Annotated in this window: 26 protein-coding genes and 3 pseudogenes (1 of these 29 only partly in view); 18 read left to right on the top strand and 11 right to left on the bottom strand. The window is 50.9% G+C overall.

All coding sequences use genetic code 11. The features are described 5' to 3' along the window. Positions 1-79: 79 nt before the first annotated feature. Entirely contained in the window at positions 80-184 is a 105-nt protein-coding gene (locus T500_RS16875) for a smalltalk protein (protein ID WP_155267444.1), read from the top strand. 52 nt (positions 185-236) lie between these two features. Here the strand turns inward: T500_RS16875 and T500_RS0105320 are convergent, their stop codons facing one another. Further along, complete coding sequence (locus tag T500_RS0105320) at positions 237-1,163, bottom strand: LysR family transcriptional regulator (protein WP_028907254.1); 927 nt, start codon at positions 1,161-1,163, stop codon at positions 237-239. Positions 1,164-1,301: 138 nt separating this feature from the next. Between T500_RS0105320 and T500_RS0105315 the strand changes: the two genes are divergently transcribed. The 11 genes and pseudogenes from T500_RS0105315 to T500_RS17280 all read left to right on the top strand — a co-directional run. Next, the gene (locus tag T500_RS0105315) at positions 1,302-1,997 is read left to right on the top strand and encodes a 4Fe-4S binding protein (protein WP_051611891.1); all 696 of its coding nucleotides are present in this window, start codon (positions 1,302-1,304) and stop codon (positions 1,995-1,997) included. Positions 1,998-2,189: 192 nt separating this feature from the next. Further along, positions 2,190-2,987: a metallophosphoesterase family protein gene (locus T500_RS0105310; protein WP_230580857.1), complete on the top strand. Its 798-nt coding sequence runs from the start codon at positions 2,190-2,192 to the stop codon at positions 2,985-2,987. Then, positions 2,962-3,660 carry a hypothetical protein gene (locus T500_RS0105305; RefSeq protein WP_028907251.1) on the top strand — a complete coding sequence of 233 codons (699 nt, stop codon included), beginning with the start codon at positions 2,962-2,964 and terminating at the stop codon, positions 3,658-3,660. The genes T500_RS0105310 and T500_RS0105305 overlap by 26 nt, the downstream gene beginning before the upstream one ends. Positions 3,661-3,773: 113 nt before the next feature. Continuing rightward, positions 3,774-5,429: a hydroxylamine reductase gene (gene hcp, locus T500_RS0105300; protein WP_028907250.1), complete on the top strand. Its 1,656-nt coding sequence runs from the start codon at positions 3,774-3,776 to the stop codon at positions 5,427-5,429. Between the two features lie 103 nt (positions 5,430-5,532). Further along, positions 5,533-6,150, top strand: a complete 618-nt coding sequence (locus T500_RS15245) for a Crp/Fnr family transcriptional regulator (protein WP_196243472.1) — start codon at positions 5,533-5,535, stop codon at positions 6,148-6,150. Between the two features lie 87 nt (positions 6,151-6,237). Then, positions 6,238-6,783 (top strand): hemerythrin domain-containing protein, encoded by a 546-nt coding sequence (locus tag T500_RS15240; RefSeq protein ID WP_051611888.1) that lies wholly within the window; start codon positions 6,238-6,240, stop codon positions 6,781-6,783. Between the two features lie 7 nt (positions 6,784-6,790). Next, positions 6,791-7,306, top strand: a complete 516-nt coding sequence (locus T500_RS0105285; protein ID WP_028907249.1) for a pyridoxamine 5'-phosphate oxidase family protein — start codon at positions 6,791-6,793, stop codon at positions 7,304-7,306. Between the two features lie 99 nt (positions 7,307-7,405). Continuing rightward, the gene (locus T500_RS0105280) at positions 7,406-8,023 is read left to right on the top strand and encodes a NapC/NirT family cytochrome c (RefSeq protein WP_028907248.1); all 618 of its coding nucleotides are present in this window, start codon (positions 7,406-7,408) and stop codon (positions 8,021-8,023) included. 57 nt (positions 8,024-8,080) lie between these two features. Further along, complete coding sequence (gene nrfA / locus T500_RS0105275; RefSeq protein WP_028907247.1) at positions 8,081-9,640, top strand: ammonia-forming cytochrome c nitrite reductase; 1,560 nt, start codon at positions 8,081-8,083, stop codon at positions 9,638-9,640. 2 nt (positions 9,641-9,642) lie between these two features. After that, positions 9,643-10,389 (top strand): annotated as a pseudogene (locus tag T500_RS17435) (cytochrome c biogenesis protein ResB); the annotation flags it as partial. Between the two features lie 141 nt (positions 10,390-10,530). Continuing rightward, positions 10,531-11,037 (top strand): annotated as a pseudogene (locus T500_RS17280) (cytochrome c biogenesis protein); the annotation flags it as partial. A 27-nt stretch (positions 11,038-11,064) separates the two neighbouring features. Here the strand turns inward: T500_RS17280 and T500_RS0105260 are convergent. Then, a complete protein-coding gene (locus T500_RS0105260) occupies positions 11,065-13,389 on the bottom strand; it encodes a beta-galactosidase (protein ID WP_155267443.1) in 2,325 nt (774 codons plus the stop codon). A 132-nt stretch (positions 13,390-13,521) separates the two neighbouring features. Between T500_RS0105260 and T500_RS0105255 the strand changes: the two genes are divergently transcribed. Beyond that, a complete protein-coding gene (locus T500_RS0105255; RefSeq protein ID WP_028907245.1) occupies positions 13,522-14,391 on the top strand; it encodes an AraC family transcriptional regulator in 870 nt (289 codons plus the stop codon). Here T500_RS0105255 and T500_RS0105250 read toward each other — a convergent pair. The 6 genes from T500_RS0105250 to T500_RS0105225 form a co-directional block, all read right to left on the bottom strand. Further along, positions 14,382-17,045 (bottom strand): glycoside hydrolase family 2 TIM barrel-domain containing protein, encoded by a 2,664-nt coding sequence (locus tag T500_RS0105250; protein ID WP_155267442.1) that lies wholly within the window; start codon positions 17,043-17,045, stop codon positions 14,382-14,384. The two genes, T500_RS0105255 and T500_RS0105250, sit on opposite strands and share 10 nt — an antisense overlap. 6 nt (positions 17,046-17,051) lie before the next feature. Next, positions 17,052-20,351 carry a DUF5107 domain-containing protein gene (locus tag T500_RS0105245; RefSeq protein WP_028907243.1) on the bottom strand — a complete coding sequence of 1,100 codons (3,300 nt, stop codon included), beginning with the start codon at positions 20,349-20,351 and terminating at the stop codon, positions 17,052-17,054. A gap of 38 nt (positions 20,352-20,389) precedes the next feature. Then, positions 20,390-21,685, bottom strand: coding sequence for an MFS transporter (locus T500_RS0105240; protein WP_028907242.1), 1,296 nt, complete (start codon positions 21,683-21,685; stop codon positions 20,390-20,392). Positions 21,686-21,849: 164 nt separating this feature from the next. Then, positions 21,850-23,850 (bottom strand): RagB/SusD family nutrient uptake outer membrane protein, encoded by a 2,001-nt coding sequence (locus T500_RS0105235; protein WP_028907241.1) that lies wholly within the window; start codon positions 23,848-23,850, stop codon positions 21,850-21,852. A 34-nt stretch (positions 23,851-23,884) separates the two neighbouring features. Beyond that, complete coding sequence (locus tag T500_RS0105230) at positions 23,885-27,163, bottom strand: SusC/RagA family TonB-linked outer membrane protein (protein WP_230580856.1); 3,279 nt, start codon at positions 27,161-27,163, stop codon at positions 23,885-23,887. Positions 27,164-27,326: 163 nt separating this feature from the next. Then, positions 27,327-29,285: a rhamnogalacturonan lyase gene (locus T500_RS0105225; RefSeq protein WP_028907239.1), complete on the bottom strand. Its 1,959-nt coding sequence runs from the start codon at positions 29,283-29,285 to the stop codon at positions 27,327-27,329. 146 nt (positions 29,286-29,431) lie between these two features. Between T500_RS0105225 and T500_RS17485 the strand changes: the two are divergent. Continuing rightward, positions 29,432-29,596, top strand: a pseudogene (locus T500_RS17485) (two-component regulator propeller domain-containing protein); the annotation flags it as partial. A gap of 606 nt (positions 29,597-30,202) precedes the next feature. After that, complete coding sequence (locus T500_RS0105220) at positions 30,203-33,643, top strand: response regulator (protein WP_410543877.1); 3,441 nt, start codon at positions 30,203-30,205, stop codon at positions 33,641-33,643. 216 nt (positions 33,644-33,859) lie between these two features. Here T500_RS0105220 and T500_RS0105215 read toward each other — a convergent pair whose 3' ends face one another. The 3 genes from T500_RS0105215 to T500_RS0105205 all read right to left on the bottom strand — a co-directional run bounded on the left by T500_RS0105215 (position 33,860) and on the right by T500_RS0105205 (position 40,466). Further along, on the bottom strand, positions 33,860-35,995 hold the full coding sequence (locus T500_RS0105215) for a RagB/SusD family nutrient uptake outer membrane protein (protein WP_028907237.1): 2,136 nt from the start codon (positions 35,993-35,995) through the stop codon (positions 33,860-33,862). A 25-nt stretch (positions 35,996-36,020) separates the two neighbouring features. After that, positions 36,021-39,158 (bottom strand): SusC/RagA family TonB-linked outer membrane protein, encoded by a 3,138-nt coding sequence (locus T500_RS0105210; RefSeq protein ID WP_028907236.1) that lies wholly within the window; start codon positions 39,156-39,158, stop codon positions 36,021-36,023. A gap of 129 nt (positions 39,159-39,287) precedes the next feature. Further along, complete coding sequence (locus T500_RS0105205) at positions 39,288-40,466, bottom strand: rhamnogalacturonan acetylesterase (protein WP_028907235.1); 1,179 nt, start codon at positions 40,464-40,466, stop codon at positions 39,288-39,290. A 176-nt stretch (positions 40,467-40,642) separates the two neighbouring features. Here T500_RS0105205 and T500_RS0105200 point away from each other — a divergent pair, with 176 nt between their 5' ends. The 3 genes in view from T500_RS0105200 to T500_RS0105190 are tightly spaced (at most 7 nt apart) and all read left to right on the top strand, a layout consistent with a single transcriptional unit that may run on beyond the window. After that, on the top strand, positions 40,643-43,012 hold the full coding sequence (locus T500_RS0105200; protein WP_230580855.1) for a glycoside hydrolase family 2 TIM barrel-domain containing protein: 2,370 nt from the start codon (positions 40,643-40,645) through the stop codon (positions 43,010-43,012). Positions 43,013-43,019: 7 nt separating this feature from the next. Further along, on the top strand, positions 43,020-44,183 hold the full coding sequence (locus tag T500_RS0105195; protein WP_028907233.1) for a glycoside hydrolase family 105 protein: 1,164 nt from the start codon (positions 43,020-43,022) through the stop codon (positions 44,181-44,183). After that, positions 44,183-46,205 carry the 5' portion of a glycosyl hydrolase gene (locus tag T500_RS0105190; RefSeq protein ID WP_028907232.1) on the top strand. It continues 392 nt past the right edge of the window, so only the first 2,023 of its 2,415 coding nucleotides appear in the window; its start codon is at positions 44,183-44,185; the stop codon falls past the right edge of the window. The genes T500_RS0105195 and T500_RS0105190 overlap by 1 nt, the downstream gene beginning before the upstream one ends.

Raw genomic sequence — 46,205 nt, 5'->3', positions numbered from 1 at the left:
GGCAGCGACATGAACTAGCGGGTTGGGGCTTCGGCCCCACCCTTCACATGAAACATTAACAATTTAATCCATTAAAGCTATGACAAAGAAAGAGACGATTAAGTTTATCATTCAGATGATTGCGAGCATCGCAACAGCGATTGTAACGGCACTGGGCGCTACCAGCTGTATGGGTGCCCTGTAGAAATTTAAACCCTCAGGTTTCAAAACGAAGCCTGAGGATTGCTAGGGTGTTATCACAGCTTGATACCAAACTTAACTATCCGTTCATCCATCATTCCCTCGGGCATGAATCGGAGAAGCGTTTTTGTGATGGTATTGAGCATGGCCTGGCGGATGTAGTCCTCGCGAATGTAGAGCGACACACGGCGCTGCGACAGGTAATCGCCCTCGATACGGCGCACATTCTCGCGCTGCGCATCGCTCAGGAACGGCAGGTGCATCTCGGGGATGATGGTAAAACCACCATTCTCGTCAACGATACGTATCAAGGTATCGATACTACCGGCCTCGTACACCCTGCGGCCCTTGGTGCGTGCCTTGCAGAAGCTGAAGGCACTTTCGCGCAGGCACTGGGCATCGCGCATAATCCACATCCTCTCGTGCTCCAGATTCTCGGGGTGGAACACGGGCAGCTTGCGCCAGCAGTCGGCCGAGAGATACACCATAAAACGCTCGGTATAAAGCGGTATCTCGAGTATGCCCTGGTGGGCGTGGCCGCCAGTGGCGATAGCACCATCGATATGCCCCTGCAGCAGTTCGGCCAGCATGGCATCGCCCTTAAGCTCGTTAATAGTAAGCCGCACCTGCGGATAATCCTCGGTATAATAACGGATAAACTTGGGCAGGATATAGGGCGAGATGCTGGACGCAACACACAGGCGCAGATCGCCTGCCACATCGCCCTTGTCCTCGCTCACCAGCTCGTTGATGCGCTCGGCCTCGGCGATGGCACGCTCGGCCTGACGGATTACCTTCTCGCCAGCAATGGTGGGCGTAACGCTCTTGTTGCTACGCTCAAAAATGCGCACGTCGAGTTCGTCTTCCAACTTTACCAACATGGCACTCAGGGTGGGTTGCGAGATGCCTAAGGCGTCGGCTGCCTTGGCAAAACTACGGTAGCGATCGATGGCTACAATGTACTTTAACTGCTGTAATGTCATACGTTCCAGATATTTATAATAGATTACATCGATGCAAAGATAGATAAAATAATTCGTATATCTATCAAAATATGCGTAATTTTGCACCGTGAAATGATAAAAATGGTAAAAAGGTAACTATTTATTAAGGTAAAAAGTATGGCAAAACAATTTCATCGACACTTTAAAACGCCAGGAAAGCCACTGTACTGGATTATCATCGCTTATATCCTGCTGGGATGGTTTTTCCCTGTAATCGGACTGGCAGCAATCATCTGTATGGTTGGCCCCGTGCTGTTCAGCATCTGGAAAGGACGATGGTGGTGCGGCAATGTTTGTCCGCGAGGCAATCTGTACAGCCGCCTGCTGTCGAAATACTCGCCTCACCGCGAGATACCTAAGTTTGTGCGCACCTTCGGGTTCCGCCTGTTTATGGTGTTCTTTATCTTCACCATGTTTGGCATACAGCTGAGCTTTGTGCCCTGGAGCGAGGGCGGACTGGCCATGTGGGCTGGTATCGGCAAGGTGTTCTGGACCATTATCGTGGTAACCACCATCGTGGGTGTGGCGCTGGCATTCATCTATGCCCCACGCACCTGGTGTACATTCTGCCCCATGGGAACCATCTCGAACTGGGTGTCGCCCAAGCATGCACCGCTGCCCAAGGCATTTACTAATGTACACGTATCGAGCGCCTGCCAGATGAAGTGCAAGAGCTGTGCCCGCGTATGCCCCATGCAGCTGACGCCCTACGACTCGCGCGGTCAGGAATCGGGCTATCTGGATGCCGACTGCATCAAATGCGGCAAGTGCACCCTGGCCTGCCCCACGAAGATAATGAGCATGAAACATTAATACCAACACAATTATTTATATATAGCATAGAAATAATGCGAATGAAAGTCTCAGACATGATTGTATGTCTGAGATTTTTTGCCAACACAAATGTTAAATCATTCATTTTTGAACAGAATTCAGGATTTTTGGAACATCGACATATCGATTTTTCTACCTAAATTTGCAGCCGAAAAAATTAATATCAGGATAATGAAAAAATATGTTTTAATACTAACTACGTGCATGCTATCAGCGTGCGATGGGTTGTTCGACATCCATCCGTACGACGTGAAGTTTAGCGGCGAAACAGGCATCAATAAAAAGCAGATGGCTGTTATTGAGAGCCATTTTAAAAACAGCGACACCTTGCGCGTGGCATTTATCAGCGATACGCACCTGTGGCTATCTGATGCGCGCGACCAGGTGGCAGATGTAAACAAGCGCAACGTGGATTTTGTGGTACACTGTGGCGACCTGACGGATACGGCCACGGCCAAGGAGTATGAGTGGAGCAGAGACATCCTGCAGGGATTGAAAGCACCGTTTGTGGCCCTGATAGGCAATCACGACTATCTGGGCACAGGCGACCAATCGTACGGCGTGATGTATGGCGATAAGGACTTTTCGTTTATCGCCGGTCGTGTAAAATTTGTATGCCTGAACACCAACGCTACCGAGTACGACTATCTGGCAGCGGTACCCAACTTCGACTTTATGGAGGAGGAGATGGTGAAGGATTCGGCCCAGTTCGACCGCACCATCCTGGTGATGCACGCACCGCCTTACAGCGATCAGTTTAATAACAACGTGTGCAAGGCTTTTCGCCGCTACCTGGATTATTTCCCAGGTTTGATGTTTTGTGTTTACGGGCATAACCACGACGATGTGGTAGAGGATATCTATAACGATGGATTGCTATTCTACTCAATCGACTGCGCCCAGCACCGCAAATACCGCATATTCACTATAACACCCGACGGCTATGAAATGGAACATATTACTTATTAGTATCGCTCTGCAGCTATGCGCGCTGCCTGCATTGGCAAACGATAACGAGAGCCCCAGCACAGAAACGGCTCCCGCACCCGAACTGAGTGCTTACGAGAAGCACGTGCAACGCATGACCAGCAAATGGGCATCGCTGATACCCACACACATGGTGATACAGAATGCGGGCAATATGGGCATCGTGTCGGCAGGTATTGGCTGGAGCTACGGCAAGCGCCACCAGTGGGAATGCGACCTGATGTTTGGCTATATACCCATGCACGACTCGAACCGCGGCAAGCTTACATCGACGATAAAAGCCAACTACATGCCGTGGAATATCTGTCTGAACCCCAATGGCGATTGGAACAAAAAAGGCCGTTGGAACTTTGAGCCACTATCAGCCAGTTTGTATATCAACACGGTGTACGGTCATGAATTCTGGAGGAGCCAGCCTGGGCGTTATCCTGATAAATACTACGATTTCATGTCGACCAAATTCCGACTGAACGCAGCCATCGGTCAGCGCCTGACGTATGTGATTCCCCAAAGCAAGCGCCAACATCATAACCGCGTAACGCTGTTTTACGAGGTTGGCACCTGCGACCTATACGTACGCTCGATGTTCCAAACCAGTATCCCGCTAAAGGATATCCTTGGCCTGTCCATCGGCGCTAAATTCTATATGCTTTAAACTCAAATCGCGTTAAAATACCCAAAATGTAACATACGTTACCACGCGATAGTTAGAATAGGTATACTTTTGCGGCATTGATATTAATTAATAACGCAAAAGTATACATGATTATGAGCGAAAACAAAATGTTTTGTTACCAATGCCAGGAAACGGCAAAAGGTACAGGTTGCATCCTAATGGGTGTGTGTGGTAAGAAACCAGAAACTGCACGCTGGCAGGACTTGCTGCTGAGCGTGGTACGCGGCGTAGGGACAATCCAGCACGAGCTTACAAAGGCTGGCAAGAGTTGCGATGAACAAGTTACCAACTTTATTGTTGATGCCTTATTCAGCACCATCACCAATGCCAATTTCGACGACGAGGCTATCCTGAAGAAGGTAGCCAACGGTGTGGCTATCAAGAAGGTACTTATGGATATAGCCCACGATAAGGGACTTACACTCCCTGATTATGCCGAGACAAAATGGGCAGGCGACAAGGCCGACTACGCTGCCGAGGCTAACCGCCAATCAATCCTGCGCAACGCTAATGTCGACCTGCGATCGCTGAAGGAGCTTACCACACTGGGATTGAAAGGTATGGCTGCCTACTATGAGCACGCAGCACGACTGGGAAAGAAAGACCAAGAGATTGTTGACTTTATGTGCGAGGCACTTAGCATCATTACTAATCCCAATGCCGAGATGGGCGAGTTGTTAGATAATGTAATGAAGACAGGTAAATATGGTGTAAACGTAATGGCGCTGCTTGATGCCGCCAACACCGAAGCCTTTGGCAATCCCGAGGTTACCAGCGTGAACATCGGAGTAGGTAAGAATCCTGGTATTCTGATTTCGGGTCATGACTTGTCGGATATCAAACAGTTGCTGGAACAGACTGAGGGTACAGGTATCGACGTTTATACACACAGCGAGATGCTGCCAGCTCACTACTATCCCGAGCTGAAGAAGTACAAGCACCTGGTGGGTAACTATGGTAATGCCTGGTGGAAACAGAAGGAGGAGTTTGCCGCCTTTAATGGTCCGATAGTATTCACCACCAACTGTATTGTGCCTCCTGCTCCAACAGCTAACTACAAGGACCGTGTGTTTACCACTAACTCAACCGGTTACCCAGGTTGGAAGCACATCGCAGAAGGAGCCGATGGCAAGAAAGACTTCTCGGAGGTTATCGCCCTGGCCAAAAAGTGCGAGGCACCACAGGAGATTGAGACGGGTAGCATCGTAGGCGGATTTGCCCATGCTCAGGTATTCGCCTTGGCCGATAAGGTGGTTGATGCCATTAAATCGGGAGCCATCCGCAAGTTTGTAGTTATGGCCGGTTGCGACGGGCGTATGAAGTCGCGCAGCTACTATGAGGAGTTTGCCAAGGCTCTGCCAAAGGACACCGTTATCCTTACCAGCGGCTGCGCCAAGTATAAGTACAACAAGCTTAATCTGGGCGATATCGGCGGTATTCCACGTGTATTGGATGCCGGCCAGTGCAACGACTCTTACTCGTGGGCTGTAGTCGCGCTGAAACTGAAGGAAATCTTCGAACTCAACGATATCAACGATCTGCCCATCTTCTTCAATATTTCATGGTACGAGCAGAAGGCTGTTATCGTGCTGCTGGCGCTCCTCTCGCTCGGCGTAAAGAATATCCACATCGGTCCTACCCTGCCCGCTTTCGTTTCTGAAGGTGTACTCAAGGTTCTTGTAGAAACATTTGGTCTCGGAACCATCACAACAGTCGAAGAAGATATCGAGCGATTTGTTAAACAATAACATCCGGTTCGGTAATTACAGATTCTCAATAAAACATAAAATCCCAAGGCAGAACCTACATGCTTTGGGATTTTTTTCGTATTTTTGTCGCAAAATGACAGATATGGTAGATAAACTGATGCAGGCACCCATGTTTGAGAGGTGCGACAGGATGGTGCTTGACGACTTTTTGAGTACAGCCCACCACCGCATTCGCCGGAGAGATGCCGGAGAGATGATAGCCTACAGAGGCGACAAGTGTGACGAGGTGTTGCTATTAGTCGAAGGAGCAGCCTACAGCACTATGAGCGGCGACGACAAGGAGGTGGTGGTAGAGCAGTTTGAGGGGCCACTGATGCTGGCACCAGCCTTTGTGTTTGCCACCAAAAACGTGATGCCAGTAAACGTTACAGCCCAAACGCCCTGCACCATACTGTATATCAATAGGCACGATTTCATGGATCTGCTACATCGCGACAGCACACTGATGATGAACTTTATACAGATTATCTCCAACCGCTGCCAACGACTGAGCGAGCGCCTGAACGATTTTGCTGTGCAATCGCTGAAGGAAAGGGTAATGGACTATCTGCAGCAGCATCAGCGCATCGACAACGTTGGCTGGCTGAGCCGTGTGCTTGGTGTGGCCCGTCCGTCGCTATCTCGCATACTGTCGGAACTGAAGGCCGAAGGAGTGATAGAGCGCACGATTGATGGCATAGAACTAAAAAAAGGGCGTTAAAAATCCCAAAATGTAACATACGTTACCACACGATAATCATACAAGGTATACTTTTGCGCCATCGAAAGTATTAATTGAAAACGTAAGATGAAAGATTTTAAGCAAACAATGACCGAGGCCCAAGGGTGGCCGATGGACAAGCTGGTAGATTACATTATGGACAACTACCACGAGGGATGTGTGATGCGTGTGAACAGTATGCGCCATGAGGCTGAGATGCTGAAGAATCAGGAGGGTGCTGTGGATATGCAGCTCGTAGCAACGCTGCTGGGCGATAGTTTAGAAGACCTCTCGAACCACTTTCAGAAGGAAGAGAGCATTCTGTTTCCCTACATCTGCGAGTTGCAGATAACACTTGATGGCGGATACGAGGTACAGGCCTTTCATTGCGGTTCGGTTCAGTACCCCATCCGCGTGATGATGACAGAGCACGGCGGCGAGTTGGACCGCTACGATCGCATCATGGGCATCATGAAACAGCAGCAGGAGCCATTCGCATCGTCGGAGGCGGGCAAGCAGCTCACCAACAAGCTCACAGCCTTTACAGCTTGGCTTGGCGAACATATTAAACTGGAAGACGAAATACTATTCCCCCGTGCCATCGCGGCAGAGGGAATGCCAACAATAGAATAAAAGAAAAATGAGAAAAGTAAGCAGACAGATGGATGCCGCCTTTGCACTGGAGGTGCTGGACAAGGCTCCATACGTAACAGTAAGCATGACGCGCACCAACGGGACTCCTTACGGATTGCCCCTATCGCTGGCGCGTACCGACGAGAAAACGTTTTATTTCCACTGTGCCTTGGAGGGCGACAAGCTGGATTGCATAGCACATCATCCGACGGTATTCCTGTCGGCAGTTACCAAATGCGCGCCAACTGTAGGACCGAAGGACGGCAGTTTTACCCTGCAATTCAAATCGGCCACTGCCGTAGGTAAGGCTGAGCTGGTGACCGATCGCGAAGAGAAAATAGCCGGATTGCGCGCCATCTGCGAGCGATTCCTCCCCCACCACATGGACGCGTTTGATGATGCCATCGCCCGCAGCCTTGACCATACAGCCGTAGTTCGCATCACCCTGACCGAGCCCCCAGTTGGCAAGCGCAAACAGTACGACAAACAGGGCGAAGAGATGAAATACGGCCGTATGGAATAGCAAAATTTGCGAATTAACATCATTTTAGCCCAAAAAGTGGCTAAAAATTTGGAAGTTTAGAGTTTTATTCGTATATTGCACCCCAAATACCAATAACGAATGAAACTGAAAGATTTCTTTGCGTTTAAGGACTGGCTATCTTATCGACAGAAGGTGGGTTTGCTGGTTATAGCGGGCGTCGTATGCGGCCTCGGCGGATTGTTTATGTATCTGCTTAGGGCGCATACCTATTTTATAGGCGATAACCCGTCGGCCTGCGTTAACTGCCACATTATGACCCCTTACTACGCCACATGGAGCCACTCCTCGCACGGACGTATCGACGACCAGAAGAACGGTGCTACGTGCAACGATTGTCATGTGCCTCATCAGAACTTAGCTTTTTATTATGGTTTCAAGGCGGTAGACGGCTTGAAGCACACGGCTTATTTCGTGGGTCACATGGAGCATCAGGCTATCAAGGCCGAGACCCTGACTGGGCAGGTGGTAATGGATAACTGCATTCGTTGCCACACCCAACTAAACACCGAGTTTGTTAAGACAGGACGCTTGGGCTATATGCAGCAGCTGGCCACAGGCGGCAAGGTGTGTTGGGACTGCCATCGCAACGTGCCCCATGGCGGCATGAACTCGCTGATGGCCACCCCAAATGCCGAAGGCGTAACGCCGCTGCCACCCTCTCCAGTACCTGAGTGGCTACAGAAGATGATGGACTAAGGCAATTGATAATTGATAATTGATAATTGAAAATTGATAATTGAAAAAAAGAATATTATGGCTAAGCATTTGAAACAATGGCAAGGTTGGATTCTTTTCGGAGGATCGATGGCAGTGGTCTTTATCCTGGGACTGCTTGTTTCGTCGCTGATGGAGCGCAGAGCAGAGGTGGCCAGTGTGTTTAACAATAAACGTACAGTGTTCGAGGATGAGATCGTCGCACAGAACGAAAAGTTCAAAGCCGACTACCCACGTGAGTACGAGACTTGGGCGATGACAGAGGACACCACCTTTAAGTCGAAGTATAACTCGTCGCAGGAGGTGGATGTGCTCGAGCAGCGTCCTGAGATGGTAGTGCTGTGGGCTGGCTATGCCTTCTCGCGCCATTACAACACCCCTCGCGGACACAAACATGCCCTTGAGGATATGCGCAAAATTCTGCGTACAGGTAATCCAGGCATTGTGGTGAAGACTGCCGATGGACGTGACTCAATCGCTGGAGATATGCAGCCTGCTACCTGCTGGACTTGTAAGGGTCCCGATGTGCCACGCATGATGCGCGAACTGGGTAATGGTAAGGATCAGTTCTCTCCCGCCAACTTCTATGCCAAGAAGTGGAGCGAACTGGGTGCCGAAGAGGTGAACACCATTGGCTGCAGCGACTGTCACGATGCACGCACCATGGACTTGCGCCCTGCACGTCCTGCCCTTTACGAGGCCTTTGCCCGTCGCGGTCTGAATGTAAAGAACGCTACCCATCAGGAGATGCGTTCGCTGGTGTGCGCCCAGTGCCACGTGGAGTACTACTTCATCAAGCCTAACGACGAGAAGAATCCTGGCAAGGCCAACTATTTGGTATTCCCACACGACAAGGGTTTGACTTGCGAGGCTGCCGAGGAATACTACGACTCTATTGGTTTCTACGACTATATCCATCCACTGTCGGGTACCAAGATTCTGAAGGCTCAGCATCCTGGTTGGGAGATGTCGCAGCACGGCATCCACGCCCAGCGCGGCGTATCGTGTGCCGACTGCCACATGCCTTACAAGCAGGAAGGTGGCGTGAAGTTCAGCGATCACCAGATTCAGTCGCCATTGGCTAAGATTGATCGCACCTGCCAGACTTGTCACCGTCAGGATGCCGAGGTTCTGCGCCAGAATGTGTACGACCGTCAGGAGAAGTGTAACGAGGTGCGCAACCGTGCCGAGCAGGAACTGGCCCGTGCCCATTTCGAGGCTAAGTTCATCATCGACAAGGGAGCTACAGAGGCTGAGATGGCTCCTATCCAGGCTTTGTTGCGCAAGAGCCAGTGGCGTTGGGACTATGCCATCGCCTCTCATGGTGCTACTTTCCATGCGCCTCAGGAAGTTACCCGTCTGCTCTCCCACTCTGTCGACTATGCCCAGCAGGCCCGTTTGCTCATCGCCCGCGTAGCTGCCAAGCACGGATATCTGGGCGATATCCCTGTGCCCGACTATAGCACCAAGGCTAAGGCTCAGGCAGCCATCGGACTGGATATGCAGAAGTTGAACGCCAATAAGCAACGCTTCCTTGAGGAGATTGAACCTAAATGGATTCAGGAAGCTAAAAAGAACGGTAAACTGATTGAGATTTAAACATGTGGAATAAACCATGGACTATGAAAGAAGGCTTCCTCATTGGAGGAGGCCTTATCGTTGCAGGTCTGATGCTTGAACTGAGCGTGGGCCCTGTAGTTTGGGATGCATTTGCGTGGCCTTTAAACGGCCTTGTGTTGTCAGGCTTCTTTGTGATGTTAACAGCCATGGTGTACCTGCGCAACAAGGTGTATGCCTTTAAATGGATGACGACGTATCAAGCCGCCATCCCAACTATGGTATATGCCGTAGCACTCACCATCATTATGGGTGTTACGCGCCAACAAGTAAACGGCACGTGGATTTACAACATGCTGTCGTTCTGGCCCTTTGTACTCATCTATCTGTATATCACCGTTATCCTCGGACTTACTATCCACCGCCGATTACGCAAAATATTCAGAGGTGAGGGTTCGTTGAAACGCGACGTGCCCTTTATACTAAATCATCTTGGTTTGTTCCTTGCTCTCACCACCGCCACCCTTGGCTGTGCTGATATGCAACGCGTAAAGATGATTTGTGGCGTTGGCGAACCTGAATGGCGAGTGCTTACACAAGAGCAAACTATCAAGGAGATGCCGATAGCCATCGAACTGAAGAAGTTTACCATGGAGACGTACGACAACGGCAGCCCCAAACGCTATGCCTCTGAAATACAGATACTCACCCAATCGGGCAAAAACATCGAAACCATCGTAGAGGTAAATAAGCCCTACGAGATAGACGGTTGGAAAATATATCAATACGGCTACGACACACAGATGGGCGCCCAGAGTCAGATAACGATACTGGAACTGGTGAGCGACCCGTGGCTGCCTTGGGTTTATGCAGGTTTTTATATGATGTTGGCAGGAGCTGCGCTGATGACGCTAGAAGTATTATATCGCAGATTGAAAACAGCTACGCGCAAGGCGCTTGGGTGGTACTTCTTCTTCGGCGTCTGCGCCTCGTTCTTTGCCTATTTCTTCTTCGATAGTTACAACACCAAGACACTGGTACCAGCCCTGCAGAGTCCGTGGTTTGCGCCCCACGTGTTTGTGTATATCTTTGCCTATTGTCTGCTTGGCATAGCTGTAGTCATCGCCTGGTGGAAACAAGTTGACGATCTTGTGTATGTAAGCTTTGCCTTCCTTACCATTGGCATGCTGTTTGGTGCTCTTTGGGCCAAGGAGGCTTGGGGCCACTACTGGTCGTGGGACCCCAAGGAAACCTGGGCCGCCATCACTTGGATAGCCTATCTCATCTACATCCACTACCGAAGGCTGCCTCAACAGCGCAACCGTCTGGCATTCTGGATGCTCATTGGTTCGTTCGTCCTCCTACAAATGTGCTGGTGGGGCATCAACTATCTGCCCTCAGCCCAAAGCTCAAGCGTACACGTTTATAGCACAGACTAATCCACGAAGTGCTTGGCCTGAAATGCTTCATAATTTAATGTTGAACTTGTATTCGGGAATAACTTCTACGTTTTTAATTTCTACAACAGGACCATTGGCAAAATCGGGAACAGCCTTTTTGGGCAGATCGCCTAAGAAAGGGGCGTTCTTTCGCAGCGGACGGAAATAGAACGTCAGCGGGTCGGTCTTTAAATCGTTGGCATAGCGCTTCAAACCAATCGTCCAGGGCTCGCCATGATAGAACTCATCCTGCACCAACTGGCCCTTCATAAAGGCCATAGCTACATCGCCCACGTAATTTATACGGAGGAAATATTCCTGCACCTGTGAGGCGGCCTGCTGTGTAACGCTTACCGACATGCGACGGGGGCCGGCTTTCTTTACCTCGAACTGGGGCGTAACAGGTGCTACGCTGGCTGTCTGAGTCTTAAAGCCCTGCTTGCTAGGATACACCACATAGTTTACCTGATGGTTGCCAAGGCTTAACAGCGTGGCGCCATCAGCGGCAGGCAGCACGGTGGCATCGGTTATCAGCAAACGGCCGTTAACCTTGAGCGCATTCAGCGCCTGCTGACGGGTAAGCGTGGTAACCTTGATACCTTTATAAGTAAAGGTACTCTTAAAGCCAGCTACTGGGCGGAAGGTACGTCCACCAGCAAACACAAACTCAGGCTTAACACCCTCGGGGGCAAAGAAGAAATAGTGAGGTGTGCCCTTAATTCCCGACGTGCCGTCGCCTACCCGTGGCCTTTCCGAAATCTTCGTCAGCAGCTGGGCTGTGGCATACTTTAGCAACTTGCCGTCCATATCAAGGTTGAATGGCAGAATCATGCTTTCGTCCTTGGGGAGTGTAACTGGGATAGATATTGTTTCGTTTTTTAAGTTCAATTTTACGATGCCCGACTGGTCGTGGCGCAGGGTGTCGTGATCCTGAAAGTTGACCATAAACAGGAATCCACTGCCATCCTTGATGCGGGCGGCATAGCGCAGATGCTCGCGGTTGTCGGGCGTCATCTGCTGCCAATCGGCAGGCAGAACGGGTTCCATAGGGGCTAGCAGATGGCCGAAATCGGCCAGAAAGGTGTGCAGCAGTCGCAGATTGCGATACATCTTACCTTCCAATCCGAACTCGCCGATAGGTGCCTGGAAATCATAGCTTACCTTAGGCATACCCATAGGCTCGTCCTGGAACGAGCCCACGCCACCAATCTGCTTGGGCGTGCTGCCACCATGATACATGTAATAGCCAATGCCGTTGCTACCGCTGCCTAAGGTGCGCACCATAAGGCCCTCGGCGGCCTGAGCCGTTACTATCGGACGCGCGCCATAAATCATCTGTATACCAGCGCCCATCTCGGCACAAAACGAGGGGTAATCTTCAGGGTTATAACGCGTAGGCGCATAATCGGCCTCCTTTGTTAAATCCTTAAACATCAGGAATCTAGACATATGAGGTTTAGCCCAGAACGGGTATGTATAGGCCGCTGTAACAGGGATGGCCTCGCCCTCGATAACAGCCGCATTACCCCACCCTGTGGCGGTGTAGAAAGGCACATCGATACCAGCCTCAACGGCCATCTTTTTAAGCAGTTGCATATGCAGGTTACCCATCTCGGCACCTGTGGCCTTACGCGCCTGATTGCCCACACCTATCATGGCCTCGCCGGCATTGTAGCTGGCTGCTGTATTATCTTTGGGCTCGCCAGCATAGGTAATGGCCCATGGGGCAGCCGAATGCTGCATCTCGTTCTCCACCTGACAGCCGATAATCGGTCCGCCATCCTTGTAATACAGGCCCTGCAACTGCTTGCCAATCTCGGTATAGAGTCGCTTAACAATTTTCAGGTATTCGGGATCGTTACTGCGCACCTCCAAGGGCTTGGCAAACAGCCAGTCGGGGAATCCGCCACTTCGAATCTCGCCATGGCAGAACGGACCGATACGCACAATCACAGCCATATCGTGCTTTTTACAAAGCTCGATAAATCGGCGCAGATTACGCTGACCATCCCAACGGAACTGCCCCTCAACCTCCTCGTGCAGGCTCCAGAACACATAGGTAGGAATAACGGTCACGCCACCCGCCTTCATCTTCAGGATCTCCTCTTCCCACTGCTCGGCCGGGTAGCGGCTGTAGTGGAACTCGCCCATCACGGGGATAACAGGACGGCCTGCCATCTCCATATAAAAACTGTTTACATCTATACGCTCGCCCTGCGGGTTTACACCACCCATACGCAGGTGGTTGCTACGTATCGCCTTTGGCTGCGCAGGCTCGGTAAGCTGGTACACCTGCTGTGCCCTTACCGTAGCACAGAGTCCCAACACAGCTATCACAAAAATCTGTTTCATTATTATTTGTTATTATTTGGATGCAAAGTTACAACATTAAAAATATATACACATGGACAATAACATCCTGCAATATGGACTTTTTTACGATTAAATTTGTATAATTCGCGGCTTTTGCGTATTTTTGCGGCGATGATTAAGAAGAAAGACGGTTTCCAGGGCGAACAGATGGTGGTGCTGCCACCTGTGCTGATAGAGATGGAAGAGCGCGACGAGCTCTGCCAGAGTTTGTATATCACCGATATCGGCTATTATCCCAAGGCCGAACACCATCATCGCACACGCGAGAAAGCTATCCCTCAGTATGTGCTGATATACTGCGTGGAGGGCGATGGCTGGTACCAGGTGGATGGCCAGCAGCACCAGGTAACCAAGAACCAGTACTTTATTCTGCCTGCCCATAAACCGCATGCTTACGGCACCCAATACAGCTGGACCATCTACTGGGTACACTTTGCAGGCACGGCAGCCCATGTGTATGCCCAAGGTGCCGCCACACCACAGAGCATTAACGTAGCCATCAACTCGCGCATAGGCGAGCGCCTGAACATCTTCGAAGAGATACTTACCACGCTGCATGCCGGCAAGGAGCTCGAGGATATGCGCTATGCCAGCAGTCTGCTGCACCACTTCCTGGCATCTATGCGTTATTTAGGTCAGTTCCGCCGCGCCAAGGCCGAGGCACCTACCGACATTGTTGATCAGGCCATACACTACATGCGCGAGAATATCGAGAACCGCATGATGATGGACGACGTGCTGCGCTACGTGGGCTACTCGCAAAGCCACTTCAACACCCTCTTTAAAAAGAAAACGGGTGTTAGTCCTATCACCTATTTCAACCGTCTGAAAATAGAACATGCCTGTAGGCTGTTACGCACTACAGACATGAAGATCAATATGATTTGCTATAAAGTAGGCATCGAAGATCCGCTCTATTTTTCGCGATTGTTCTCCAAACTCATGGGCATGAGTCCTACCGATTACCGCAATCAGTTGTAGATCGAGTTGGCATCCGTCTTGCTATCGATAGCCTTCTCCAGAATCAAACTACGCACATCAGCCTCTGAGAGCTGCATGGCAGGCTTAAAGGCATCGCTCAGCATGTACTGCACCAAGCTGTACTGCATCTGGCGCAGCTCTGGCAGATGGGCATCAGTCAGCAGGTCGATGCTCGAGAATATCAAGCTGCCCTTGCCCACCTTAGCCTCGAATACCTGAGCCAAACGGCGGTTGTTCACAAAGTTATCTACACTCTCAACGATAGGCTGAACGGGTGCGATGCTGTCGAGCACCATCACGCGACTGCGCTTAACCAGATTCCACCACTGCCAGTTGCTGTGCATCTCGGTGGGGAAGTTAGCCAAAGCCGGGTGCTGCGGGTTGCACAGCAAGCCCATGGTGCCAGCCTGTTTGGGGAAGTGAACCGGGCTCCAGAATACAGGTAGGAACTTACCTTCCAATCCCTTGATGGTCGCAGTCTTTGGCGATAGCAGCACCTTCTTGCCTTTCTTCAAGGCCTTCATGGCCTCATCCACATCGGCTGTAACCACCAACTTTTCACTATTCACTTTTAGTTTTTCACTTATATCGGGATATACCCAGATGTTCCAGCGATTTTTCCAAGGCGTATCTTTGATAGCTACCACCAACTCCATGCGCTCAGCCTTTTCTATCTTGTCTAAGGCTATGGCAATCTCGCTGCCAGTCCCCTCGGCATAGGTATCGCCAGCCTCGTCGTTCAGCTGCCAGCTGATGGTTTTATCGGCCATACTCTCAAAGCTGTAGTTGGCAATATCTACCTTGGCCGTAAACGTCTCGTCGGCCTTCCACACAGCTTTATCAAACTGAGCCAGAGGCACTACGGGCGCACAAGCCTCGCGGAATCGCTGTGGCTCTACCAAACCCTTGCTGTCCCAGAAAGCATCCAGCAGTCCTACCAAAGCCGTTCCCTGCCCGGGGAAATCATGCAGGTCCAGCAGTTGGAAACCACTCTGCTGTGGCGTTTTCAAGGCACGCTCAATCTCCTCCTTATAAAGGATAGCAGCCAACTTGCCCGAGGCCTTCAAGAAATCGTCGGCACGATGCAGCAAGCCCTTCTGCTGCAGGTCGTTGCGGATTGCCTTAAAGTTCAGCGGATTGAGCACGCCCGTGTACTTATCAATCTCCTTGACGTTCGGATACACGCTGTACTGCCCTATCTCGTGACTTACCAACGGCACGGTGATATCCTTGGCAGCCTGGCGATAGTCGCTCTTAAAATCGGGCACACGCTCATCAAACACACCCTGACCACGCACCCATCCGTTGTCCGTCCACTGGGTGATAAAGATATCATCCTCGGGCTCCTGCTTCACGCCGTGCCCTTTCTCAAAGGTAAAGGTAGATGTAACGTACAGGTGTCGTGGATCCTGCTGCTTCATGTAATGCGTCAGCTGGTTCAGGAACTCGAAGTCGGGCTGCAGCTCGTTACCACAGCTGATGATGCACAGCGATGGGTGATTGCCGTAGTTGCGGATGATGTTGTTGAACTCCTGATACAGGAACTTGGCTGTAGCCGAATCCTGATTGACCGTAAGCGACCAGTTAGGCAGCTCCACCTGACAGTAGAATCCCATCTTATCCGCCACGCGGAAGGCAGCCTCAGGCGGGCACCACGAGTGGAAACGCAAGTGGTTCAGGCCATACTCACGGGCGGTGGTAAACACCTTCATCCAGCCGCGCTCGTCGGTTGGTGGTGTGCCTGTTAGTGGGAATATGCAGCACTCTAATGTGCCACGTAGAAAGGTAGGATGCCCATTAATCAGCAGTCGGTTCCCCTCTGCTTTAAAGCTGCGCATACCAAAGCTAACGGTTTTGGTTTGTCCGCCCGCCATCACACTCAGGGTGTAGAGCTGCGGATTAAACTCGCTCCACAGCTGTGCATCGGCCATCGGCAGTACATACTCGCCTGTAGCCACCTTGGTAGGTTTCACCGCCTGTCCATCCAGCATAAACAGCGGTTCCTTCTTAGCATCCAGCAACGCCAATTTGATGCGCGCCTGCTGTTTGTCCACATCAGGATACACCTGCACATCGCTCACGACAGGCGCCACGCTCAGCTCCATACGTCCCAACACACCGTTCCACATAATCTGCGTGTCGTTGGTGTACGAATGAGCCAGATTATCAACCGATATATCGTGTAGTTTGTTGTTGGCGATCGTCAATGTCAGCGTGTGCTTGCCCGCAGCCAGACCATCCTTCATATCAAAGAGGTGTGGCGTGGTCAAGCTCTCCTGCATCTGTCCCAAGTCCACGCCATCTATCATCACGCGGCTGCGCCACATCACGCGCTCCAGCAGCAGCTGTAGAGGTTTGCCAGCCATCTCCTGAGGGATGGTGATATCGCGCTCGTAAGTAGCCGTGCCGATGTACGAGTGGTTACGTGTCAGTCGCGACAGCTGCGGCTTTTGTAGCGCAGGCTGCAGCGTATTAGGCGTACCAATGCCAGCCCCATCAAGCGTGCCAGGCAGGGCGATAGGCTGCACCATACCGGTGCCAAGCCTAACCTGCCACTGGCCACTCAAGTTCATGGTTTGCTGTGCCGACGCCGCCAGCACACACAAACACGACAGAAAACATACTATACCTTTTATACCAATACCTTTAATCATATCACGTTAGTTGTTTTCGGCGGCCATGAGGGTTCGGAACTGGTGGGCGCCTAGGTGATTATTATCCATTTCTTCTACCTGGCGCAGGTAGCGCTCGGCCTTTGCCTTATCGCCCATGCCGTAATAGCCCAGGGCGAGCATGTACAGGCAATGGATGCGATTCAACTCGTCGAGGTCGCCTTCCCATACCAGCAGGTCGGGCAAAGACACGGCAAAGTAGTCCATCACCACATGGTCGAAGAGGTGCTGCTTGCCGTAGTTGATGAGCTTATGGAACAGCGAGCGGGCCTTATCCTCCTGACCGAGCTTGCGGTAGCACAGGGCGGCATAGAAGATTTTATCGGGCTTGGCATCGTTGTAGTACATGGCAGCTGCGGGCTCGGTGGGGCCTACGGTGCCTTCCTCATATCGCCCCAGGAAGTAGAGAAAATCGTTATCCTGCGAGCCATAGAGCTTGCCCTCGCCCAAATGATGTGGGAACACCAGGCACTCCTCCAGCAGCTGCTTGGCGCGCGCATCGTTGGCATCCTTAAGCAGCAGCTGTTTGGCAATCTCCAAACGACACATCTGATACTGACCGCTCACCTTGCCTTCGCCACCCTCCCAAGGATGGAAGATGCGGTTATCAATCAATTGCTTAGCCTCCTGGTAGCGGCCCAGCATGTTGAGCAGGGTGGCCTGTTCGAGAACGAGGTCGTCGCGGCGCTCTATCAGCTCGGCATGCTGCTCGTAGAAAGCCAGGCGCTGGGCATGCGGACGGTGCAGGCGCTTGTAAAGCTGGTCGAGCTCCATGAAGATGCGCTCATCGTTCTCATCGAGGTGGAAGGCTTTCTCCATGTATTCGAGGGCCTGCTCATGGTTACCCTGCTTGTTAAAGCGTGCGAGCGCCAGGTTGCGCCATACGGTTGGGAAGGTAGGATCGAGACGGGCCGAGAGTTCCCAATTCTCGATAGCCAAATCGTACTGGCGCTTGTCGTAATACAGACAGCCCAGATAGTAAGCCGCCTTGGGATCGCCGAACATCTTAAATGCCTCGAGCATACGTGCATCTTCTAATCGGTTAGGGAAGCAATAATCGGGAGCTGCCGCCATAGCCTTGTTGACATACTCCTTTACATCGGCCAAACTCATAATATTTGCCAGATAGTAATAGGTGAGTGGCGACTCCTCTACCCCACGCTTGATGGCGGTTTGCAGCACCAGCGCAGCCTCGCTTTTCAAACCGGCCTGCGTATAATCGAGGGCTGTTTCGTGGTAATTATAGATGTTGCCGTGCATGAGTTCTACCATGCGATCGAGTGGCGCGTCACAGCCCGTGAGCAGGTGCTCCTCAACCATGCACACATAATTGAATGGATCGATGGTGTACGACTCCTGAATCCAAGCCAAAGCCTCATCTTTTCTACCCAGTTTGCGCAGCACAGCAGCCTTCATGGCGCGTGCCTTATGGTTGTGACTGTTGCTAATGAGGGCGCGATTGAGTTCACAGAGCGCATCCTCCCATTTCTCGGCAGCGATGCTGATGCAGGCGGCCTCGAAATAGCCGGCATCGGCCCAACCCTTGTTCCAGGTAGATTTCCAGAAGCAATTGTAGGCCACACCATACTGCCCCAGCAGCTTATTAACCACGCCCAGATAAAACAGCGCCTCGCCATCGTAGGGGTTGGGATTGCGACGTTTCTGCACCTTTACGGCTGTTTCGAGATAGCCTTTAGCCTTATCGAAACGGGCACGGCGCAGGTACCACAGGCCCATCTGCATGTTGCAGCGATAATCCATAGGATCGCGACGCAGGGCCTCCTCGTAATAATCGAGTGCGCTCCAGGTGGCGTGGCGGTACTGCTCAAGGTGCAAACCTGTGAGGTAAAGCTGATCGATGGTCTTGGTGTCCTGTGGCGAGAGCGCAGCCTCGGCAGCATCAGGAATAGGACGGATTTCGTCGGCCTCGGCATGCCACTCTAACAGCGGGTACATACGGGGATTCTCAGGACGATCGATAGTCAAGAACATATCGCTAAACTGCGCATCCTGGGTATCCACCGTCTCAATGAGCACCTGCTCGGGCGAGAGGGTTACCACCTGATTATAATACTCATGCCCATATTTATCCTCAAGCACTATCCTTACCTCCTTCTTCGAAGTGGCCAGAATCTTAAACGTGATATGTGTATCATCAGTCTGCTCGATGTTCATCACGAAATCCTTAGAGGCCTGTTTTACTATTCCCACCTCGCGATAAGGCATAAAATACTGCACAAACTGTTTTTCCTCGTATGGCATCAGCCAAGCGAAGTCGGGCTGGTTCTCGGTATAAACACCTGCCATCAGCTCGATATAGGGACGGAAGCCTTCGCGGTAGATATGCCACTGAGCCATCTCCTCGGGTGTAGCCTCATCTGTGAGGTTGCGGTCCCAAGCGCGACCAAAGTCGCCATTACCCCAAGTCCATTGTTTCTTGCCTGGCGAGTAGTGGTGACTGGCCACATGCAGCATGCCACCCTGGGTATCGTTCTCGTAACCACCCTCGAAATCGAAGCGTGAGTTTATGCCCATATAGCTGGTGGGTACGAAGATATTCTTATAGTTAGAGATATCAACACCTGCCGAATAGTCCATCTTATAATAGGTGCCTGTGGCGATGGGGAACGACGAAACGGCACGCTTACCATGATCGAACACGGCATTGATATCGGGTGGAAACACACTCTGGTAGGCATCGTTAACCTCAACGGCTGGGTTGGCCCACCACAGGAAGGTCTGAGGCAGATTGGTGCGATTGCTGACGCGACCCTGAATTTCGAGATAAGCACAACCAGGGCGCAGGGTAAAGCCTGCCATACCCTTTTGGTGGAACATACGCTCCATCTCGTTTACCCATACGGTGATAGAGCCATCCTGGTTCTCGACAATGGTGCTATCAACGGGCATGTAGGTGGATGGACGATGGTGCTGGGGCCAGTTAAACTCGATACCACCGCTAATCCAAGGACCAGCCAAGCCTACCAAAGCGGGCTTAATAACATGATTATAATACACAAAGTGGCGCTGCTTAATCTTATCGTAAGCCATCTGCACACGCCCGCCCAGTTCGGGCAGTATCATCACCTTGATATACTCGTTCTCGATATAAACGGCCTTATACTCCTTATCCACCTTCTCGTCGCTCATTGTCTCGATAACAGGATAAGGATATACCACGCCACTAGAACCCTGATAAACACGTTTTTCCAGGAACATCGGGTTCTTTTCGGGCTTTCCTACTTCGTAGGTAGGAATAGTCACGATTTCTCTCCAAGCTTTTACCATCTCTATATTTACAATTTTACTATTTACAATTTATATGGTTATTTTACCAATTCTTTTTCCAAATCCTCCAGACTCTTGCCTTTGGTTTCGGGACAGTTGCGCAGCAGATAGATAAAGGCACACACGCAGATGCCGCTATAAATCCAGAACGTACCGCTACTGCCTAAGGCCGCATTCATGGATGGGAACGAGAAGGTAAGCGTACAACAGCCCACCCAAAGGGCAAAAGTACACGTAGCCATGGCGATGCCACGCACACGGTGTGGGAATATCTCGGCCAGCAGCGTCCACGTAACAGGGCCTAACGTCATGGCATACACAGAGATAGCAGCCACTACCAGGGCTACCATCAGCATGCCCGTAAGGCCCATAAAGTAGCAGGTGCCAAGGGTGAGGTAAATCAGTCCCAGTCCGCCGGCACCAATCAGAATGAGCGTACGGCGGCCCCACTTCTCGATGGTATAGAGTGCCACAAACGTAAACACCACATTGGCGATACCTGTAATCACAATATTGATAAACATACCATCCACATCGAAGCCTGCACCCACAAAAATCTCCTGAGCGTAGTTAAAAATCACGTTGGTGCCACACCACTGCTGGAACACGGCTATAACCAAACCCAACAGCAAAACCTTGCCATATTTGTGCTGGAACAATTCGCCAAAACCAGCCTCGCGCTTCAGCGAGCCATCGGTTTTACCCTGCTTTAATGCCAAATACACGGGGCTCTCGGGTATGAAGAAACTCATCAGCAGGAACAATGCTGCAGGAGCTGTTTCGGCCCAGAACATCCAGCGCCAGCCCCACTCTACATTCCACGCCTGACTCTCGGCTACAGCCGTATCACGCGCCAAAAGCATGTTTACGATTTGCGCACCAAGTATACCAAGCACAATGGTCATCTGGTTCAGACTCACCATGCGTCCGCGGATCTCGGCCGGACTCACCTCGGCAATATACATAGGTGCCAAGGCCGAAGCCACACCGATGCCTATACCACCCACAAAACGGGCAATATTAAATAAGGTGAAATCATTGAACAAGCCCGTGGCGATGGCCGATACCGTAAACAGTACTGCCGATGTCATCAACAGCGGTTTGCGACCGTACTTATCGGCAGCGGCACCTGCCACCATCGCGCCTACCAGACAACCAATCAAGGCCGTAGTCATAGCTACACCTTGCATTAAAGGCGAATGGCTAATGGCAAAATACAACTCATAAAACGGTTTGGCACCGCCTATCACCACCCAGTCGTAGCCAAAAAGCAGTCCGCCCATGGCCGACACGGCGCAGATGAAATACAGAAAACCTTTGCTATATCCTTGCATATCTATCATGTTTTTAATTACTCGCTGCAAAGGTAATGCATTTCCCATTCAAAACACATAGAAAAAATAATGATTATATATGGATTATTTTACGGAATAAAAAAAACAAAAAAAGGGCTCCCGCCAAATGGCGAGAGACCCTTGAATGGATATCTGATATCAGATTACTGCTGTGCAGGGGCATCGGTCTCGGTGGGCCAATATGGGTTCTGGTACATCGGACTCTGATCGATGCTGGCGTGGTCGGCTGCTGTGAGCAGGAACTGACGCAGAGGCAGTGGCTGCAGATAGTAGGCCATACGCCATGTCAATCCCTTAGCATAGCTATTGTTGGTCATGTTAACCACGTGTGGGCAGTGGTACTCGCTGATGCTCTTCTGTGATACGTTAGAGCTGCTTGAACCATCGGCAACCAGGTCGTTGTACCACTTCTCCATAGGTGTATTCCACAGGTGGATACCCTCAGCATATACGGGCTTCTTAATCAGCTGCTCGTATGAGCGCCAACGCTTCAGGTCCATATCGCGCAAGCCCTCGGCCAGGAACTCACAGCTACGCTCACGACGGATGTTGTAAAGTGTAGCATCGGTGAGCAGCTCGCCAGCGGTGTAAGCACCCCAGTCGAGTGTCTCCTTGGTCATATCGGTAGCAGCGATAGTTACCTGAGGATCGATAGCGGCACCAGTAAAGCCGGCAGCCTGACGAACCTTCTTCCAATACTCCAGAATCTTACCAGAGTTGATGTTCTTTGTGAGCATGTACTCAGCCTCGATGTAGTTGAGCAGAGCCTCGGTAGCGCGGAAAATCACACAAGCGTTGTAGCTACCACCATTGGCGGTGAGTGCACGGTCGAAGGTCATACCCTTACGGATAGCATAACCGGTAATGTAACCATCCTCGGCATTAGCGTTGGTGATGTTTGGTGTAGGCTCAGTCTCAGTCCAGTGTGTACCAGCATCGTCGGTAACGTTCTTAAAGCAGTTAACCTGTCCGGGCACCTTAAGCATAACCTGCAAACGTGGGTCGCGATTCTCAACTACCTTGGCAATCTCAGAATCGTCGTAAGTATAAGCCGAAGCGTAAATGGGCTTACCATCGGCCATCACGTAGCGCTCAACCAGCGAACGGGTAACGCCTGTACCGATATTTCCCTTCTCAACAGCTACCTCAACATCGTTCTGGATACCCAGCGACTTGCTGTACTCGCGCCACAACAGAATCTCGCTCTTGCCAGCGCAGTTAGTAGTGCCCCACAACTCGAGGTAAGGATTGCTCTCACCCTCGGCCTGAGGAACAACACCGTTGTTAACAGTCAGACTGTTCTTATACTTATCGGCTACCTGCTCGGCGGCAGCGGCTGCTGTCTCGAAGAAGTACTTAGCCTCGTTCTCGATAGAGCCAGTGGGGAACTGGTAGTTAGGATTCTTGGCAGCACCTGGCCAACCTGCACCATTGGGCACAAATGGAGTGCCGGCAAAGTTGGTAAGCCATGAACCCATGTAAAGGGCTACGCGGCTCTTGAACAGCTTGGCAGCATCGGCAGAGATACGTGTGTGACGCTTCTCGAAATCCTCCTTCATGTAAGTGATGGCTGTATCAAGGTTGTTAACGATGAAACGGGCCACCTCGTTACAAGGCTGACGATGGCTGGCTGCAACCAGTACGCTCTCGTCGTCGGGCAGAGCCTCGGTAAGGATAGGCAGGTCGCCATACTTCTTCAGCATATCGAAGTAAGCGTATGCACGGAAGAAGTAAACCTCGCCGATATACTGACGGATATTGGTCTCGTTACCGCTGATAGCATTCTCGGCCAGCTTAGCCTTGAGCTGAGCCAGCTGATAGTTAATGTTGCGGATGTTACCCCATGACCAGTCGCTCTCGCTCTGAGCTGTGTGCCAGAGGTTAGCCGAGAACTTAGCGCTTGGTGTGCGGGCAGCCTGCACGTCGGTATTGTTATCGTTGGTGTAGGTACCGTAGTCCCAACCGCCGTGACCAGGCATGATGTCCTGATAGAAACGGTTTGCTACAGCCTGAACCTGATCCTCGCTGGTGTAGAAATTCTCTGGTGTCAGCGATGATGGTGGCTCCTGCTCCAGGTAGTCGGTACATGCAGTTACACTCGCAGTAAGAGCCAATGCTATGAATGATGATTTATAGAGTTTCATAATTTTCTATTATTTAATACGTGAATGTTTACCATTAGAATGATACGTTAAGACCGAATGCAAATGTCTTCTGCAAAGGATAGCCGTTGTTCTGATCAACCGAGTTCGACATCAGCTCAGGATCGAACTGGTGAGGCATCTTGGTGATAGTAAACAGGTTCTCGGCCGAAACAAATACACGCAGGTTACTGATACCCCAAGGCTGTGTAATCTGGCGTGGCAGGGTGTAACCCAGCTGCAGGTTCTTCAGGCGAACATAAGCACCATTCATCAGGTAACGTGTCTGGGCCTGCTCGTTCTTATCGCTGAACTGTACGCGTGGCAACCAGGCATCCTGATTAGCCTCCTGGTAACCATTCTGTACCGACCATGTGTTGGCATCGCGATAGTAATCCTGAACGTCGGTGATACCTACGCTCCACCACTCCCATGAGTTTGTGGTACCGAACAGATACTCGAGACCACCGCCCCATGAGCCGCCAATCCACCAGTCGCGCTTCATCACACCCTGGAAGAAAGCGCTGATATCAAAGCCCTTGTAAGCTGCATTCAGGTTCAAACCTACCAGGTAACGAGGTGTAGAGTTACCAATCACCTTCAAGTCGCCGTGGTCGTCGAGTGTCTGTGCACCACGTGAAATTTTACCATCATTATTCAGGTCGCGGTACATGATATCACCAGCAGCCCAGTTGCTTCCCAGCGAGCTCTGATCGGCCTTAGCCAGGTGAGCATTCATCTCCTCGTCGCTCTTAGCGATACCGATGGTCTCGAAGCCCCAGATCTCGTTCATGTAACGACCCTCGATGTAGTTGTTGATAGAACCAGTTGGGTTGTTAGGATAACGGGTAATCTTGGTACGGGCATCAGAGATGTTGAATGTTACACCATACGACAAACCGTTCTTCAGCACGTCGCGCCAGCTAATCTGCAACTCCCAACCAGTAGTACGCAAGTCGGTATTGTTAGTTACAGGCACGCTTGTACCAAGGATGGCAGGCAGCTCAGGAGCGTTACCAACCATATCCTTAGTGTTACGGATATAGTAATCGAAAGTACCAGTCAAACGGTTATTGAAAGCACCGAAGTCGAGACCGAGGTCGTAGCTCTCAACCTTCTCCCATGTAAGCAGAGCCGAAACCAGTCCAGGAGCGCTGGTGGTGTTAGGCTTAGCACCATTCTGCAACCATGTACCGGCTACAGAGTTGTAAGCGATAGTCTGGTAAGTCTGATACCAGTTGTTGATATTCTGGTTACCCAGCGAACCGTACGAAGCACGCAGCTTCAGGGTGTTAACAGTACCAGCCAGGTTCTCCCAGAACTGCTCGCGGGCAATGTTCCAACCCAGCGATACTGATGGGAACAGCTTCCACATCTTATCGCTACGGAAACGTGAGGTACCATCGTAACGCAGGTTAGCCTCGAACAGGTACTTCTCGTCGTAGTTGTAGTTAACACGACCGAAGAAACCGGCTGTCTGCCACTGGTTGCGCGAACCGTTCACATCAGGAACGATAGCCTCGCCTGAGTAGCTCAGACCATTAGTCAGGTCAACCTCAGCCTTAGAAGGATCCAGGATACCGTTACGCTGCAAACCGAATACGGTGCGCTTGAGCTGCTCGGTCTGGAAACCGCCCATTACATGGAAGTTGTGCTTCTCGGCCATACTCCAAGTGTACTCGGTGTAAGCCTGGAAGTTCAGGTAGTTATCCTTAGCCTCATCCTCGTGAACGTTTGAGCCCTGGTTGTAGATGATAGCCTCGCCAGCCACGTTGTGGTTGTAAGTGCGCTGACTATCCCAGTGACGGATAGCGTTATCTACTTTGTAGTTAAAATCGATATGTGTAATCCAGTTCTTAACAGGCTCGATAACGAAACCAAGCTGATGGTTAAGTACATCGCGCTCCTTACGGTCGGTACCACCTGTAGCCAAAGCCAGAGCTGGTGATGGTGAAGAGTACAGATAACCGTTGCGATCGTACAGAGGCAGCATAGGCCATCCCTGACGGGCCATATCGTTATACAGGCTGCTAGTAAGTGCAGCAGGACGATGGTAGTTTGTGCGGGCAAAACGCATGTTGTAGTTCATGCGGATCCACTTGGCCAGCTCGATGTTCATCTTGGCTGTACCGTTGTAACGCTTGAAACCATCGCTACCCATGTTCATGAAACCACCCTGATCAAGGTAGCCGATTGATGCGTAGAAGTTAAGCTTATCCGAACCACCGTTTACGCTGGCGTTGTGCTCCTGCGAGAAAGCAGAGTTCTTATAAACCACATCATACCAGTCGACATCATCGATACCGTAGCCGTAACCGTCGTCCCAGGTTACACCGTTCTGCGAACCGATAGCGTAAACCAGCTTACCATCGGCAGTACGACGTGTGCCAGGACCTACTGGTGTGGCCTCGTGATACTCCTTGATGGCTGCCATACGCTCAGCATCGAAGAATACCGACTGACCCTGATTGGTCTTGGCATCGTTCAACCACGAAGCGTAGTCAACCGAATTCATCATGTGCTTACCACGAATCAGGTTGCTGAAACGGAAGCTGTTGTTATAGTTAACCTTTACCTTGCTATCCTTGCCACCATTCTTAGTGGTAATCAGGATAACACCGAAAGGTGCACGGCTACCATAGATTGATGATGCTGCAGCATCCTTCAGAACAGAAATGCTCTGGATATCCTGTGGGTTGATGGTGTTCAGGTCGCCCTCCATACCATCGATCAGAATCAGAGGCGAACCGCTTGAACCCTCACCGATAGTGGCAGTACCACGAACATTGATGCTGGGCGAAGCGTCGAGCGAACCACTGGTTGATGCAATCTGCAGTCCGGGTACTACACCCTGCAAAGCCTGAGCGGCATTAGCAACGGGGCGCTGAGCCAGCTCGTCGCCATCTACAACAGAAACGGCACCTGTAAGGTTAACCTTCTTCTGGGTACCGAAACCTACAACTACTACCTCCTGAAGTGCTTTAGAGTCCTCCAGCAATGTTACCTTTACATGCTGACCAGAAACCTTGATAACCTGAGTTTTGTAGCCAATGTAGCTAATCTCAAGCTCGTCGCCACGCTGGGCATCGATGGTAAAGTTACCATCGTAATCGCTAATGGCACCCTTCTGGCTGCCCTTAACTTTGATGGTGGCACCAATAATGGCTTCGCCAGTCTGGTCAACCACAACACCATTTACACTTGCTGTTTGTTGAATTCCTGTTACTCCACCATACGCCATAGCATAGTTTACTGGCGCATTAGCAAAGAGCAACGCAGCCAAGGCCGATGTTAAACACACGCGCCTTGATGACATTTGAATCATCTTGTACATTTTTAATTTTTGATGAGTTAGTTAATTATTATTGTTAGTAAAACAATCTTTCCATCTATTTCAAGGCGCAAAATTAAGTAATTTTTCTGATATAAAGCAAAAATACATCAGAAAAATCACCTAATTTGTTACAATTTGTAAATTTCTACTTAAGGAATGGGTTGATGGTTTCATCGGGTCCGAGGTAGAATCCGGGCTCCGATGGCTGGTTGTAGCCCACGTTCTGGGCAGCGGTTGAAAGGCGGTATGGGATATCCTCCATCAGGCAGTTGATACGATAGGCTGTAGGGATGGGCGACACAAAGATGCGCAGCTCGCTGCTGTCGGGAGTGCGGGCTATCACCTCCTCACGCCAATCGCCTAAGATATCGGCCGACAGGCATGGGTTCGACTTGGTCCAGTTGTTGAACACCACCCCTTCGAACTTGGTGACATCTACAATAGTATGGTTCTGCCAATCGTACTTGCTTACACTCTCGTGGTCGAGCAGTTCGCGCAGCAGATCGCCATCCCACCAGATACCAAAGTTAACCGACAGGTGGCGACCACCCAGCTTCAGGTGCTGCTTGTGCTGTGGGTCATCGGGATCTTCGGCGGTGTAAAGCACCTCGCCCTTCATGTTACGGATGCCATGACTATCGGTACTCCACATCTCCAAGCCAGGATTGGTGGGATCGATATCTGCCGCCATACAGCGACCAACATCACTTTTCGAAGGAATTTGGAAGATTACCTCGCCTGTACGGGCATTGCGGAAATCGCTGCCATCGCGGCGGTTCTCGTGGCAGTCCCACACCTGCAGTTCGATACTTTTCGGGTCGAAAACCATCAGGTGTAGCGCATCGCCATGCCCCATACCGGTATTATACAGACCACGACCATCGTGATCTACCGCCATCGAGCCGTAGGTTATCTCATCGCAGCCGTCGCCATCCATATCAGCCACACGCAGGTTATGGTTGCCCTGACCCGCATAGCTATGCAAAGGTTTGCCATCCTTGCCTACACCCTCATTGTTGGTATCGAACACCCAGTGCTGTTTCAGTTCTTTCCCGTCCCAATCCCAGGCAGCCAGCACGGTACGGGTATAATAGCCGCGACAGAAGATGGCTGAGGCATGCTTGCCATCCAGATAGCCCACAGCAGCCAACATACGATCAGAACGGTTGGCATAGTTATCGCCCCAGTCGCTCAAGTTGCCACGTGCCGGCACATAGGGTTTGGTATCCAAGGCCTTACCAGTTAAGCCATCAAAAACAGTAATGTATTCGTTGCCTGTAAGTATACGTCCTGTCATCGGACGCCCCTGCTTATTATACTTTCCCCACTCGCGTTCGGGCTTGGGGTTCTCAGCATCGGCAGGCGCACGGTGGCGGTAGTCGGCATTGGCATCGCCTATCACGCGCCCTACTCCATCTAGGGTACCATCGCTGGTACGCACCATCAGTTCGGCGCGCCCGTCGCCATCCAAATCATAAAATATAAAAGGTGTATAGTGAGCGCCGCTCCGGATGTTTATTCCCAAATCGATACGCCACAGCAGCGTACCGTCCAGTCGGTAGCAGTCCAAGAGCGTTGGACCGGTATAACCATCGTGGGCATTATCGTGGGCATTGGTGGGGTCCCACTTCAGCAGTATCTCGTATTGTCCGTCGCCATCCACATCGCCCACACTGGCATCGTTAGCCGTATAGCCAAACGTACGCCCATCGGGTGTTACGCCATCGGCAGGTTTATGCAGCTTGACGGGCAGATAGCCCTCGGGGGCATCGGCACGCAACTGGTAGCTGCCGTTCTTGCCGCCACCACGCACCTCGTAGGTGGCACCTGCAGCCAGCGGTGCCTCATCAACAAAAAAGGTACCACCCTGGCGCAAGGGCTCTGAATTGAGCTTTTGTCCGTTGCGGTACACATCAAAAGCCTCACCAACGGCATCGCTGGTAAGTGTGCGCCAGCTAACCATCACCTGCTTTCCGCTACGGATGGCTACCACGCCACGATCCAGCTGTTCGCGGTTGATATGCTGCATGTCATAACGCGGCTGGGCCTGCAGCATGGTGGCGCCCAACAGCATGAGTACGGTTGTTAGTGTATTCCTTTTCATCGTTAAATCATGTTTTTGCTGCAAATTTACGCCTTATTTATAATATGCGCTCGACTTTTTATACAAAAATCTGTAGAATTGTTCGTTTTACGTGCTTATTTCTCGGAAATAATAGCTACTTTTGCACCAAATAACAACTAACATCAATGAACTTCAAACAAAACCTCATACTGTGCCTGCTTGGCATCAGCAGCATGCTGTCGGCACATAACAAGATTCTAACCAACAGCCGCCATATCAGTTCGGCCGATGGTCTGCCCAGCAATCAGATATTCGACATGACCCAGGATGCCGACGGCTACATCTGGATGGCCGCAGCCAACGGCTTGTGCCGATACGATGGCTACCACTTCTACAACATCTACAACCTAGGCCCCGAATCCGACCCTATCCATGGCGTGGTGGGTTACGTGTTCCCCGACGACGATAAGCGACACCTGTGGATGCGCACCAGTACCTACGTGTATTGCTGTTACGACTTACGTGCGGGTTGTTTTATCGACTTTACCAACAAAGGCGACCATGCCCGCACCTATCGCAGATTTATACGCGGCAAGCAGGGCGTGGTGTGGATGTTCGACGATGAGAGCGGCGTGCGCCGCGTAAAGGGCAATACCGACGGTCCAGTGAATTGTACCGACTATACCAAGGCTAACGGCGGTTTGCCCATCAATCACGTAAACGATGCTTTCGAAGACACTAAGGCTCGCCTCTGGGCCATGACCTCATCGGGTATCACCATCATCGATGCACAGGGTAAGGCACGAACCATTGCCAAGGGCATATTCTTCCGACGTGGCATACAGATAGGCAAGCAGATGCTGGCACTCACCAACACCGGATTAGTTTACGCCTTTGATGAGAACGGGCGCGAACTACGACGCATACCCATCGCTGCCGATGTAAAAAGCATAAAAATGGTAACCGCCAGTTTCCAGTGGCACGGCTGCTGGATGATTATGACCAATAACCAGACGATTATGGTTAACCCCCAACAGGGCACAGCAGCGGCCACCGAGCAGTACCACGTGCGAAGCGGTGCCGTGATGGAAGGACTGACCAACGACGACAACTACTTTGTGAGCAACAGCACAGGCATACTGTACGTGTTCCCCGCTCAGGGCGACATGCGTGTGCTGAACCTGATGCAGGGCGTGAAATCAACCGTTGAGCGTTTCCGTCGTTATAATATCAAGAAAGGTGCCGACGGACAGTACTACATTGCCAGCTATGGTAACGGCCTGTTTGTGTACGACATCCAAAACGACCGCCTGCAGCACTATTCGGCCACTTCGCCATGGGCCATTGTGGGCAACAGCTATCTGAACAACATCCTCATCGACCGTAGCGGCTGTATCTGGTTGAGCGAGGAATCAACAGGACTCACCTGTATCCTACCTCCCGACAAGACCAATGCCGACTATTTCTACCCACAACCCAATCGCAAAGGCGACTGGAGTAACTTTGTACGCATGGTAACCTACACGGGCGGCAACCGCGTGCTGCTGAGCACCCGCGACAACATGTTGTACGAACTGAGCCCCACCTCGTGGCAAAGCGCCACAGCCACCACGCTGCCTGCTGCCGTTTACGCTTATTACAAGGACAGTCATGGGCACCAGTGGATGGGCACTCGCGGTGGCGGATTATATATCGACGGTAAGCCTATCGAATTCCCATCCAGTCAGATATACGATATTACCGAAGACCCATTAGGTCGCCTGTGGATTGCCACCTGGGGCGACGGACTGTTTGTGGTGCGCCTGGAAGCCGACGGCTTGCTGAACATCACACACCTGATGAAACGCTCGTACAATGAGAGTCTGATTCGTATCATCCGTGCCGACAACCGTCACCACTACTGGCTGGCAACCAACAACGGCGTGTATCATATCGACATGCTGAAGAAATCGCTGACCGACGACGATTTCATCAGTCATAACATCCAACACGGCGACTTCCCCTTCGACGAAATCTCGTGTCTGATGCCCGACTCGGCTGGCAACATCTGGGTAGGTGGTCGTGGTGGTGGCTTGCAGAAGTGCCGCTATCAGGATGGCAAGTTCAGCATCCAGCAGGGCTACACCACCCACGACGGACTGATTACCAACAATATCCTGAGCATTACCTCCGACCGTCAAGGCAACGTGTGGGCAGGTACCGACAACGGTATCACTTGTATCCGCAAGGATGGCAAGGTAAACTCATACCAGTTCGGTCATACGCTCGAGAGCAATATCTACAGCGAGAACAGTACCGCCATGCTGCCCGATGGCCGACTGCTGTTTGGTACGGCCTACGGTATGATGATACTGGAACCTGAGCGACTGAACGCCGACACACCCGAGAAGGCTGGCCGCCCCATCATCACCATGGTAAGCATTGATGGTGTGGCGCGTTACCTTACCACCAGCGACCGCCGATTGGTACTGAGTCACGACCAGAACTCTATCGAATTAGGTTTCTCAAACCTCGACTATGCCGGCATTGCCTCAACCCAATACCGTTACTATATGGAGGGCTTAGAGCACGACTGGCGACAGCTTACCAGCGATAACAGCGCCCGCTACAACGGACTGCCACCAGGAACCTACCAGTTCCACCTGAGTTCGCTGAACAAGAACAACCAGTGGAGCGAGGAGTATGTGTTTACGGTAATTATCCGTCAGCCTTGGTACAACACATGGTGGGCTTGGCTCATCTACCTCTTTATTATTGGCGTGTTGTGCTGGTACTTCTACCGCTCTTGGCGCCGCAACTTCGAACTCGACCAGCAGATACGTGTAGAGAAGGAGCTCACCACCTTCCGTTTGAACTTCTTTACCCATATCGCCCATGAGTTCCGCACACCACTGGCCATCATCAGTGGTGCCGCCGACAAGCTCACACAGAAGGGTAACGATGCACAGGTATCGCGTTCAGCGGTACAGACGGTGCGTCGTGGCACACTTCGACTCTCAAAATTGGTTAACCAACTGATGGAGTTCCGCCGCATTAACACGGGTAACCAGCGTTTGGCTGTGGTTGAGGACGATATCATCAAACTGGCCCGCACCACCTGCGACGAGTTCCGCGAGGTGGCCGCCCGCAAGGATCAGTCGCTCACCTTTACCCCATTCGCCCATCAGCACCGATTGACGTTCGATCCGCATCTCATCGAGACCATTCTCTACAACCTGCTCTCAAACGCCATCAAATACACCCCACAGGGTGGTAGCATCAGTCTGAAGGCCAAGCTTACCGACGATCAGCAGCAACTACAACTGATTGTTGAGGATAGCGGTCCTGGCATCAGTGAGCTGCAGATACCACAGCTTTACCAGCCCTTTATGCACGGCTACGTATCGCAGGGTGGTATGGGTATCGGATTGTACACCGCCTATCAGTCGGCCTTGCTCCACAAAGGACGTTTAGCCTACGAGCGCATTGCTGCCGAAGGTGGCTCACGTTTCATCGTTACCATCCCCGCCACCGCCGATGTTTACAGTGCCGACGACTATGCTGGCAGCACTGCGGTGAATACCCAATACGAGCCCGAACCTACGCCCGACCATATACGTGAACTGGCTCCTGTGGCCTTTAACGAGAACTATACCGTGGCTATCATCGAGGACGATCCCGACATGCTTGATCAGATTCGTGAGAGTGTGGGCCGCTATTTCCGTACCATCAGCTATACCGAAGGACAGAAGGCGCTGAACGAAATCGGCGAGCAGCAACCAAGTCTGATTCTTTGCGATGTGATGCTGCCTGATGTAAACGGCTTTGAGATTGTGCGCCAGCTTCGTGCCAACGAGGCTACACGCAACACACCAATGATTATGCTTACCGCACTGGATGGCGACGACCAGTTGCTGCGTGGATACAAGGCTGGTGCCGACGACTATATGGTAAAGCCCTGCAACTTTGAGCTACTGGTACTGCGCATTACCCAGCTCATCCAGTGGTACAGCCGTCTACAGACCAATGGTCAATCGTCAATAGCCAATGGCCAAGCATCGATGGTCAATGCCCCCATCATCACCGACGAGGCCGACCAGCGTTTCCGCGAGAAGATGGAGACCATCGTGGCCCAGCGCTTAGGCGATGCCGACTTTAATGTGGATACCCTTGCCTCGCTGCTAAAAATGGGGCGTACCAAGTTCTATGGCAAGATGAAGGAGTTTACAGGCATGTCGCCCAACAGCTATCTGCAGAACGAGCGATTGAAGCGTGCCGCCGAACTGCTTATCGAGGGCGATCTGAACGTCACCGAAGTAAGCTACAAAGTAGGATTCCAATCGCCCACTTACTTCTACAAGTGCTTCAAAGAAAAGTACGGTGTTCCCCCCAGCAAATTCGGTAAGGGCGAAAAGTAACTTTTCACCCTTCAAAAAGCTACTTTTCACATAAACAACAATAAGTATTCACATATCAAAAAGTTACTTTTCACTAATCGAAAAGCTACTTTTTGGAAAAAACAAGAAACCGCCCCGATGAGTCGCTACTCATGGGGCGGTTTTCAAAAAACAACTAACCTTAATTAATCTGTTAACATTTATATGTATGAACCAAATTATGTCTAGTTGGAAGAATTAATAACCAGGGTTCTGCCAAGCCTTCTTGTCGGCATCGCTCAGGTTAGTACCATCCTCGTTCTGCAGAGTATCGATGAACTTCTGAGGAATAGGACGATACATGTGACGATCCTGTACGTTAGGAGCAGCCTCGGGGTTGAAAGCCTTGGCACGCTTAACCAGCAATCCGGTACGAGCCAGCTCATCCCAACGGTTCCACTCACCTAACAGCTCACGAGTACGCTCGTTGAATACGAAGTTAAGCATACGGTCGTAATCGCTTGTTGCACCAATCTCCTTCAGGATAGCCTCATCCTCGGCAGGCAGCTGAGTGTAGCTCTTGATCTGCAGATCAGAAGCATCGGTAGTCTCGGCAATACCTGTTGAGAGGTAATAAGTATTGGTGTGAGTCATTGAGAAAGCGTAAGCCTCGGCATTAGTGAGCTGCTTACCGTCCTTATCCTTATTCTTCTTAGGAGTGATGCTGGCAGCTGTAGAGTTATCGGTGATACCACCATCGCTCTTCAGGAATGCCATCGAACCATCGGTGTAGTAGCTACGGTCCTCACCCTTCTTCCACTGACCACGGGCACGCAGCACGTTCACCGTGTTGATGGCCTCCTGGTAGTTACCCATACGAACCTGGCACTCGGCCTTAACCAGATAGGTTTCACCACTACGAGCCATGATTACATCGCGGTGGGCATCGCCCTTCTCACCTGTACGGCTACCATCGGCAGTCTTGTTGATACCGCAGAATACATTAGAGGTTGAGGGGTTACCAGTATAGGTGTTCAGCACGTACTTGCCATCCTGGAAAGTAACGAAAGCATTGGGCACCCACTTACCTGTAAGAGGATTAACAAAGCTGTGTACATCGCCACCACGACCGAATGTTCCGTAAGGATTGCCATCGAAACGAGCATCGCTCTTCTTGTTCAGGATGAAGATGATACCCTCGTCGCCCAGATCGGGAACCTGATCGGCTGTGATACCGTTCTGTGAAATCACGTCGGCATCCTTCTTAGCAGCATGGTTCAAACCGTAAACGGTCTTGAAGGTCTTCCACATACGGGCATCGTTCACATTGTCGTAAACAGAGTAAGCATACTCAGTAGGACGGCAACGCTGGAAGTCCATACCACCGATGTACTGACCACGCTGAACCCAACCACCTGAGAAGTTAGAGAACTGAGGATCGAAGTAGTTATAGGTACGGTTACCGAAACGACCCTGAGTGGTCTTATCCTCATTGTGCTCGGCAGCCATCAGGATTTCTGACAGGCCCTCGTTAGGACAGTCGATACCAGTCCACTTGGCATACAGATCCCAGTAGTCGGGAGCCAGTGGGCAAGCAGCAATCACCTCGTCGCAAAGCGAGATAGCACGATTCAGGTCGGCACTCTTATCATAGCTCGAAGCCCAAGAAGCGCAACGCTCACTCTGGCGATACAGCAGGGCCTTAGCCAGGAAGTGGGCTGCGGTATATTTGGTCCAAGTACCGTTGCCACGCCACTTATCCTTTGGCAGCATCTGATAAGCCTTTTCGAAGTCGTCGATAATCAGGTTCAGAGTCTCCTCCTCGCTGGCACGGGTAAAGCTCTTCTTAACAGTACCATTGGCAGGCTCGGTCTCGAGTACCACGCCACCATACTGGCAGAACAGGCGATAGTAGTTGTAACCACGCAGGAAGTGAGCCTCGCCAAGTGCCTTGTTACGCGAATCTTCCTTAGTAACGTTATCGGCCTTGCTGATAATCAGGTTGGCGGTAGAGATACCGTAGTACATCTGATCCCAGAGAGCTGATACGGCAGGACAGTTCTTGTTAGCAGCACCCAGAGCAGGTGTACAGTCCTGAGGATTCAAACGGTTATCGTATGTATTCCAAGGCTCGGCGGTCAGGTCGGCTCCATTGGTAAACTCATCGCAACCATAAAGGGTAATACCGTAAGCCCACTCGTAACCGAAGTGCCAGCGGATGTTACCATAGAGTCCGGCAGCCATCTTCAAAGCACCAGACTCGTCTTCCAGCAGTGCATCCGAATAAAGGTGTCCAGCATCTTCCTTCAGGAAATCGTTGCCACATGAGGTTGTGCCCAGCAGGGTAAACATCGACAGTGCACCGCAAACTATTTTATTGCTGATATATTTCATAATTGTATTGTATTAATGTTAGTGATTAGAAGTCAACCTGTACACCAGCAGTTACACCACGGTTGAAGTAGGTACGGCCGGTATCGAGATCCATAAAGTCGATTGAAGAGTAGAGCATACCCAGGTTGCGGCCCTGAACATAGAGCTTCAAACCATTCAGGCCAATGCTCTTGAGCACCTTCTTATCGAAGTTGTAACCCAGAGACAGGTTGCGGATCTTGATAAACGATGCATTCTTAAATCCAAGCAGACCTGAATAGGGATCACCACCAGCCTGGCTGTAAACAGGCTTCTGCCACTCGGCGCCAGTGTTGCTTGGTGTCCAGTAGCTGATTTCGCGCTGCTGATACATACCTAGCTGACCCTCGCCACCGGTGCTAACCATGTACTTGAAACGACCCTGCAGATCGAGTGTGAGCTCGAATCCCTTCCAGCTGATAGTGTTGCTCCATCCAGCGGTGAGACGTGGGTTCTTGTTACCCAGGATAACACGGTCGTCGGCATTAATCTTATAGTCGCCATTCTGGTCAACAGGACGTACGCTACCAGCAGTAAACTTCTCGCCGTTCTCGTTGAACTTAGCCATCTCGGCAGCATCACTCTCCTGCCAGAGACCTGCAGCTTCGTAACCGTAGTAAACAGCGATTGACTGACCGATGAACCAAGCATTGTTTACATCATCCTCCTTACCATTGGCCAACTCAACAATCTCGTCCTTCTGCCAAGCCAGATTCAGGTTTGAATTCCAGGTAAAGTCCTTAGTTAATACAGGGATAGTGTTCAGAGTAAGCTCGATACCCTTATTCTTGGTCTTACCCACGTTGGTCTTCATTGAAGGATAACCAGAGAGTGAAGGAATGCTCATATCGAGAATCAGATCGCTGGTGCGAGAGGTATACATATCGATGGTACCACCGATGCGGCCCTTCAGGAAGCTGAAGTCGATACCAAGGTTCCACTGTGTGGTTTTCTCCCAACCCAGGTTCTTGTTAGGCATCTGCACCTGACTGTTAGAATAGTAAGGCTCGTTGGTAACCAGAATCTGTGAGTTACCAGTGCTGAATGGCATCCAGTAAGAGTTGATGAGACCGAGTGTTCCGTAAGGAGATACGGCAGCGTTACCAGTAACACCCACACCCAGACGAAGCTTTAACTGATCAAGCCATGATACGTTCTTCAGGAACTCCTCCTGCTCCATGCGCCATCCAAGGGCCATTGATGGGAAGAAATCCCACTTCTTACCCTCGGCCAGTACCGAAGCACCATCCCAACGGGCTGAAGCTGTGAGCAGATAACGATCCATGAACGAATAGTTAACACGGGCCATGTAAGAAGCCAGCTGATTGCCAGAAGTACCTGAACCGATACCTACCTTATACTTGGTGTCGGTTACATCCACAGCACCCAGGTTGTTCCACAGGAACGAAGGAATGGGCACGTTCTCCTCGCTGATGCTGCTGCTCTCCGACTTGGTCTTCGAAGCACTCTGCAACAGAGTAACACCTACTGTATGCTCGCCGAATGTACGGTTGTACATCAGCATGTTATCCAATGTCCAAGCCAGCTGATGACCATCACCACGGCTCACGGTGTTGTTACCACCGGCACGGCTGATAGAGCTGCTATCCAGGAAGTTACCATTACGATAGTAACGGAACTCAGGACCGAACTGTGTCTTCCACATCAAGCCCTGCAGAGGCTCGTAGATCTGACCCAGGTCGATCTGAGCATAGAAACTACCCAACAGACGGAAGTTCTGACGGTTATCGTTGCTCTTGGTCCACTCATCAATAATAGAATAGGTATTAGTGGTTGAACCACCAGGCTGGGTGATGATATCGCCATTCTCGTCGTAAGGCAAGGTGTAGCGAAGGATAGCCTTGGCAGCACCGTACAGATCGGTAGGACCTGAGCTGGTACCATAAGCCTTAGAGTAACCATACTGCTGGATGCCATACGAAGCATTGAACGAGCCACCGGTCTTGAACCACTTGTTCCCCTTTACATCGGCACTGGCCGAGAAGTTGTAACGCTCAAAGGTCTGACCCTTCTGAGTACCCTCGTTACGCAGGTAACCGAAAGAAACGAAACCGGCAATATTCTTGGTACCACCACGGGCACTGAGAGTGTGCTCCTGAGTAAGACCGGTCTGGGTCACCATGTCGGTCCAATCGGTATCGGTCACCTTCGAACCATCCCATGAGCCACCGGCCCAACCTTTCATCACGTTGGCCAGAGCTGTATCATCACCACCAAAGAAGTTCTTATCCTGCTCCATGGTTGGCTGATCGCCAGGAGTGTACTTATCGGGGCTCATGTTGTAGTAAGCCCAACGGCGCCATGTGATATAATCGCTGGCACTCATAGCAGGACTCTTATCTACAATCTTCTCGAAAGTGAGCGATCCGCTATAGCTAACCTGCATCTTACCTTCCTGTCCACGCTTGGTTGTTACCAGAACAACACCGTTGGCACCACGGCTACCATAAATAGCGGTTGAAGAGGCATCCTTCAAAATGTCGATGCTCTCGATATCGCGAGGGTTCAGAGCGTCGAGGCTGGTTGCCTGAAGGGGCACACCATCAACAACGTAGAGAGGGCCCTTACCTGCAGAGATAGAACGCTGACCACGGATAGCAATGCTACCTACAGTACCTGGGCGCTCGCTAGTAGTGATATCCACACCGGCGGCCTTACCCTGCAGAGCTTCGAATGCATTGTTTACTGGGCGGGCGTTCAGCTCTTTCTCACCAACACGTGTGAGCGCACCTGTTACATCACTCTTACGCTGAACGCCATAACCTACTACTACCACCTCGTCGAGCAACTGCTTATCCTCCTCGAGGGTAATCTTAATGTCGCTCTTACCACCAAGGGCAATAGTTTGTGAACGATAACCTACATAACTGATAACGAGGTTACCTTTTGCGGGAGCGTTAGCAACAGTGAACTTACCGTCGAAATCGGTAACGGTACCATTACTGGTTCCCTTAACAACGACACTTGCGCCGATGATGGGCTCGCCCTGTACATCGACGACAGTACCGGTTACTTTGTTCTGAGCGAATGCGCCAATAGCAAACACTGCGAACAGAACCGTAAACATCAACCTCTGGAGCATGCCCCAGCTGTTGTTCAGACTTGATTTACCAATGTCCTTCATACTGTGTTAATTTTTAGAATTTATAGTTTTGAATAAAATTTGGTTTTGCTGCAAAAGTAGGTGTTTTTACCTATTTTATATATTACAAAATCGTTCGTTTACTATGATTATCGTACAAACTGTACATTTTTAATTGCCATCGGGCTTGGTTAGATTGGTATTTCCCGAAGGATACCATACAAACGCATCGGGATCATCAGGCTGATTAGGATTGTAATCCTGCCAATCTGTACGCAAGTACTCTACCAATGGCGAGTGCATCTGTTTCAGCCCCATCACGATACACTTGGCCACCTGCCACGCACCGTAAGGATTAAAATGAGTGTTATCGGCCAGTGCTTCGGGCTGATTAGCAAAGGTATTAGCAGGATAGTGTACCAGCGCCTTCTTTGAGCCCTTGTAACCTAAAGTTTCGTACAGGGTGGTAGTCATACCGTTCAGTTCAATCACAGGCACAATCTCTCTGCGAGCCACGGTACGCATAGCCTCAGGATAGTCGCCATGGGTGTTACGCAGTGTTTTCTGGTCGGCCTCGAAGAACCTGCGCGCTGTAGGTGTCACAAAGATGATGTTACCACCTTTGGCACGTACGCGATCCACAAATATCTTCAGATTGCGTGAGTAGCTGTACCAGGCACCATCGCCTGCTTTCTTCTCCTTCTCGTCGTTATGACCGAACTCACAAATCACATAGTCGCCCTTTCGCAGTTGGGTAAGAATCTTATCCAAACGCAACTGCGCCAAGAAAGTAGTAGCCGAAAGTCCGCTTTCGGCATAGTTGGCTATCACTACCCTATCGTCGAACCAACGTGTAATCATCTGTCCCCACGAAGCCCAAGGCTCCTGCTCCTGATCTACCACCGTACTGTTGCCACACAGAAATACCGTAGTGGCAGTTGTATCAGGCGTAATGGTAATGCGCTGTACAGCTGGAGCCGGACCGCAGAACTGCAGGTTCAGGGCATCGTCCCAGTTCTTATAAGTCAGTTCACGTGGCTTCAACTTCACGCTGCTAGCATCATCAATCTTAGGTTCGTGCTTATTAACCACAAAACTTATGGTTTGGAATTTACCTTTCTTGGTGCTGATAACATCGGTATAATGGCGACGGCTCTCAGCACGTACCACCGTTTGGGCTGCACGTTTCTTTGAACCGAGCGTTACGGTAACACGATAATTACCATCGGGCACCCGGACCGAGAAATCGATGGGACTGACACTCTCTTTATATAATAAGGTGTCGATGGGCTGCGCTTTAACACACAGACTGGCAGCTACGGCCACAGTTAGAATGATTAGTCTTTTCATCAGAGTTATTAATTAGTATGGTGCAAAAGTACTGCCTTTATCACTACAATACGACCGATTATTGTCCGTAAACTATCAAACTTGTACAAAATTGCTAATTTCAGAACGAACGTATATGTATCATCACCGCATATTTGCCTACTTTTGCAGCAGAAAACTAAAAACGTACGAAAGAGATGAATACAAATCGTATCACCGCATTGGTTTTACCGCTATGCATGGCAACGGGCATGTGGGCACAACCCAGAACAGTGCAATCGCTGAACCTGGGTTGGGAGTTTGCACACGACTCGTTGTTTACCAACGCACACCAGGTTGACGTACCCCACGATTTTCAGATAGAACAGCCATGGGTAGCTCCGAGTGCCGACGAACGTGGCGACAACACTGATGTGGCTGCCAACATAAAAAGCCGTCTGTCGGCCCGAGGCTTTAAGGAGATGGGTGCAGGCTGGTACAAGAAAACGGTCACATCAGCGGTCCGTCAGGACCGACGTATGTTACTCGACTTCGAGGGCATTATGTACGTAGGCGATGTATGGCTGAACGGTGTGCATATCGGCGGTACCGATTACGGCTACGTAGGTTTTGAGATAGATGTAACCAAACTATGGCGTTATGGCGAGGACAATGATATTATTGTCAAGGCGCATACCATGACCGAAAAGAACTCACGCTGGTACACCGGTGGTGGTTTATTCCGTAACGTATCACTCATCGATACGCCGGCCGATTTGTATTTCGAGCGCCATCCGCTCTACATCACTACGCGCGATAATAAATATGTAAATGTAGCGGCCGATTTTACAAATCGCACCAAGAACCGTCAAACAGTTATGAAGGTAAGTATTTATGACCCTCAGGGAAAACTGGTAACTGAACAGACGGCTAAACGTGGAGGCAACCCACAGACACGTACACTCACGATACAGGCACCCGAGATGGAGATTCCCAACGCTCAGCTTTGGGATACAGAACACCCCTCCTTATATAAAGCAGTGTGCCAGTTGCTGTATGCTGATGGCACCGTGGCCGATGAGGTAAGCGAGCAGTTCGGTATCCGCACCATCGAGTATGGTCCCGACTTCGGTCTGAAACTCAACGGCAAGAAAGTGTTGCTCAAAGGCTATGCCAACCATCACACCTTAGGTGCCTTGGGTGCAGCCGCCTACCCGCGCGCCATTGAGAAGCGTCTGCAACTCATGAAACAGTTCGGCATCAACCACATACGCACCTCGCACAATCCCTATAGCCGCGATTTCATCCGTCTGTGCGATAAATACGGCATATTGGTAGTAGATGAGCTATACGACAAGTGGACCCAGCAGCATACAGGCGGACGCGTGCCGTTTATGAACCACTGGGCACAGGATGTTACCGAATGGATTAAGCGCGACCGCAACTCCCCATCAGTTATTCTATGGAGCTTAGGCAACGAACTGCAGCAAGATCCTAACCTGCCGTTTAACGACTTCGGTGTTACATGCTACCAGATGATGCGCCCCGTAGTGAACCGCTACGACTCTACACGCAAGGTTACCGTAGCCATGCACCCACGCTACCGCAACTGGGAGACCGACTCGCTCCCCTGCGATTTGGCTATGCACACTGATATACAGGCTTATAATTATAGGTATATGTATTTCCCAGGCGATGGACGCCGCTTTCCTTGGATGACTTTCTACCAAAGCGAGGCCAGTATCAATAAGATGGGGCCTAACTGGTTTGAGATGGACCTGAATAAGGTTATCGGTCTGGCTTACTGGGGTGCTATCGATTACTTAGGCGAAAGTCAAGGTTGGCCTGCCAAAGGTTGGGCACAAGGTGTGTTCGACATTGCGTTAGAGCCCAAGCCTAAAGCATACTTTATGAAGAGTTATCTGACCGATACCCCTATGGTGCATATCGCCATTATCGAGGATACAGATGCTGGTATAGAGTGGAATGGCATACAGACAGGTAACGATATCCAATCTGAAAACTGGAACCGAACCGCAGGTTCAAAAGTAAATCTGTTTACTTATACCAATGGCGATGAGGTAGAACTGCTACTGAATGGCAAACACCTTGGCAAAAAGCAGAATCCGACAGATGCTGAAAAGCGTAACCGCATTTTGTGGAAAGCCATTCCCTATCAGGCTGGCAAGTTAGAAGCCGTGGCCTACAAAAACGGTAAGGTGATAGCCCGTCATGCTATCGAAACCACTGGTAAGGCTGTCAAACTTCAGGCTAGACCTGATAACACTAACTGGCAGGCTGATGGCGAGGATCTGCAGCATGTGCGTATCATCGCCGTAGATAGCAAAGGTCGCCGTGTACCCGATGCCAACAACGAACTGAAATTCGATGTTGAAGGAGATGCACGCATTGTGGCTGTAACCAATGGTGATATTGAGAGCGACGAACTGAACGTAACCAATCACCGTCGTCTATGGCATGGTTCGGCTATGGTTATCCTGCGTGCAAGCAGCCAGCCATCAAAGGTAACGTTGAAAACATCATCCGACAGCTTTAAAACCGTTGTCAGCAAGTTTGAAACTAAATAAACTACATATGAAGAAATCTATTATTGCACTCGTAGCACTTGTGGGACTCACAACCACAGCTACAGCACAGAACAATGTGTTAGAATCAGCACAGAAAACAAACAACTACTTCATGATGAAGTATAGTGACCCTACCCTTCCCACCAACGTGAAGAAGGTACGTCCCTCGTCGCTTTGGACACGTGCCGTATATTACGAGGGACTGATGGCCCTGAACGCCATCGACCCACAGCAGCGTTACATCGACTACGCCATGACCTGGGCCGACTTCCATAAATGGACACCACGCAACGGCGTGAACACCCTCGATGCCGATGACCAGTGCTGTGGCCAGACCTACGTGGAACTGGCAGCCTTGAAAGGTGGCGATCAGAAAGCACTCTTAACCAATGTAATTGCTAATCTCGACCACCAGATGGTTACTCCAAACTCAAAGAAGCAGACCTCCACTCCTAAAGCCAAGACCAACGTGAACTCGTTGTACGGTTGGTGGACCTGGATTGATGCCATACAGATGGCTATGCCACTCTACATGCAGATTGCAAACGTTACTGGCGAACAGAAATACCGCGACCACGCCATGCAGATGTACCGCTGGACTCGTAACGAGTGTGGTGGTGGTTTGTTCAACACCAAAGACGGTTTGTGGTGGCGCGATGCCGACTACGTACCACCTTACAAGGAAAAGGATGGTAAGGACTGCTACTGGAGCCGTGGTAACGGTTGGGTGTATGCCGCCATCGTACGCTGCATGAACCAGCTTAACCCTAAGAGTAAAGAATATAAGGAACTGAAGAAGGACTTCCTGCTGATGAGCAAGGGCTTGCTCAGCTGTCAGCACAAAGATGGTTTCTGGCATGCCAGCTTGGTAAGCGATGCCGACTATCCCACACCCGAAATGACAGGTACCGCCCTGTTCCTCTATGGTATGGCATGGGGTATTCAGCAGGGTTTGCTCAAAGCCAAGACCTATCGCCCAGCATGCGACAAAGCCTGGCAGGCACTCGCATCATGCGTACATAACGATGGCTTCTTAGGTTGGAACCAGGGCACAGGAAAAGACCCCTCAGCCGGTCAGCCTGTTACCTTCGACAGCGTACCCGACTTTGAAGACTATGGCACGGGCTGTTTCCTGCTTGGCGCCAGCGAATATTACAAACTCACCAGATAATGAGGAAATTCTTAACCATAATATGTGCGGCGTGCTGCTATGCCTCGGCAACCTTTGCCCAGGCATGGCCACAGCCCAAACCAGAAGCTAAACCCGGCACCCGTTGGTGGTGGCTGGGTTCAGCTGTTAATCAGCACGACCTGGAATGGAACCTTCAGGAGTATGCCCGTGTAGGCATCGGTGCTGTAGAAATCACGCCTATCTATGGCGTAAAGGGTAACGATGCCAACAACATCACCTACCTCTCGCCTAAATGGATGCAGGCCCTGCAATCGGTTCAAGACATCGCCCGTCCGTTAGGTATCGAGGTTGATATGAACTGTGGTACAGGCTGGCCCTTTGGCGGTCCGCATATCTCATTAGATCAGGCTGCTTGTCGTGCGATTATCAAGGATACCATTATTAATGGCAAGCACCAATATGAGGTTGAGATTGGACGCACCAAGCAGAAGGTAAAACGTGCCGCTCCTGGTGGCGAAGGCTGGGTGGTGGATCATTTCGACCGCAACGCCGTAGCGCACTATCTAGATCGCTTTGAACAGGCGTTTGCCACATCGGGCGTACCCTACCCTCACACGTTCTTTAACGACAGCTACGAGGTGTATAAGGCCGATTGGACGCCCACTCTGTTCGAAGAGTTCCAGAAGCGTCGTGGCTACGACTTGCGTACAAAACTACCCGAACTTTTAGGCAAGGTAGACGATGGCAACCATACGTTGGCCGACTATCGCGAAACCCTCAGCGACATGTTGCTCGAGAACTTTACCCAACAGTGGGTAGCTTGGGCACACAAGCATGGCGTAAAAGTACGCAACCAAGCTCACGGTTCACCAGCCAACCTGCTCGACCTCTATGCCGCTGTAGATATACCTGAAATCGAAGGGTTCGGTCTTTCTGAGTTCGGTATCCACGGCTTGCGTACTGACCCTGGTAAAACCCGTAAGAACGATAGCGACGTGTCGATGCTCAAATATGCGTCGTCAGCTGCTCACGTCATGGGCAAGCCTTTCACATCCAGCGAAACGTTTACGTGGCTCACTGAGCATTTCCGTACCTCGCTCTCACAGATGAAGCCCGATCTCGACCTGATGTTCACTTGTGGCGTAAACCACGTGTACTTCCATGGTTCATGCTATACCCCGCAGAACGATCCCTGGCCAGGATGGAAGTTCTATGCATCGGTAGACATGAGTCCTACCAACTCTATCTGGCGCGATGCCCCATATCTGATGAAGTATATTGAGCGTTGCCAGAGTTTCCTGCAGTTGGGAGAGCCAGATAACGATTTCCTGGTGTATCTGCCCGTACGCGATATGTGGCATCAACGCGATAACAACAATACACTGCTCATGCAGTTCGACATCCACTCGATGGCGAAGAAAGCGCCTCAGTTTATCCGTAGCATCCTGACTATCGACAGTCTAGGTTACGACTGCGACTACATCAGCGACCGTCAGTTGACAAAGGTACGCATTGAAAATGGCATGCTAGTAACCGAGGGAGGCACCCGCTATAAGGCGCTTATCATCCCCAGTGGTACCACAATCGATGCTTCGCTGCAAGCACAAATCAACCGATTGAACGCCTACGTTATTCGTGGTGAACAGGCTACTGATATGGCCAAGTTTACCAAAGCCGAACAGATGAAGACCACCTATGGTCTGCGCGCCATTCGTCGCCATACAGCCGATGGTTGGCACTACTTCATCGTAAACCTCACACCGAAGGATATTGCAGGCGATGTAAACCTGGCAGTACCTTTCGAGAGTGCTACCTGGTTCAACCCCATGAACGGCGACATTCAGCCAGCCGAAGTACATAACGGACAGCTGCACATCGCCCTCAAATCAGGCGAGAGCCGCATCCTGCAGACGTCAAATCAACCTTCAACAAATATTGCTACAACTGCATCCAGGACCGAGGAGATAACCCTCCAAAGTCCATGGATGCTTACATTCACCGACGAAAGTCCACGTGTTGAAGGCACGTTCAAACTGAACAAACTCCAGACGTGGGAGACAC

The sequence above is a fragment of the Xylanibacter ruminicola Ga6B6 genome (assembly GCF_000687715.1).
GTDB lineage: Bacteria > Bacteroidota > Bacteroidia > Bacteroidales > Bacteroidaceae > Prevotella > Prevotella ruminicola_B.
The sequence above is the reverse complement of the archived record's forward strand: the minus strand, read 5'-3'. Positions and strand labels throughout refer to the sequence as shown.

Coding starts and splice junctions, on each gene's coding strand:
- T500_RS0105210 (WP_028907236.1), bottom strand. CDS start 39,158: ATGAAGGACATTGGTAAATCAAGTCTGAACAACAGCTGGGGCATGCTC.
- T500_RS0105250 (WP_155267442.1), bottom strand. CDS start 17,045: ATGATTAAAGGTATTGGTATAAAAGGTATAGTATGTTTTCTGTCGTGT.
- T500_RS0105220 (WP_410543877.1), top strand. CDS start 30,203: ATGGTAACCGCCAGTTTCCAGTGGCACGGCTGCTGGATGATTATGACC.
- T500_RS0105245 (WP_028907243.1), bottom strand. CDS start 20,351: ATGGTAAAAGCTTGGAGAGAAATCGTGACTATTCCTACCTACGAAGTA.
- T500_RS0105280 (WP_028907248.1), top strand. CDS start 7,406: ATGAAACTGAAAGATTTCTTTGCGTTTAAGGACTGGCTATCTTATCGA.
- T500_RS0105230 (WP_230580856.1), bottom strand. CDS start 27,163: ATGTCATCAAGGCGCGTGTGTTTAACATCGGCCTTGGCTGCGTTGCTC.
- T500_RS0105195 (WP_028907233.1), top strand. CDS start 43,020: ATGAAGAAATCTATTATTGCACTCGTAGCACTTGTGGGACTCACAACC.
- T500_RS0105240 (WP_028907242.1), bottom strand. CDS start 21,685: ATGCAAGGATATAGCAAAGGTTTTCTGTATTTCATCTGCGCCGTGTCG.
- hcp (WP_028907250.1), top strand. CDS start 3,774: ATGAGCGAAAACAAAATGTTTTGTTACCAATGCCAGGAAACGGCAAAA.
- T500_RS0105260 (WP_155267443.1), bottom strand. CDS start 13,389: ATGAAACAGATTTTTGTGATAGCTGTGTTGGGACTCTGTGCTACGGTA.
- T500_RS0105225 (WP_028907239.1), bottom strand. CDS start 29,285: ATGAAAAGGAATACACTAACAACCGTACTCATGCTGTTGGGCGCCACC.
- T500_RS0105305 (WP_028907251.1), top strand. CDS start 2,962: ATGAAATGGAACATATTACTTATTAGTATCGCTCTGCAGCTATGCGCG.
- nrfA (WP_028907247.1), top strand. CDS start 8,081: ATGGCTAAGCATTTGAAACAATGGCAAGGTTGGATTCTTTTCGGAGGA.
- T500_RS0105285 (WP_028907249.1), top strand. CDS start 6,791: ATGAGAAAAGTAAGCAGACAGATGGATGCCGCCTTTGCACTGGAGGTG.
- T500_RS0105255 (WP_028907245.1), top strand. CDS start 13,522: ATGATTAAGAAGAAAGACGGTTTCCAGGGCGAACAGATGGTGGTGCTG.
- T500_RS16875 (WP_155267444.1), top strand. CDS start 80: ATGACAAAGAAAGAGACGATTAAGTTTATCATTCAGATGATTGCGAGC.
- T500_RS0105235 (WP_028907241.1), bottom strand. CDS start 23,850: ATGAAACTCTATAAATCATCATTCATAGCATTGGCTCTTACTGCGAGT.
- T500_RS0105215 (WP_028907237.1), bottom strand. CDS start 35,995: ATGAAATATATCAGCAATAAAATAGTTTGCGGTGCACTGTCGATGTTT.
- T500_RS0105200 (WP_230580855.1), top strand. CDS start 40,643: ATGAATACAAATCGTATCACCGCATTGGTTTTACCGCTATGCATGGCA.
- T500_RS15240 (WP_051611888.1), top strand. CDS start 6,238: ATGAAAGATTTTAAGCAAACAATGACCGAGGCCCAAGGGTGGCCGATG.
- T500_RS0105205 (WP_028907235.1), bottom strand. CDS start 40,466: ATGAAAAGACTAATCATTCTAACTGTGGCCGTAGCTGCCAGTCTGTGT.
- T500_RS0105310 (WP_230580857.1), top strand. CDS start 2,190: ATGAAAAAATATGTTTTAATACTAACTACGTGCATGCTATCAGCGTGC.
- T500_RS0105320 (WP_028907254.1), bottom strand. CDS start 1,163: ATGACATTACAGCAGTTAAAGTACATTGTAGCCATCGATCGCTACCGT.
- T500_RS0105315 (WP_051611891.1), top strand. CDS start 1,302: ATGGCAAAACAATTTCATCGACACTTTAAAACGCCAGGAAAGCCACTG.
- T500_RS15245 (WP_196243472.1), top strand. CDS start 5,533: ATGGTAGATAAACTGATGCAGGCACCCATGTTTGAGAGGTGCGACAGG.